A 56,068-nucleotide genomic window follows, 5' to 3' on the forward strand; every position below is an offset into this window, starting at 1 on the left:
CCGGGCGGAGCCCAGATCCACCAGGTACACGAAAGGAACCCGACACCATGAGCTACGCCATCGACCAACTGCCCGACCTCAGCCCCCTCGGCGGTCACTGGACCATCACCACCGCCCGTGACATCGTCGACGGCCGCCCCTTCGAAGTCGGCCTGGCCCACCTCCCCGGCGTCGAGTGGCCCTACCAGCCCACCAACTGCCCCATCGCCCGCGGCAGCTGGTACCTCGACGGCACCCTCCTGCTCTGCGACGGCTGCGGCACCGACGGCACCTAAGCCGCCGAAGGGCGGGGCCCAAGGGCCCCGCCCCAGGCGCGGGCCCGAAGGGCCCGAGCCTGGAACCCGAAGCGCGGACGCTTCGGCATGAATCGCGTCGGCGGGCCCGGCGGCCAAGGCCCCCAATTGTGGGCGCATATGCCGTAACCGTCTGATAGATATGGGTTTTGGTGTTGGACGCATGGTGCGGATGAGGGGTTAGCGTAATGAGGAAGTCCCTGGCGACCGTCGCCGGTGCCGTCGCCCTGGCGATAGCGAACTGCCAGCAGGCGCAAGCCGAGATCCGGCCAGCAGAACAGTCGCCACCGAAAGTCACACCCGCACCCAGCTACGCCGGCACGATCGGCATCCCCGTCCACGCGACCGCACCCGACGGATCCACCGCGGACGTCACACTCAACGGCGCACGAGTCAAGGACGACCACTGTCTCGGCGCACTCCCGTGCCTGGTCCTCGAGCTGACAATCGTCGGAACCTCCCAGAAACCCTTCCCCTACAGCGCATCCGGCGTGACCTGGTCCTACGCCAGCACATCCGATCCCTGGTATGGGGCTGACAAGTCCATCGGATGGGGACCCGCCGCGGGCGACTACCGGCCATTCATGCCACCCGGGCCACTGCTGTCGGGTCAGGTCGGCCAAGGCGAGACCAAACACGGCCTGGTCATGTCCATGATCGGCTCACCACACGAGCCGATCATGGTGTTTCTCAGTTCCTACGACCCCAACACCAGCGGCAACGGCACCCCCAGAACCCGAGAAGCAGCATGGCAGGTCACCGTAGCGCGATGACCCGACGCGGGTGCGCGTCCCTGTACGGGGTGTCGCGGACGGTGTTCATGATGGACTGGTGCAACTTGTTGATGTTGATGTGCCATGGGTCCGCGAGAAGCTCGAAACCTTCGTCGCCACCACCAAACCCGTGAACCAGTCCAGTGCGGGAAACGGTGTCGCGTTCATGACCGCCAAGACCTTGCCGCAATGCGGGCGACCTGAAGCGATCCGGATGGCGGAGACCGTGCGGCCGATCCTGGCCAAGCTGTACCCGGAGTGGCAGAGCGAGAACCAGACGTCCAAGAACGATGAGTTCAAGTCCGAGCGTGATGCCGCGAGAAAGCTGCTGGCCCGCCTCGATAGCCACGAGGAGGTGCTTGCCCGTCTCGGCGGGGCGGACACCTCGCCTCGAATCACTGCCGCAGGGCTGCACCCTCTGATCTGGAAGGCCGCCTCCGCTCAGTGGTCCACCGGGCATCGACACGAGGCAGTGTTGGCAGCAGCGAAAGCGGTGGCTTCGCTTCTGGAGACCAAGGTTTCGCGCCGCGACCTGTTGGAGTCGGACCTGATCAAGCAGGCGTTCTCCGACAGGGAACCCGAGCCCGGGAAGCCGCGGTTGCGGTATCTGGGTTTCAGCAACGAGAAGACCGCCGAGTCGATGCGGCGTGGGGTGATGGAGTTCGGCGGCGGCTGTTTCGCCGCGATCCGCAACCCAGTCGGGCATGTGCCGAACGAGGAACTCGACCTCGATGAGCAGACCGCCCTCGAACGTTTGGCGGCGTTGAGCTTGTTCGCCCGGTGGATCGATGAAGCCGACCTTGTAGAAGCCGACGCGCCCGCCTGACCACCAACTACGCGAACTTCGTTGGATTTTCGGCGATTACTACCGGAACCCCACCAACCCAGCACAAACCAACCCCGGGCCCGGGGTGAAGTCCACAGGACTCCACCCCGGCCCAGCCGTCCAGCACCGCGCGCCGAGCGCGGCTCACGCCGCGCGCGACCCCTCGCCCACCAGGCCATCGAGCAGCCGCAGCGCCCTCGCGGTCCGGCGCAGCCGCCACACATGACAGCGCTGCCACTGCGGCCGACCCGCCGGCGTCGGCACCTCCGCGCCGTTCAACACGGCAGCGATCGCCGAATCCGACTGCCCGTCCACGACCATGGCCATTACATCCGCCAGCACCGCGTCCGGGCACAGCATCGGCCTGCCCACGCCCCTCACCGGCGACGCCCCCACCGCAGCAGGAACCCCAGCACATCGCCCAGCACCAGCCGGGCATGCCACGCGCGGTCGGGCTTGGCGAACAGCGACACCACCACCGCCAACATCACCGCGAACGCCGCCGCCGCGACCGGCAACGACATCACCACATACACCAGCACCCAGCACTCCGGCCGGGCCAACAGAAAAAGAAGATTCACGCTGTACTCCGCGCATCAATGCGGGATAGCGTGCGGCACAACCGTTCTAGGCGCGCACCAATCCCGCGGTTCGACAAGAAATTGAAGTCGAACCGCGGAAATTCGGGCCTCGAGCCGGACGACGGCGCACGACCACACGCCGACCCGGAGGCTCATCGCCCTGCGCCGCCAACCAATGCGCAGCCAGAATGGCCCGCTCATAACGGTGTACGTACGACAGCGCCCGAGCGAAGCGGTCGCGATCGAAGGGGACCAACCGCCGCAGGCTGTCGGCCCAAGAGATCGGCTCGGGAAGAAACTCGCGCAGCCACTCCAGCCGCACCCGGACCCGACTGAAGACGTCGTTGAACAGCGCCCGCGACTTCAAGGCGTCGCTGATCGCCGGAGCGGTCACCGCCGTCAGCTCCGCGTGCAGCGCGCGCATGATCCCCGGCACCGGCGCGACCTCTGTGCCGAGCCGGTTGAAGAAGTCCTCGAACACCGGAAGGGTTTGCGACGCAACATGAGAAGGTAAAGCCAGGACCGTTTGCAGGTTGGAGAAGACATTCGCGGCGTGGGAGAGCGAGTCCACCGCCTGCTGCACTGACCCGGCGAGCGCGCTGCTCGCCAGATTGATCGACTCGACCATCGCCGACGCCGGCCCCGGAACCTCCGCCATGGTCGACAACGCCTTCTCGAACACCTGCCCGCTCGACATCGTCACCGACGCGATATCGCTCAGATCGCGCTGAATCAACGCCCAAACAGGCCCTTCGGTCACCACGGCGGCCGCGTCGCGGGCAGCCCGCATCGCCGCTTGGCGATGTAGCGAATCTGCCGCAGTTTCCATGCCCGCCATCATAAATGGGGTTCCCGAGCGTTCGTATATTCCGGATCCGTCCCGGCACCGGCCAACAGCAAACCTCCCGCGCCGACACCCCGCTCCCCCCGCCGGATCCGTGCTCACAAACAAGCTTTGAGCTGCCGCGACACCGAGCCCTCCCACACTCAGCGCAGCTCCCGCAGGCTCACCTCCCAGCCGCCCTACGCCCAAGGCGGCTGCGTTCCCGCCGGCACCGGCGCCCCGAACCCCTCACCCGCCTCCGCGGCCTGGCGGCCGCGCGGCACCCGGACCCGAGGGTGTTGGTGTCGTCCTCCGCCGAGCCCACCAGGGGCTATCAGGTCGGGTCTGGGCAGGTCAAGCCCAAAAGCGTGGCTTGACCTGCCCAGACCCGACCTGATCGGAGACGCCCCAGGCTCAGCGAAGGACGACACCAACACCCACCCCCTCGCCATGTCCAGGCGCCGGGATCCTCCGCGACCTGCCGGCCGCGCACCGGGGGCGCTGCCCCCGAGACCCCCGCCCCTAACGCCGGGGAGGCGAGGCTTGCAAAGGCCGGGCAAAAAACACAAGCCGAAACCAAAAGAAAAGTCGAGAGATATCCCATATCGAGAAATAGCTGTATTGAAACGTAGGAAGTATAGAATAGAAGAATCAGCAAGGCAGAGAAGGGAACGAAAATGAACGAGCAGGCCACCGAAACCGCCTACGCGGCCATCGAAGCCGACCTCGCCGCGCGGTTCACCCTCGACCAGCGCGCCGAAAAGGCCGCCTACAGCGCGCGCCGCGCCGCCGCCCTGTTCACCAAGGCCGACACCGCCAACGACGCGGGCGACGACACCGAAGCGCGCGAACTCGCCGGTCAGGCCGCTAAGTGGGCGCGCACCGGGCGCGGCTACACCTTCGGGGGCACCGACTACCAGGCCGAGCAGTTCCGATCGGTGATCGGAACGCGGCTGTGGAGCTACGCCGGTCTCAGCTGACCCCCGACCCCCCGTGCCGATCAACGGCGATCGGCACGAATTCCGCACAGTCGAATTCATCCGGAAGGAAATCGAGAAATGATCACCCACGCCGAAGAAATCACCATCGGTGAATACGTGGCCGCCACCCCCGCATTCCTCAACTATTGGCCCGAAGACGAAACCCTGGTGGCGGTATTCCTGCGCCACGGCCGCATCGTCATGGTCATCGACACCGACATCGACCAGGACCACGCGAACGCCGCCCAGTCCATTGCGCGGCTGGCCTGGCGCGAGAAGGTCGACAGCGCCCGCATCATCGCCATCGCCCCCTACAGCCGCGCCGGGGCGGCGATCATGCTCGCCGACGCCATCACCGGCAAGCTCGCCGCCTACGGCGTGCCGGTCGAAGGACGTGCGCACACGACCGAACTGCGGCGCGGAGGCCGCTACACCGATCTCGACTATGCCGAGGACGGGATCATTCCCGACCCGGCCGCGACCGCCGCCATGGTCGCCGCCGTCGCCGACGGCCGCCTGATCCTGCTCGGTCGCGCCGCCGCCACCGCGCAGTTCACCGAGCGCCCCGAGCCCGAGGCCGACGCGTTCATCCGCGCCGATATCGCCGCTCTGCGCCCCGGCCACACCGCCACCGTCCTGCGCGACCTGTCGCGCGCCATCGCCGGAAACGACTACCCGACCGCCGAACTGGCCGCCAACGCCGCCGTTCTCACCCTGTACCGGCCCGCTCGCGACGCGATGCTCGGGTTGGCGCTGATCGACACCCCGGCCGCCGCCGCCGTCTACACCGCCATCGGCAACCAGCTGCGCGGCCGCGCCCGCGCCCACGTGCTCGCGATGGCCGCCGTCTTGTACTACATCGACAGCCAGGGCATCGCCAGCTACGAGGCCACCCGCGCCGCCGACGACGCCGACCGCGACGACTCCCCGCCGCTGGTCAAGTACATGCAGGCCGTGCACACCATGGCCATGCCCGTCGACTACGTCCGGCCCCTGCTGGCCATGGGGCAAATCGTCGCCACCCGCTACGGCGTCGAAGTCCCCGAATACGACGGCCGCCGCAAATAGCCGACAGTGGCGCGGATCACGCGAATTCAATTCGACCGCGAAACGTAGGAAAGATAGACTTTAGAGGTACGGCAAGGGGGCGGGGAAGGGAAACCGGAACCGCTCGCCGCACCTGCGTTCTTTGAGAACTTAATAGAGCACGCGCGAACATATTGACTCCCGCAACCCGTCCCGCATCCGAGCGGGCGGCCGGACCCCGTCCGGCCGGACATGTCCCAGGTGGAACGGGCCGTAAGGCCCCACGGAGAGCGCTCAGGGTTGACACCCGGAGCAGTCACGCGCCGACCCGCGAAACCGGGCGGAACAGGAACCTAGCGCCGTGCTCGACACATTCGAAACGACACAGAAAGGCATATTCAATGCCTGTTCAGGAATTCACCTTTTCGCAAATCGGGAACCTCACCGCCGCCATTCCCGCACTGCTCGGATTCACTCCGGAACGGTCCCTTGTATTCATGTTCCTGAAAGAGGACATGGACAGTCCACACCACGCCATCCCCGTGGTCGCCCGCATGGACATCCACGAGTTCCAGCGCGCGCCGCGCGGCCGCTCGGCCGAACGGCTGGCCCGACTCGGAAACGCCGCACTGGTCGCCATCGTCGACGACCGCGCCCGCAGCCACGACCGCACCGAGCACGAGGCCCTGTTGCGCACCGTCGAAGCCGAATTCGCCGCCGCCGGTGTGACGCTGGTCGGTGCTTGGGCTACCCCCGCCATCACCCCGGATTCCCCCTGGTGGTCGCTGACCGACGACGGGACCGGCACCATGCCCGACCCCACCACCGAGCCGCTCACCGCCCACACCGTCTTGCAAGGCCGCAACATCAGCCGCTCACGCGCCGACATCGAGGCCCGCTTCACCCTCGACGCCGCCCGCAGTGACGCGGTCGCGCAACACCTGCGCGCGGCCATCGACGACAACGCCGCGCAGTTCGCCGCCGCCGTCCGGGCCAACGAACTCGACGAGTTCACCGCCCGCGAGGTTGCCGAGATCATGACCCGGATCGAACGCCACGACCCGGCCGCCGGAGCCGACCCCGCCGACGCCGCCTATGTGGCCGCGCGGTTGGGCAACTCCGAAACGCATTACGGCCTGTTCCGGCTGTGCGGCAGCGAACTCGCCGACCGGGCCGAAGCGTTCTGGCTCGACCTCACCCGCTTGTTGCCGGGACAGGCCCGAGCCATCCCGGCCACTCTCTACGGCTTCAGCGCCTACGCCCTGCGCGAAGACGGGGTGTCAGCGTCGATCGCCTTCGGTATCGCCCTCGACGAGGACCCCGAATGCAGGCTGGCGCGGCTGCTTTCGCACACCGTGGAGTGCGGCGTGCCGCCGCAGATCGTCCGCGACAAGTTCGGCATTGTGCGCCCGGCCTAACGGCCACCGCCGCACCCGAAAACCCAACCCACACAAGGCCAACGGCCACAACCCGCGAAAGAGAGTCCACGTGAAGAACCCCGAAATCATCGATAGCGTCGCCGCGCTGGTCGCTTCCCTGCCCCGCCAGCACCGCGAGGCCATCCCCGCTCGCGCCCTGGTGGTGCTGCTGGTCAACAACGCCAAACACGCTTGGGAACCGATGCCCGTGCACGGCGTGTACGTCGCCGAGCTCGACACGTGCGGCGGATGCTGCACCGTCGAAGGCGACTACTGGGGATGGATCAACACCGGCAACACCATCGCCGTGAGCGCGGTCGCCGTCGTCGTCGACGACGAGGCCGACGGCCCCGGCGACAGCGGAACCGAACACGCCAAGCTCATCGACCGACTCGGGCTGGACATGCACGAGCAGGGCATACCGCTCGAAGCCGCCTACGCCGCCCGCGCCACTGAGCCCGGACACCCGGTCTGGTCGCTGGACACCGAGGAATTCATCGCCGCCGTACCCGCCACCGCCGAGCCCGGCCCCGACCACGACGGCTACGCGCTTGCCGCCGACGTCGTGACCCGGCCGTGGCCGCCGATCGCCCGACTCGCGTAACCGAACACCCCACTCCCCGAGGAAGGGCCGGGCATCGCCTAAATGCCCGGCCCTTCCCCGGCCAGACCCCGGAAAGGGGAACCACCGCAATGCAATTCGAGATCAACGACTTAGGCCGCCGCGCCGACAACAGCGTGTTCGGCCCCAAGCTCGACGGATGGGAAGCCACGGTCAAATTCGACAGCGGCGAAATCCTGCGCCTGTCCCAGCTCGACGGAGAAGCGCCCCGATGGGCCGTAGACGCCGCATTCGGCGCGAACGGGCATCCGCACTGGGTCAACGGATTCGGCAACCGCACCGGCAAATTCCGCGCCGCCGCCGACCCGCTGCGCGACGCACTCAACGCCCGCCGCGACGAGATCGCCGCCCGAGCGTGAGCAGCCGCCCGGCCGCCCGAGGCCCGCCCCACCGGAACAGCCCGCAAAACGCCAGACCACAACGACAAAGGCCCCCAGCTAGCGCCTAACTAGCTGGGGGCCTTTCGCCGCCCACTCTAGGAGATCACTCCCACCATGACAACCATCGAAGCCCCCGCCAGCACCGACACCGAGGCCCCGGCCGAGGAGAACACCGCCCCGGCCGCCGCCGAACCCGTGGAGCCGGTACCGGTCCCACTGCCCGCCGAGGTCGCCGACGACCTGCGCCGCCAGTTCGCCGAACGCATCGCCCAGGGCTTGCCCGCCCGCGTGCTGTTCGGGATGAACCCCAATCACGTCGTGTTCGGGTCGAGCGCCGGTTTCAACGTCCGCGACGACGCCGTCGAGACGATCACCGACGAGTTCGTCGCGTCGATCAAGCAGCGCATCTTGCAGACGCCCACGGCCTACCTGCGTGCTGACAACATCATTCAGGTCAGTGACGGGCAGCGTCGCACCTACGCCGCCCGCGCGGCCGGACTGCCCAGCATTGACTACCTGGTAGGGCCCGAGCCCGAGGGCACAGACGCCGCGCGGCGCGCGTCGGAAATCGTCGACCAGGTCGAAGCCAACGAACGGCGCGTCGACCTCAGCGACGAGCAGCTCTACCGCGCGCAAGAAGAACTCGCACTCTTGGCCCTGCCCACCGGGGACAAGACGAAAGCCTTGAAACAGCTGGGAATCAGCACCAAGGAAGCCAAGGCGATCAAGGCCCTGAGCAAGGCCGGGAACGCGCGCGAGGCAGCGGTTACCGGCGAACTCGACCTCATCCAGGCCGCCGCCGCCATGGAGTTCGAAGACGACGACAACGCCATGGCCCAGCTCGAAGCCGCCGCCCGGCGCGGCAATTTCGATCCGACCATCGTTCGCTTGCGCGAGGAGCGCCGCGTGCGCACCAAGCGCGAGGAGGCCATCGCCCCCTACGCGGCGCGCGGATTCCGCATCCTGGCCCGCACGCCCTGGAACGACGAGCGCAAACAGTTCGTCCCGATCGAGGACCTGCGGACCCGCGAAGGAGACAAGGTCACCGAGGCCGACATCGCCGCCTCACAGTGGGCCGTCCACGTCGATATCGGCAACCGCATCGTTGTAACCGCCACCGGCGAGGAGATCCACGACCGCCAGGTCGACCGCGCCACCTACGACGACCCCGACCGAGAACCCGCCAAGGGCAAGCACCACGCCCGCGACGTGAGCGTCGAGGAAGTCGTCACCGTCGCCTACTACTGCCACGACCACAAGCGCGCCGGTCTGCGCAAGGTCAAGGAAGGCGGCGAAACCGCCGGAGCCGCAACCCAGACCGTCACCATCATCAACAAGGTCGCGAAGTCCGACACCCTCGAGCGGCGCGCATTCGTGGCCAAGTGGCTCGCGAAGATCCCGAAAGCCGTACCGGCCGAAGTGCAACTGTGGCGGTTGCGCCTCGAGGGAGCGGCCCCGGAAATCTTCAAGGAGTACACCGCCCGCTCGACCGCATCGGAGTTGCTCGCCATGCCCGGCGACGAGCTCGCAGACGGAACAGCGTTCGACGGGATCAGCCTGGCCCGCGCCCAGATGATCGGCATCGGATTGGCCATGGGCGCAATCGAGGGCCGGATGCACCCGCGCGAGGACAAGCCGAACTATTGGCGCATCGCGGCCCCGCCGGAAAACGTGTTCTGGACTGTGGATATGACCCTGTCACAGCCCTACCTGCGGCTGCTGATCTCGCTCGGGCACGTGCCCGGCATCGCCGAACGCCTCACGCTCGGCGACATCACCGTCGACCAGGCCCTCGCCGAGATCGCCGCCGCCGAAGCCGCCGAAGCCGAACGCGGCAGCCAGCTCGCCGCCGACGCCGACCAGGACTAGGCACCCACCCCGCAGGGCCGCGCCCACACCAGGCGCGGCCCTGCCCCATTCACCGCGCGGCCCGGCCCGAACCAGCTCCCCGAGCCGGGCCGCGCACCACCACCCGACGCACGCGGCGGCCGGCAACGGAACTCCGCTGCGCTCCGTGCTGTCTTTTTCCGCGGACAACTCCCAGCCGACACCGGTCGCTCAGCCGGGCCCGACCAACACCCCACCCGGCCAACACGAAACCCGCCGCACGCGGCGCCGGCGCGCTGCGCGCGCCCGCGCTCCGCGCGGCTTCCCCGCCGACACCGAAAGACGCTCCCGCCCATGACAACCCAACCACCCCCGCCCCGCCGGTACGGATTCGGCCGCATCGACCACCACGGCCGCTACCCCGTCTACATCGGCCACACCTTCGCCGGACACGTCTACTACTACGAAGGCAGCTGGTGGGCCGTCGAGGCCTACGACCGCGGCCACACCAGCGGCCACCGCACCCGCGCCATCGCCGCCGAACACCTCACCCCAGACATCCCCGACAACCCCGCACCCGCGCCCAGTAGCGCGAATACCCTTGAGCCCGTGCCCAATCCTGACGCGCCAACCCCGGACGAGCCCGACATCGACCACGCCGAAACCTTCGCCGTCCTCTTCGACGACGAACCCGCCGTGATCCTGCTCGCCCGCCACCGCGTCACCCTCACCACGACCGCCACCGGCGCGCTCGTCGCCGCCGACGCCCTCACCTCCGCCGTTCGCGACCGCGGGGCCCAGCCCATGACTGATCTGGCGTTCGACGCCGACCCCGCGGCCGGATGGCAAGCCCACCTCGCCGGGGACATGCTGCGCATCATCACCCCCGACGACCAGCCGCTCTACGACGGAACCCTCGCCGCCGATCCGCGCTGGCATCGCCGCGCCGCCGACAACGCCCGCACTGGGCAAGGGCTGGTCATCATCACCGGATCCGCGCCCGCGACCCACGACGCGGCCCTCGACATGATCGCCGAGGGCCGCGCCAGCTGGATCCGGATTCCGCTCGAAATCGAGCCTTAGACAGGCGATCTAGTCGCGAGTCGGCGGCACCGCCACCACGAACCGCGCCCCACCCGGAACCGCCGGCCGGAACGGCACGCCCTCGACCACCGCCGCCACGTCGGCCGCCGACACCGACGCCCACGCCGCCATCAACCGCGCCGCCTCACGCTCGACCAACGAAACATCCTCCGACACAACCGCACTCCCTCCATACCGGCCGACCCGCACGAACACACCAACCCATACCACGCCAGACCCACCGGGCACACCAGCCCGCATGCGGCCCCGGCCGCGCCGCCCCCCACCGATATTCAGAGCTGCCGCGACACCGGGCCCTCCCGCCGTCGCGCAGCTCCCGCAGGCTCACCACCCAGCCGCCCCGCGTACGCGACGCTCACCACCACGACACACAGCCCAGACCCTCGACCGCTCACCGACATCCGCGAGCTCCGCTCGCGCGGCGCCCGGCCCCGAAGGGTGCCGGTGTCGCCCTCCGCCGAGCCCCACCAGGGCTATCACGGCAGGGTTGGGCCGGCAAGCAGCGGAAAAGCGTCGCTGCTTGCCGGCCCAACCCCGCCGTGATCGAGACGCCCGCAGGCTCAGCGAAGGACGACACCGCTACCCTGCCCCCTCCCTGGGCCGGGCACCGAACAACCCCGCGCCCTGGCGGGCGCGCACCCGGGGGCCCTGCCCCCGACACCCCCGCCCTCGCCGGGGGCAGGCTTGCAAAGGCCGGGCAAAAAACGCAAGACCAAACCCAAAAGAAGGGCAGAGAGATTCATCATGCCGGAAAATGAGCGAATTGAAACGTAGGAACTGTAGAATAGAAGAATGAGCAACATGGAGAACAAAGGCCAGGGATTCAAGCCCTTCGGCGGCACCGTCGCCGAATTCACCAACGCCCTCTACCAGCACAACGACACCTGCGAAACCTGCTGCCCCGGCGGCCTCCCCAACCCCAACACCGGCACCCTCTGCCAGGCCGGACGCGCCATCCGCCGCGGCCTCGCCGACGCACGCGGCCGCGCCGCCCTGCGTACGGGCGCGAAACTCTGACCCAATCCACACGAATTCGACCCGAAAGGAAAACCCGTCATGAGTGTCATCATCAAAGGCAATGTCGCCCGGATCGGGGAACTTCAGAATTTCCGCACCCGCACCGGTGAAGACCGCGCCACCGTCTATATCACCATCATCGAAAACCACGACCGGCCCGACGGGCACGGCGGCTACGAACCCGACGGCCTCACCGTCTACCGAGTCCGCTTCAGCGCCCGTATGGCCGAACGCGTCCACGCCAGCTTCGGAATCGGCGACGCCCTACTCATCGAAGCCACCAACCTGCGCGCCAGCCTCGACACCGCCCCCGGCCGCGAACCGACGCCCGTGATCAAAGCCCGCGGAATCGACGCAGGCCTGTCGGTCCGCATGAAGGCCTTTGCCCAGCCCGAACCCGCCACCAGCTAGGGCGACACACCCCCACCTCGACAACAGCCAGCCACGAAAGGAATTCGCCACCATGACCGGAATCCCGACCACCCCCGTACCCGAGCGCATCGCCGCGCCGCTGCGCGAGCTCTACGCCGCCGAAATCGACATCCTCGACATGTTCGCCCAACGCGACACCGACACCGAGACCGACCGGCCCCCGGTCCGCATCGTCGATACCGGCGGATTCGAGCGCTACAGCTTCCTCGCCCTCGAAGCCGACGCCCGCCCCAGCCGCGAGCTCTACGAAGTTCTCGCCCTCGAGGCCGACGCCGGCCCGGACATGGACCCCCACGGCACCCTCTACCTGCTGATCACCAACGACGACAGCAGCGGACTCGCCACCAGCCCCGCCGAAATCGGCAACTGGATCGTGTCCATCCGCGACGCCACCGACGGAGCCGAAGCCGAATCCATCGCCGAGGGCGAAGCCCAGAATTTCGCCATCGCCTACCGCCGCGCATGGGTCAACCTGCTGCGCGCCCGCCGCAACTGACGCACAACCAGCCACACCGCCGCAGTCCGGCCGGGCACCGCCTAAGTGCCCGGCCGGACGAAGCACAGACCCGACCACGAAAGGCACTCAATCCCATGGCAACACGCCGCCGCCGCAGCTACACCCCCGAACAACGCGCCGCCCGCGACGCCGCAGACGACGCCATCAAGGCCGAAGGCCTCGCCCTGCTCGCAGACCCCGACGCCGTCTCCACCCTCGTTACCCGCCTGGCCACCCTGACCGCGCCGTCCATGGTGTGCCGCTACTCGCTGCGCAACCACGCCCTACTCGACAAGCAGGCCGCCGCCCGCGGAATGACCCTGTCCGACGTCGGCAGCGTCAAGGACTGGAATGCGCGCGGCCGCGGAATTCGCAAGGGCGAAACCGGCTTCCGCATCGTCGCCCCCAAGGGCCGCGAAGAAGTCCCGGGCAGCGACACTCCCCCGGCCGACGCCGAACCGATCACCGAGCCCGCCGACAACGGCGACAACGGCGACGGCGAGACCGCGACGCGGACCCGCTACCGCATGGTCTCCGTATTCGACATCGCCCAAACCGTCGGCATCGAAGATTTCGACGACGAGCCCGTCATCGTCGCCCCGGTCGCCGATCCCGTTGCGGCCCTGCGCGCCTCGCTGGTCGCCCAGCTCGAGCGCCGCGGCTACCAGATCACCACCGGCGACGCCCCCGCCCTCGACCACGACGCCCGCACCGTCACCACCAGCGAAAACCCGACCATCGACGAGCTCGCCCAGGCCCTCGCCGCCATCACCACACTGCCCGCCGACCAACGCCCCACCACCTACACCGACAGCCCCCGCCCCGCCCGCGCCCCGCGCGCAGCCGCGCCGGCGGATCCCTCACGAATCCCCCTCGAACTGGGCAAATACGCCGACGGATCCGCGACCATCCGCACCGACACGGCAACCGGGCTCACCTACTACACCGTCACCGGGCCCCGCATCGCCGGAACGTTCACCATCGCCCCGCAATCCGCCCTCGACAGCGACCGCGTGCACATGGTCACCATCCACTACGGCGAATACGACACGCGCCACCACTTCGACCGCTACCACCGCAAAGACCGCCCCATCGTCAACGGCCTCGACCTCATCGGAGGCACCGGCGGACTCGCCATCGACCAGCTCGACCGCATCGACGGCCGCCGCGTCCACTGCCGCCGCCCCACCGACCCCCAGCACGACACCGACGTTCCTCCCCGCACCAAAGAACGCACCGCCGCAGTCATGCGCGCCATCCTCGCCCACTACGTGACCCGCGACGACCTGCCCGCCCTGCACCGCGCGGCCGCCGCCATCGAGGCCGCCGACCGCCAGCGCGACCAGACCCGCTACGCCGCGGCCGCCGCCGCAGAAATCACCAAACTCGAAGCCAAACGCGCCGAATACGCCGCCGCAGCAGCGCGCTACGCCGACCTCGCCACCGACACCGAACAACTCACCCTCGCCATCTAGCCACCCCGACCACCGAGCCCCCGGCCACCCCACCAAACGTAGGAAATGCGCGAAATGGTGTCGGGTGGCCGGGGCATCCGACAGGAACCCCCGTGCACACACAACCCCACCCCCGCCACCGAAACCGGGCCGCCGCCACCCCGCCGCCGCTGCGTGCCGTACCCGACCCCGCACCAGTCGACGACGTACTCGACGCCATCACCGCACACGGCGACACCCAAGCCCTCGCCGACGTCGACCCCGAAAACAAGCTGATACAAGCCCTGCTCAACGCCCCCGCCGCCGAAGCCGCCGCCGTCCTGGCCCTCATCGGCGTCGACGACCTCGCCGGGCACCTCCCCCAAGTCGCCCTGACCGCCATCACCGAACTAGTACGCGGCGGCCGCCGCCCCACCCCCGACGCCGTCGCCGCCCTCGCCCGCGGGCCCCTGCCCATCGACCCGCAACCCTCTCACCTGGCCATCGTCCGCTACATCAGCGACGTCTACACCTCCCGCATCGCCGCCGACCTCTGGCCCGCCGCCGAACGAGTCCTACAAGACACCTATTGCCGAGCCCACGCCGAACACGGCACCCGCCTCGCCCAAATCGCCGAAACCTTCCCCACCGCCGACGAACTCGACCAAGCCACCGCCCGCGCCCGGCGCCACTGGGACAGCATCCGCGAACGCCTCGACCACCTCGCAGCCCGCGCCAGCACACCCAGCCCGCACCCCGGATGAACAACACCCCCGCCGGCGCGCGGGCCGCGGAAACGGAATTCCGCTGCGCTCCATGCTGTGTCTTCTGGGCGGGCAGCCACCGGCCGTGCCCGGGTCAGGCACCCGGCCCACCCGACACAGTGGCCCAACCGCCGCGCAACCCGACCAGGGCCGCGACAGCGGCCCCGGGTGGCCGGGCACGGAACCAATTCGGCGCTGCCCGCGTCCAACCGGTTATGAGCACTCGCGCAGCCCAGATGTGGCCGCAACCCGAAACCGTCGCCAGCCGCTGGAGGTGGGCGCAAGCACGCATGACGCTCTACCGCACCTACGGCCACCCGGCCACCCGGCGACGAGCCCGAATCCTCGCCCGCGCCACCGAGATGCGGCCCTAGCGGTCGCAGCGAAACGGAATTCCGCTGCGCTCCATGCAGTGCCGATCACGCGGACGACCACCGGAGGTACCCGGCCGCGCACCCGGCCCGACCAACACGGTGGCCAGCCACCACGCGACAAGCCGGAAGACGATAGTCCTTCCGGCGGCCCGCAGGATCAGGCCTCGAAATCCAAACTCAGCTGCGTCAACGCCCGCACCCGCGCCATATCCGGGCGGGTGTTCCCCAGGAACGCGGCCACCGCCGAGGGCGACCACCCCGCCACCAGCAACCGTTGCTCAGCCGTATTGCGCAGCGTCCCCGGCGAAATCTCCATCCCCGCCCGGCGGCCCACCGACCGAATGATGAAGTCCACCGACCGCGGAGCCAGCCGGCGGCCGCGCTTGGACACGAACAACGCCCGCTGCGACGACATCGGCCCCAACATCTTCCGGCGCTCCGCCCGCCACGCCAGCAGCACCGCCCGGGTCCCCGCCTCCAGCGGCACCACCCGATCACCGATCCGCAGATTGCCCCCGCGCGCACTCAACTCGACATCATCCTCATCGAGCCCCGCTAACTCCGTCTCCAGCGGCGCAGCATCCAGCCCCACCGCCACCAGCGCATAGTCCCGCGCGTCCTCCGCCGCCGCCGCCAAGAACCGGCTGATCTGCTCATCGTCCAACGTCCGCGGCACATGCAGATCCGTCGACACCCGACCCACCGCCGGGCGGCCCAGCCCCTGCCACTCGTAGAACGCATCCAGCGCGGCCAACGTCGTATTCAGCGTGCGCGCCACCGCATCCCGCTCGGCCACCAGGTGTTCGAAATACGCCGACACCGCCACATCCCGGGCCGCCGCGTTGAGCAACGCGTCCGGGTGCGCGCCACTCGCGCGCAGCCAGCGCACGAAATTCCCGACCCGCTCCCGATACGTCTCCCGTGTACGCCGAGCCAGCCGCGTCCCCGCCAAATGGAGCACGAACGCATCCGTCACCGGATCGGCCAGCGCAGCGAACCCGATCTCGTGCAGATCGGCCATATCCTCACCCGACACCACTCCACCAGCGGCCACCGCGCACCACCTCCCAGCCAGATCCCACCAGGATCTCAGCCCCCACCGACACGCACGGAAACCGCAGATCAGCGGCACCCGAAAGCGGTTACGCTGCCGGTGATCACGCCCACCGAGGACACCCAGAACGGGTCAATGGTTGGCGTGTCGCGCCCGCGATACGACTTTCGTGGACGTGGCAAGGTCGTTAATCTTGGTAAATACGTCTCATACGGAGCGTATGAGCAGTGAATCGGGTCGGGCTGAGTGCTGCGCGGAGCGCGGTGAGAGGCGGGCGTCAGTGTTGGTGGGAGTGTGGTCAATGTGAGTCGTGACCGCAGACCTCTGGCTGCCAAGATCGATGCACTGTTCACGGAGCGCTGGCCAGCGGGAAACCGCAACGCGACCGTGGAAGTAGCCGCGTTCGTCGCCCAGGTAACCGGCCGCGACATCGACCGGCAATACATCTACCGGATCCGCTCAGGCAAGGTCGGCAAGGTCGATGGCGCAGTGCTGGAGGCGATTGCGCAATTCTTCGGCAAGCCACTGGGATACTTCTCCGCGACCAGTGACGACGAAGTCGCCGCGGTGCTGCGGGAAAGCCGCCTGCAATTGGCCGGATTGCGCACGATGGGAGACCTGACCCCCGAGGCCCACGCCGAGCTGCGCGGCCTGCTCGACATCGCGCGTAAAGTACTGCGTGACGAGGCCGAACCTGGGGGGTAATGCGCGTGCAATGGAACCGGATGAACGACATTGCCGCACGCATCGTGCCCACGCCCTACACAATGGATGGCCTGGTCGAGCAGGCCGGTGAAGTCCTCGGCATGCGACTGATCGTGCTGCCGAAGGTCCGGCGCGGTACGCCACTGACCGGAATGGTTGTGCGAGACGGGGACTGCGGCGTCGTCCTGGTCCCCGACGACGCCACCGAAGAGTTCCAGGTCCACATTCTGGCGCACGAACTCTGGCACCTGCTCCAGGGACACAATTGCACCCAGAAGAAGCTGACCGGCTACCGTGCAACCATGAAGGCCCGCGTCCAAGAAGCCTTGTGCGAGCGTTTCGCGCGCAAGGTCGGGCTTGAGATCAAGCGACAACAGGCCCGCACTTCCGAGCCGATGCCTGAAGTCGCGAGGGGACTGGCCGAAGCGTTCGGCGCGCTGTAGTACGGCCCGCCCGCGGGTTGTGGTGTGAGAAGCAGACATCGAGACACGGGGATCGCATAGGTGGTGGGCGAAACAATCGCGGGGGTTTCCTGGCTCGGTTTCCTGGCCGGGTTGATTGTGTTCGGGCGGGGAATGTGGCGGGGCGTAAAAACCCAGCAGCTATTGGGGATCGGAATCGCGTTCTACGCGCTGACCATGAAGGCCTACACGCGCCTAGGAGTCTCGGGTGTGCGTGAACCGTTGACCACCGAAGAACGGGTGTGGGCGGCAATGTTCACTGTCGCGGCCGGAACCGCGATGCTGTCACTGCTGCTCATCATCATGAGAGGCCAGCAAGAACCATCCCCCACCCATCGGCGGCGTTTGGTCGGGTTGTTCCTGACCGCGATCTCCAGCGCGGTATTGCTGCGCGTGGTCACCTGGATACCAGGCCCAGAGCTGGCACCCAGCAACGACTTTCTCAACGACTACGGCGGCGATCTACGCGTCGTCATCTACGAACTGATCTTCGCCGCCTGGCTGGGACTCCCACTCGGCGCGCTAGGACTGTTCGTGTACCGCTTCCAGCGCGGGACAACACGGTGGGTCACCTTCGCAGGATGCGTGCTCGGCGTCGGCTGGGCGGGATGGAAAGTCGTCGGCACGGCGGTCCGCTACATCTCCGGTGACCCCATCCCCCTGGAATCACCGGTCAGCGTCGCCACCGGCTGGGCGTCGCTGACACTGTTGACCTGCGGCCTGCTCAGTGGTCAGATCAGCGGCGCGCTGCGGCGGGCCCGCGAAACCCGGGAGTACACGTTGGCCCGCCGCGCCGACGACGAACGTCACTCCACGCCGACCCCGGATACCACCGACTCCTCTGCGGCGTAGAGGTTCTGGATCAGCCGCTTGTATACCTTGCCGCTGTCGTCGCGCGGCAATGCCTCGACGATCGAGATCCGGGTCGGGATCTTGTAGGACGCCAGCTGTCCGCGCAGGGCTTCGCGCACACCGGCTTCGGTGAGCTGCGCGCCGGGCCGTGGCTGGATATGGGCGGCCACAGCCTGCCCGAGATCGCCGGTGTCGGCGATACCGAACACCGCGACGTCCTCGACGCCCTCGAGTGCGCTGATGGCGCTCTCGATCTCGGCCGGGTAGATGTTGACCCCGCCCCGGATCACAACCTCGCTGTCGCGGCCGGTCAGATACAGGTAGCCGTCAGCGTCGAGATAGCCGAGGTCACCGACCCACAGCATGCCGGGCACAGGTGAAGACGGCGCACCGAGATTGAGGTATTCGAACTTGGGCCAGTAGTCCGCGCCCCGCACGTACACGCGCCCGAGTTCGCCGGCGGGCAGCGGGTTTCCCTGCTCGTCGGCGATGACCACCGCCGACCCGTCCGCGGGACGTCCCACGCTGCCCGGGTGCGTGAGCCAGTCTTCGCCATTGATCCAGGTGATTGTTCCGGCCTCGCTGCACCCGTAGAACTCCCACAGCGACTCACCGAACAGCTCGATTGCGGCCCGCTTGAGCGCCGGCGGGCACGGGGCCGCCGAGTGCACGACATGCGTCAGGCTCGACAGGTCGTAGCGCGCGCGTTCAGCGGCGGGCACGCTCAGAATCCGCGACACCATGGTCGGGACGATCTTCACTTGCTGAATTCGGTGCTCGTCGACCAGCTGGAGGAACCGGCGCGCATCCCAGCGGGGCATGATCACCATTTCCGCGCCCATCCGCAGCCCGAGCACGGCCAGCGCGTTCGGGCTGGTGTGGTACAGCGGCCCAGCCACCAGCATCCGCACACCCGGGGCCAGGCCCGCCCGCTGCGCGTTCGACGAAGCGATCGTGAGCAGCTGTTGCTGAGTCATCTTCTCGCGCGCAACGCCTTTCGGCTTGCCTGTCGTGCCCGAGGTGTAGATCACGCCCATGCTCTCAGCGATGGCGCCCTCGATATGGCCGACCGGCTCAGGGTGCGCGGCGATCAGGTCCTCGAGTAGCTCATGACGGCCCGTCGGCTCGGCCAGCCGCGGATCCCACCCACCTTCAGCCAGAAGCTCACCCGGCATGGCGATCTCGACGATGCGGGCATCACTGGCGGCGATTTCGCGGGCGGCCTCGACCACAGGCACGAATTCGGTGTGCGCGAAGACCATTCGCACATTGGCATCGACCAGCACATGCGCCACCTCGGGCGCGGTCCAGCGGGTGTTGACCGGCAGCGGGTTCGCGCCGGTGCACGCGATGCCGACCGACACCTCGAGGAATTCGATGTCGTTGCGGGCCATAATCACGCACTTGCTTCCCCGCTCCACACCGGCGGCCAGAATCGCCGCGCCAAGTCGGCCGGCACGCTCGAGTACATCGGGCTGCGTGCGTTGACGGCCAGCACTCGTCAATGTGGCAAGTGTTGGCGAAGCATCTTTCGGCGAAGCATCGGTCATAGCGCCGAGTCTGCCATTACCACGATCATTTGTGACCGCTGGAGCCGAACTCCCGGACAGATCACAGCCGAACCACCTCGGAAACTAATGATCTTTCCCTGTTTTCGATCCTATGCTTAACTGCTCTTGAAGATCAAAAGTGATCGTGAAATACAGGGGGAGTAGTGCAGCAAGAGCATCCGCGGCAGGCCGGAAGGTGTGTCACGAAGGACTCGCGCGACCGCAACCGGGCTACGCGGGAGCAATTGCCCAGCATCGTCGACACCGCCCCGGCAGACGCCGGGCACAGTGAGCTCTACGCATGGGCCGCCGCCCACGACCTGACCGGCCCGCAGGCTGCCGCCGCCAGACGTGAATTGCGCAAGCTGGGTATCGACTACGACGCCCTGCGCCAAGCCGCCGCCCGCCACCGCCTGGCCGAGCTCACCGCCGCGGCTGCCGAAGGCGTGCCGTTGATCCATCTGGCCGCCCACGGGGCCGCCGCCACCGGCACCTACACCATCCGCGACGGATGTGGCGGCCTGCTCTGGCAGGGCAGCTTCCACGGCCGAGACCAGTACTACCGCAAGGGAAACCAGGTCAGCGCCGACACCTCCGCCGCCGCCAAGGCCATCTTTCTCGCCGCGAAAGCCCGCCAGCACGCCCGAACCGACCTCGCCCGTCTGCATCTGACCCTGACCAATCCACGCGTGGACACCGGCGTGCTCGTCCGCGAAGCCACAGCCTGGCGGTTGCTGCTCGACATCGACATCGACCTCGACGACGACCCATCCGACGTGTCTGGCGTCCAGAACGGGTGTGATGTCCCCGCATTCCGGGATTGGAACGAGGACGAGATCGCCGCGCTCATCCAATTCACCACCCTCGCCGAAGGCTGTGAGGGGCAGTAGTGAATCCCGCCATCGCCCATCTGGTCAGCTACGACGGGGCGCAGCGTCAGCGAACGCTGCCCGCCGCGCGCGGTCGCTCACGCAAGAGCACCCGCCGGGCGCGCGCGTGCGCGTTCCCACGCCCGAACCACCTCATCGGCATCGATGCCCAGCGCTGCCGCCAGCCGAGCAGCGTCACCGCGGCCGAGGGCCACTTGGCCCCGTTCGAGTCGGGTGATTTTCGACGTCGCCAGCCCGACGGCTCTGCCGAGCTCGGGTTGAGTGAGCAATGCCAGGTGTCGCCAATCCGACAGATAGCGCGTGGCAGCGTCGGTGACGATCACCTCGCACACGCCAACCGGCGCCAGCTGTTTCTGTTCCGCCTCACGGTTGATCGCCGCCAGCGCACGCCGCAGAACATCGATCTGCGGACAAGCCTGGCCCAACTCCCACCGACGCGGCGTGCCCTCATCAGCGATACCGGCCAACCGGACCAGGTCACCGCGGCTCATGCCGACCCGTTCGCGCGCGTCGCGGAACGCCGAGGGAACGAACCCGCGAATGACGCTGCGACTCATCGCGCGCGTCCCGGCTGGCTGCTCATGAGTAGACACGATGCACCAATCGTCCCTACTATGCGAACCAAAGCCGCAATTAAAAGCAGCAATTAAAAGCCGATACGGGGAGGTGAAAAGCATGACCCAACAGCAGAACCAGCAGTCAGGAACTCATTCCGAAGCAGTGGTCGGAGTGATCGGCGGAGTGATCCTCGGGGTGCTCATCCCCGGCGCAGCGGTAGCCGTACTCGCCGCCGCGGCCGGCCTGCGCGGCTACGCCGCCGCCAAACACCGCCGCTGGTGGCTGTTCCTCACACCCGAACGCCGCTGGTGGACGTGGCTCGCCCTGCCCTGCATCGGCGTCATCGCGGGCTCTGTGGTCTACGACCTGAACTTGCTGCGCTCGGGCCGCGACAGCGCCATCATCGCCGTCGGTGTGATGTCGCTGGCCGCCGGAATCGCAGCCGCCCCAGGAATTTTCGTCTCCGCCCGCCGTCACCTGCGTCAACAGGTACTCGAAGGCCGCACCAACGACGTCCTCGCCACCGCACAGGTCGCCGACGCGATCCGCCGCGCCGACGACGAAATGACCGCCCGCTCGGTCGGAGTCAGCCTGGGCGAAGACACCGTCGACCCCCGCGTCATCGACCCCGCCTTGCGGCTGACCTCACCGGTGCCGGTCGAGGTGGGCGAGACGATCCGCTACGGGATCGGCGTACTCATCCCCGAAGACCGGCTCTCGGACTTCGAACGATCCGCGCACTACACCGCCAAGGGCTGCGACCTGCTACTCGTCCCCCGCAAGGCCGGGCAGATGCGCGCACTGATCATCGCGGCATCCGGCACCGGAAAAACCGAGCTCATCGCCGCATTCCACGCCACCGCCAACCGCACGGCCATGACGAGCGTGCTGATCGACTTGAAAGGCATGACCGCCGACGCGCACCGCTTCGCCGCCGACGCCCGCACCCAGCGCGACTACCTCGGAGCAGCCGACGACGTGCGCGTCGAGCGCGGCGGCTGGGACTTCTTCGACTGCGACCGCGACCAGCTGCTCGAGCGGCTGATGTTCCTGGCCCCCAAGACCGCCAGCACCGACTACTACACCCAACGCCTGCGCCGGGTGCTCGACATCCTCATCGACGGACGCGGCACCAAACCACTGGTGAACTCGCTCGACGAGCTCATCGACCGGCTCGCCGACCCGGCCGCCCACGTCGGCGCGAGACTGGCCGGGCCGATCATCGCCACCGACCGCAACGGCAACAGCATGGCGGGCGAGGTCGCCCAGACCGTCGAGTCGATGTTCGCGCCGATCCGCCAATACCTGCCCAAGACCGGACAGGGGTGGACCTTCGCCAAACTCCGCCCCGGCTCGGCGACCATCGTTTCCCTCTCGCCGGTGCTGGCATCGGAGCTGCTGTTGGCCAACCTGATGCTGCGCGACTTGCGCGACTACCTGGTCGCGCGCGCCCGCACCGGCAACACCGAACCGCTGTCGGTGACCATCGACGAATTCCCGCAGATGGTCGAAGAAGGAGTCGACGCGGCCGAGGAGGCCGCCAAGATCCAAGAGACCGCCCGCGCCGCCGAAGTCGGGCTCATCCTGGCCGGTCAGACCATCGAAAGCTACTCACTCGACGCCCAAATGCAGCGACGGCTACTCGGGGCCGGTGTCGCGATCTTCTTGGGCCGCTCAGCGCTGCCCGACACCGTCACCGAGGCCGCCGGAACCAAATGGCAGCTCGAGGCCGCGGGCGACCCGTTCGGCTTCACGATCAATTCCGCTCGTGCGCAACAAACCTTCCAGGTCCCGCCGCAATACGTGCGCCGCCAGCACACCGGCATTTTCTGGGTCATCCACGAAGGCAGTGTCGCCCGCTTCCTGGCCCTGCAAACCACCTGACCAAAAGCCCGCATGCAGCACGAAAAACACTGAGAGGGAACAGATTACGATGAAGTTCAACCGCGTAGCCATTGCATCAGCGGCGATCACCGCCACCATGTGCGTCGGCGTGGCCAGCGCCGACCCCGCGCCCGCGCCCTCGCCGCAGGCCGGCAAGCCCTCGCCCTCGCCCCAGGCCGCCCCGCCGCAGGCGGTCCCCGCACCGGTGCAGGTCCAGGAGCTCCCCGTCGCCCCGCCGCCGCGCCCGCGCCCCAAGCAGCAGGAACAGCCCACGGTGGTGGCCCCGGCCAACGACCAGCCCGAGGCCGCGACGCCCGAGGCTCCCGCAGCGCCCGTCGTCGTCATCGATCCGCACCTGTTGCGCGTCGGCACCGCGACTGTCGTAGCGCCGGACTGGATTCCGACCGATACCGTCCACGCCGCCCAAGGAGCCTCCGACGCCGCCGAGTGGTGGGCCGCATACGTCTTCGACCAGGTCGGTTACCCGAAAGACGCCGCCGACCACGCCGCGCAAGCCGCGCTCGCCGGAGGCGCCGTGGGCGGTTATTTGGGCGGTGTGATCAGCGTTCCGGTTGCCGCCATCGGCGGCTGCATCGCCGGAATGGCCATCGGCGGCCTGGCCGGTGCCGCCATCGGCGGCATCCCGACCGCCGGTGTGGCCGGGCCGATCGGTGCCGCGATCGGCGGCACCGTGGGCTGCATGATCGGCGGCGTCGTGGTGGGCGTTCCCGCCCTGGTCGCCGGAGCCGCGCTCGGCGCAGCAACCGGTGGCGCGCTCGGAAACGCCCTGGGAGACAAGCTCGATCCCAAGCCCGTCGCCGACGCCGCCCCGGTCTCCGAGATCACCGCGCCGCAGCCGGTGGCCCCCACCGTGGCCGAACAGGTCGCCGCGTCGAGCCCGGTCGGGGAACAGGTTGTCGCCAGTCTGCGCGGCGCGCTCGACACCATGCCCGCGCTCGATCCCGCCGCACCGTTCGCCGCGCCGATCAACGACCTGCTCGGCGCGGCGCGCGCCGCCGTCGCCTGACCGAACCGACACCAACCAGACCGAGGGGAACCCCCGTGGTGAAGACCGATCCCGAGCTGTGGCGGAAATGGCTGGCTGATCCAGCCATCTCCCGCGACACCGCCGAGCCCGTCACGGGCCGGCGGCGCGGCGCGCGGACTCGCCCCGCGCCCGCCGCCGACAACAAACCCGGCGGACGGTCGCGCGTAGCCGTGATCGCCATCGCGGCCGCCGCCGCACTCGGCGGGGCGGCCGTGGCCGCCATCGTGCTCACCGGATCCGGAGCCGGACGCGGCACCAACACCGCACGCCCCTACGCGGTCATCACCACGGCCCCCACCATCTCCAGTGCCGCCGCCACCACCGCCGCCCCGCCGCCGTTCTGCACCCCCGGCGTGGTCGGCAACACGATCATCACCAACCTCGCCGGTGACCGCGCCTCCGGGCCCGGCGTCATCGCCGCCTACGAGCACGCCTTCTTCGCCGACCGCGACGCGAAGAAGGCCCTCGACGTCACCGACCGCGGATCCGGCCTGCCCGCGGAATCCGGTCTCGCCCAAGGCATCGCCGACGTACCCGCCGGAGCCCCCTGGTGCGTGTCGATCACCGATCTGGGCGCGAACGTGTACGAGACCACCGTCAAGTACCTGCCCGCCACCGGCGCGCAGCCCGTGCTGTGGCTACTGCACATCACCGTCACCGCCAACCACGGCACCTACACCATCGTCCGCGTCGAAGACAAAGCCGCCTGACACCGAAACCGGAAGGAGCGCAAGCCATGTCGAGAATTCAGCGCAGCGCACGCGCGGCCGTTATCGCGGCCGCCGCGGTGCTCGTCGCGCCGGTACTCGCCGCCGCACCCGCGGCCGCAGAGGACAAACCAGCCGCCGACTGCCCCGACATTCACATCCTGGCCGTGCAGCCCACCGCGCAAACATCGGTCGACGCGCCCAGCGACTCCGACAGCGGCGAGCTCGCCGGAGTCATCGTGCCCGTGCTCGAAGCTGCCCGCGCCCAAGACCTCAGCATCGAACGCACCTACGTCTCCTATCCCGCCGACAACGGATCCCAAGGCCTGTCCGCCGCCTACAAATCCAGCGTCGTCGACGGCTACCAGCGCCTCGCCCAGGTCGCCGCCCGCGTGATCTACCAGTGCAAAGACACCAAGCTCGTCATCCTGGGCAACGGCCAAGGCGGGCAAGCCGCCTCCATGTACGCCAAGCAGGTCGCCACCGGCAAAGCCGGCACGATCACCACCGACAACATCGCGCTCGTGGTCACCTGGAGCGACCCCACCCGCGCCGCCGGTGCGCCGCTGTTCGCCAACAAACCCGGCCAGGTCGCTCCGGCGTCCTGGCCCGGGCTCGACCAGAAGAAGCAGCCCAGCGCCACGAAGTTCCCCGACATGTACGTCTCACCCACGGGGCAAGGCATCGGCCCCGACCGCGACATCACCGCCTCATTCGGCGGCCTCGACGGCCGCGTCGCGCAGTTCTGCATCAACGGCGACCTCTCCTGCTCCGCGCCGAAGTCGATCTCGCTGGCCAAAGTCGCGCTCGGCATCGCCGGACAATCCAGCCTCGATTTCTCGCACGACCCGTTCGGTGTCGCCGCGCAGCTGGCCACCGCCACCGCCAACACCCTCGCCAACGGGCTGGGAACCTTCGCCGCCAAGGACGTGAAGGGCTCGAGCCTGGCCGATGTCTACTTCGATTCCAAGGCCTCGATCTCCCAGCGCCTCGCCGACGCCGCCGACTCCACCAACACCACCCAGCAGACAAACCCGCTGGTCGGAGTGTTGAAACTCGGACAGATCGTCATGTCCTCGGTCACCTCGTTCGTGGGCACCGTGCTCAACTCCAGCACCCTCACCTCACTCATCAGCGCGGGAGCCCAGGTCCTCACCTCCGCCGCGTCCGGCGCGGTCAGCAACGCCGTCACCGCGTCAGTCGCCGGGCCCGAGGCCGCCCTCGCGGCCGCGGGACTCGGCGCGGCCACCGGTGCCGCATCGACAGCATCCGGGCTGCTCACACCCGTGATCACCTTGGGCACCAACGCCCTTTCCGCACTGATCAACATCGTTCCCCCGCAATCGGCATCGACGAAGATCAGCTCGATATTCGACCTGCTCATCAACGAGGTCACCAACAACTCAGACCTGCCTGCCGTGATCACCGACGCGCGGCTGTGGAACAACGCCTCGACCAACGGCGGCTACCGCACCACCCGCGTCGCCCAGGACGGTTCCACCCCTGCCGACATCACCGCCGATTGGGTCATCGCCGCCGCCCGCGACTACAAGGCCGCCCGGGTCGCGGCCGCCGAAGCCAAAAAGCCCAAAGACCACGACGCCCCCGCCCCCACCAAGGCCTACGACAAGGACAAATCCGGCAAGCCCACCGCGCCGACCGCCGACCGGCCCGACCTGTCGACCGTGATCAAGAAGGACACCCCGAACGACGTCCGGATCATCAACGCGCCCACACCAACCGGGACCGTCACCCCGACCACGGCCACCCCGATCACCTGGCTCCCCGACGGCGCCACCAGCATCGCCGCCCGCCTGGCCGCCCTCACTGGAGACGGGCCCGCCACGATCCTGCTGCGCCTGGCCTCACCCGTTCTCGCCGCCACCACCGCCACCAGCAAGGACACCCCCAAGTGAGCGCCAACCCCTTCGACATCGACCCCACACCGCCCGACGAGGGCGACCCCGAGCAGGGCGACGCCGCCCAATCCACCGGCCAGGACACGAACGCGCCGGAGCAGCCCGGTACCCCGGATCCGGCTGCCAATCCGTTCAACGCCGCCCCAGCGACAACCGACCCGGTCGACCTGGGCAAACCGGTCCCGCAGCCCGCGCCCGAGCCCGCTGCGACCGACGACAACCAGGACGAGCCCGGCGGATCGCCGCTATGGCGGGTCATGCCCGCCGTCGAAGGCGGTGGAGCGTCGACCCTCGACGGCTGGTGCGCCTGCTCGGCCGAGATTGCCCACAACCCCACCTGGCGGCCCGCGCCGGGCCAGAGCCCGTACCTGGTACTCACCGCCCCCAAGACCGTGGACGGCATCAAACGGGCCCGCCAGCTCGCTGGAGCACTCACCCGCACCGCCGGCACCGCCGCGTGGGTAGTCGCCATCGTCGTGCTCGCGCCCGCCAAGGCCAGCACCAGCGGCGGGCTACAGCTCAAAGAGCTCATCGCCGCCGCCGAGGCCGCAGGCGTGCCCGTCGTCACCGCCGACCACGACCCCGCCCTCGCCGACGCGCCCTGCCCACCCGAGGGCATCGACGCGTGGACCCCGCAGAACGCCACCAATCCCGGTGTCCCAGGCGCGCTCTCGCGCGTCTACACCCGCCTGTTCTTCACCATCGCCGACCGCGAATCGGCCCCACTCGCCAAGGAGGCATAAGTAGTGAACGCCAGCATCTACGACGCGGTCCTCGCCGTTTCCCAGCCCACCCCCGACGGTGGGCCGTTCGAGTCGATCATGAGCAAGTTCCTGGGCCTGATCTACTTCTTCTCCGGCGCGATCGCGGTGGCCGCCCTCATCGGCGCGGTCTGCGTCTACTACTACCAAAAAGTCACCATGCAGAAATCCGAGGTTCTGTCCTGGATCGGCATGGGCCTGGTGCTGATGTTCGTCGCCGCGGGCGCCGCACAGATCGTCAACTGGACCACCGGCAGCTGACCATGGCCACCCAGGCGTACCAGCAGCTGCCCGACGGCGTCACCCGCCCCATCCTCAACCTCGCCGGACAGCTGATCAGCCTCACCGGATATTTCGCCGTCGGCGCGATCCTCATCCTGGCCATCCGCGCCTGGCTGCGCTACGACCGCGGGGCCGACTTCATCGACCTGTGGCGAGAGCTGCTCGTCATCCTGTTCTGCGCCGCCGTGGCCATGAAGACATTCGACATCGCCAACTGGTTCCACTGAGAAAGCGACTACACCCGACCATGATTCGACGATTCATCCTCGCCGCCGTGGCCGCCGCGTCAGTGGCCGCCACAGTGACCGCCTGCGGCGGCCACTCCACCGGAACCCCCTTGACCATCACCAACTACAAGGGCACGGACTGGGTCACCGACGGCAAGATCAAGCCGCCCGCCACCGCCGGGCGCGGCGACCGCATCAAATGGCCGCACACCATGGACGGCGCGGTCATGGCCGGCGTGGACTCGCAAACCATGCTCGACATCGCCGACGACGCCACCTTCGGCGGCATCGCGCGCGACTACTTCGCCGCAGGCGAAGGCCTCAGCGCCTACCTCGCCGCCCGCGCGCAGATCACCGTCAGCGGCGTACCCAACGCCGCGAAAGTGCCCCACATCAAAGGGTTCCGGTTCTTCGACTACGAAGACACCGCCGCCACCGTCGAAGTGCTGTTCGAACAGCCCGACCACTCCATCACCGGCCTGACCAGAAAACTCGTCTGGTCCGGCGAAACCTGGCTCATCGAGCTCCCCAAAGAGACCGCGGGCGTGGTCAAGGCCTACGACACATTGCCCACCGACACCAACGCGCTGCCCCAAACCTGAGACCCGCTGCGCCGGAGGACATTTCCGATGAAGACCCGCCATTACCTCGCCGCGACGGCCGCCGCGCTCACCCTGGCCACCAGCACGCTCGCGTGCAGCAGCCACACCAGCGACACCCCCGGAACCGTCCCCGGCCAGCCCCCCGCCGGTTCGAGCACCGCACTCAAAGACACCGACTGGTTCAAAAAGACGTTCGGCACGCCCCTGCTCGCGGACAACACCTCGCTCCAGCCGCGCGCGGTCGAGCAGGCCAGCGACATCAACGGCACCGTGCTGCCGCAAAACCGTGCGCCCGTGGACGGGCCCGCGATGTGGCAGCGCGTGCAATGCGAAGCCCTGCCGTTCTCCACCACCGACGGCCCCACCAAGCTGCGCGCCAACACCATCTACGGCGGATTCGCGCACACTCCCTTCGGCGCCGCGCTCGCCGCCTACCACCTGCGCAACTTCGGCGGCACCGCCACCGAGCGCCAGGCCCTGCCCGCCATCCTCGCCCCGGCTGACCGTGACCGCGTCGTGCCGGTCCTCAAAGTCGACCAGACCAACATCCCCGCCCGAAAGCCGAACTGCCTGGCCACCAACGGCATTCGCCGACCGGCCCGCTACCACACCGAAACCATCTCCGACACCGTCATCAACGTCAGTTTCTGGTACCTGCCCGACTCCGGCAAACAGCGCGGCTCAACCTTCGACGTGACCGTCGTATGGTCCGGCGACGACTGGTACCTGACCGAGCAATCCATCCTCGACATCGGCTACTCGGGCCACCAGAAAACCCCCACCGACGCCGACGAACCAGCCGGATGGGCTCGATGGTGAGAACCCCCCGCCGCACCCTGCGCGGCCTCATCGCCGCACTTGTGGCGCTGGCAGTGGCCACCCTCATCCTCGCCGCGGTCGGTGCGGCACAACCCTCCACCGAACCGACCAGCGGCGCACCCACCACCAGCGCCACCCCGACGACAACCACCGCGCCGCCGACCAGCACCACCACCCCGGCCACCACCACGACGGCCCCGACCACCACCGACCCCAGCGGCGGCGGAGGCGATTGCAACGGGCACATCCGCATCCCGGGCACCGACTGGTGCACCCCGATCCCGAACTCGGTACAGAGCGCCACCGGCGGCGCGATCAGCTCGTTCTTTTCCGACATCGTCGACCAGGTGCTCCGCGGATTCATCTGGATCATCAAGTACGCCTGGCAGCTATTCGTCCACGTCGACGTCAACGCATCCGGCTCCCAAGGCACCCTGCAAAAGGTCAACGACATGACCGGCGAACTTCAAGTCGTCGCATGCGGACTGGGGCTGCTGATCGCGCTCATGCAAATCCTGTTCCAGCGCATGATGCTCACCGGTGACAACGCCGCCCCCGAGGCCTTCGCCGGATTCCTGCGCTGGGCCCTCGCGGCAACCTTGGCCGCGCCCGCCCTGCTCGCGCTGTCCGGCGCCAGCGACGCCCTGGCCGAATGGCTGTTCACCACCTCCGCCGACCAGGCCGGCGGCACCACCCACATCGTCGACCAACTCAGCTCCGCACTCAGCGGCCGCGATGCCCGCCTGAAAACCGAAGACGTGATCTCCCTGGCCCTGGCCTTGCTCGGCCTGATCGCCTACCTCGAGCTCACCATCCAACTCGTGCTGCAAAAGGCCTGGCTGATCTACGTCGCCGCAGGCCTGCCCATCGCGGGCGCAGCATCGGTCACCGGCGGCGGAAAAGCCGTGTTCTGGTCCATGGTCCGGCTCGGCGTCGGCGTGCTGCTGTTCAAACCCATCGCCGCACTGCTGTTCGCTGTCGCGTTCTGGCAGATCCAGGAGCTCAACTCCGGATCCGACGTGGTCACCGCAGTCCTGGCGATGGTCGCCCCCGCGTTCTGCCTGCCCGTGCTCACCCGGCTCGTCGGCAACACCGCCGTCGCCTACTCCGGTGCGCCGATGCTGGCAGGCACCTACCGCAGGACCCGCAGCATTGGGCGTCTCGCAGGAGGCTCGGGCGGCGGCCGCGGCAGCGGAGGCGGGACCAGCGGAGAAGGCGAATCCTCACGGCGCGACGACAAAGCGAAAACCCCGCCCTCGAGCGGCAACCCGCCCAGCACCGGCACCGGGACGGGCACCGGGACCGGCAAGGCCGGGCCCGCCCCCGCGCCCTCGCAGACCGGTACCACTACAACATCGACCCGCTCGACCAACGCCGCGGGCACCACCACATCCACCCGTGGCGGTGCCACTGGCGGCGCCGCAACCGGTTCCAGCGCCGCCAACGGCTCCGGCAGCTCGAGCGGGCGCAACAATGCCTCCGCATCCAGTTCGGGATCCGCCAATGGCACCAACGGATCCGGGGCCGGACAGTCCGGCCGGGCGAGCGCGAGCACCGGGACGCGCACCAGCAGTGCCAGCGCCGCCGCCCCGCCGCCGACCAGTGGCACCGGAACCGGCGCAGCACGTTCGGGAGGCCGCAGCGACTCCGGCACCGGGCCCAGCCGGGCCGCCGCCGCCGAACCGGCCTCGACGCCGACCCCGGCCCGCGCGGAACGACCCCGTCGCCGCACCGGGCCGCGTGACTCGAGTTTCCGGCGCATCACCTAACCGGTTGCGCAGGCCCGCACCCGCGGGCCTGCGGTCCCCGACACCGCTTGCCAGACAAGGAGATTCCCGCTCATGGGACAGCAGAAATACACCGGTTGGCGCAAACCCGAGTCGACCGGCCTGATTCCCGGCCTGTCGGTCACCACCTCCGTGCTCGCCGTGCTGGCGGCCGCCGTGGTGGTCGGGCTGTGGTTCTTCGGCGACGCCCCCGTCGCCGCTCTCACCGTGCTCGCGGTGTCGGTGCTGTTCATCGCCCCCACCATGATTCGCGTCCGCGGATCATCCGCCGGTGACCTGGTCGCGGCCTGGGTACGCACGATCCCCATCCGTCGCCGCGAAGCCCACATCGTGAAAACCGGCCTGTTCAGCCACATTCCCGGCGGCCGCTCCCAGCTGCCCGGGTTCGCGCTGCCACTGGTGCTGAAAAACTGCTGGGACCCCGACTCCGGATCCGACGTCGCGGCCATCCTGAACCTGGTCCAGAACACCATCACCGTCGAACTGTGGGTGCGCGCCCACGGCCAAGACACCCTGCCGCAACAGATCATCGACGGCCGCGTCGCCGGATGGGGCGAATTCCTGCGCGTGCTCGGCGAACACGGCGACGTCGCCGCCGCCGTCGTCGTCACCGACATCGTCCCCGAGACCGGTGCCTACCACAACGTCGAAATCGATGCCCGCCGTTCGAGTTTGGCCCCCGGGTTCGCCGCCGAGATCCTTGAGGCGCGCACCGACGATCTGGCCGCCGACACCATGCGCACCACCCAGCGCATCGCGATCACCTTCCGTTACAGCAGCGGCGCGTTCAACGACGGCGCGGCATCGGTGTCACGCCGTCTGCCCGAGCTGCGCCAGGCCGCCGCCCGCGCCGGCCTGGAAGCCGATTGGGCCACCAGCGCCGAAATCATCGCGGCCACACACGCCGCCTTCAACCCCGCCGCTGCCCCGCTCATCGACGAGCACATGGCCCGAACGGGCGACACCGGCATGACCTGGTCCGACGCCGGGCCCAGCTACCACGACGACCAGCCCCGCTACTACCTGCACGACTCGGGCCGGTCAATGACCTATCGTGCCTACGATTACCCGGTCCAGCCGGTAGACGAAATGAGCCTGGCCAAGATCCTGCGGCCCAACCACCGCGCCCCCTACAAGCGCGTCGCCCTGATCTATCGCCCCTACCGGCCCTCCGATGCGCGCCGCATGGTCGACGCCGACTACCGCGACGCCTTCGCCGCGGTCCAGCGCAGGAACCGCGGACTTGTCGACGCCCGCCAGCAGATGCGTTTCGAAGACCTCGCCGCCACCCGTGAAGACCTCGCCGAAGGCCACGGCCTCGCCGATGTCGGCATGCTCATCACCATCACCGTCGGTCTCGAGCAGAACGGCCGCGACGCCGCCCAAATGGTCGACGACACCGGCCTGTCGAGCAGCCTCAAATTCGCGCCCTGCTACACCGACCAAGCCTCAATGTTCCTGGTAGGGCTGGGCATCGGTGTCTTCCCCGACATGACCGAGACCCAAGGCGGGGTGACCGATGCTTTTGCTGCCTGAAACCGTCACCGCAGCGCTTCCCACCCCGCTGCGCAAACGCCTCTCCCCCGGCACCGACACCCCTATCGGGCTGCTGGACTACGAAGAGGCTGCCGAACTGCGCGAACTGCTCCCGACGATGGGCCCGTGGGCGCGCTTCCGGTCCTCACGCCGCCTCGCCGCCCACGAACTCGCGCTGTGGCAGCTCACCGCCGCCGAAGCCCGCCAGCCCTGGCAGGCCGGGCGCATCCCCACCCCACAGGGCTACCTTTCGCGCCACGGCGGCTACATGAAAACGCCCATGCCCCTGCCGTATGTGCGCGGCACCACCTGCCGCATCTGCGGCCTCTACCCCTTCCCTCTGCCTGCGGAGGTCACCACCCCCGGGTTGCCGGTCGGCCGCCAGTTCGCCGGGGCCCCCTTCATGTTCGACCCCCTGGCCTGGTTCGAAGCGGGACTCATCTCCGCACCCGTCTACAGCATCATCGGGCCCAACGGGTTCGGAAAGTCCACCCTGCTACGGCAATTCGCGATCAATGCCCTCTACCAGGGCCGACACGTGATGTGGCTGGCCGACGCCAAACCCGACGGCCGACGGCTGTGCGAACTGCTCGGCGACGACGGGCAGGTCTTCCACATCGGCGCCGCAGGCGGTGGCGTCCTCAACGCGCTCGACCCCGGCGCGCTCGCCGACGCCGTGCACCGACTCGGCGACCGGCCCGACGCGTGGATACTCAAAGACCAACTCCACGAAGCCCAGGCCCACAACGTCATTGCCCTGGTCTCTCTGGTGCGCCGCGGGCCGGTCGCCGACTACGAGGCCAGCGTCATCGACGCCGCCATCGCCGCCCTCTACGAAGGCGGCCGCTTCTCCCCCACCCGCGCCCCGATCCTGTCCGACCTGATCGCCGCATTCGACTACCCGACCGACGCGATGCTCGCCAACGCCGCCGCCCGCAGCTCCGAGGAATTCGCCCACATCACTCAACGCCTGCTGCAATCGCTGCGCGCGCTGGTCCAAGGCTCACTCGGGCGCGCGTTCAACGGCCAATCCACACAGCGCATGAACCTCGACGCCGCCATGATCGACGTCGACCTCTCGGTCATCCCGCAGACCGCGCGCGACCTGCGCGCGGCGGTCATCGCCATCACCGGCATCGAAGCCCAGGAATCCGTGCGGGCCCGCAACCTGCTCGCCGCGCACGGCCTGGCCCGCAAGACCGTCACCGACATCATCCTCGACGAGCTATGGCAGCTGTTCGAAGTCGGTGGCTCGAGCCAGATTTCGACGGTCAACCGCATCACCCGACTCAACCGCTCCGACGGCACCACCCTGGGCACCAGTACCCACACCGTCGGCGACTACAAAGGCGTCTCCGACAGCGTCCACGAGCAGATGCAGGCCACCGGATTCATCTCCCGGTCCCGCGTGAAGTTCATCGGCCCCATCAACGGCAGCGAGATCCGCGAACAGCAAGGCCTCATCGAATACACCGACGCCGAAGCCGACTTGCTCAAATCCTGGTCCGACTCCGGCTCACCGTCACGCCACGGCCGCCGCGCCGTCCACGACGGCATGGGCCGATTCATCTGCAAATGGTCCGACGACCCATCCAAACCCGGTGTCCCGTTCCGCACCTGGATCAGCCCCCTCGAAGAACAGCTCGGCATCCACGACACCAGCGCCGCCCTGCGCTCGGAGCTCGAGTAGCCCAGAGTGACAGCGGTCATCGCGCTCTACCGGTACCGGCGGGCCATCCTCATAACGATCTTGCTCCTGATGCTGGTCCTTGCCCAGTGCAGCAAGGCCAACGACAAGAACAAGAGCAACTGCGGCCAGACACCGAGTGTCTCGGTCGGCGGCCTGTCCTACCCGGTCGACACATCGACCCCGATCACCTCCGGCTACCGCACCGCCGACCGCCCCGACCACCGCGGCGTCGATTGGGGTGTGCCCGTGGGCACCCCGGTACACGCCCTCGCCGACGGCACCGTCACCGCCGCCCAGGACACCGGCGTATCCGGATTCGGCGGATGGGTCGTCATCAGCCACGTCATCGACGGCAAAGCCATGTCCACCGTCTACGGGCACATGAACCCCGGCGGAGTGCTGGTCACCGTCGGCCAGCAGGTCAAAGCCGGTGACGTCGTGGCCAACTCCGGCAACTCCGGTCAATCCACCGGCCCGCACCTGCATTTCGAACTGTGGAACGGCGACCGCCTCGCGGGCGGCACCGACACCGACCCCACCCCCATTCTTGAGCGCATCAAGAACGGCCAGACCGCCACCACCACCGCGCCCGGCCAAGCCGGCAACCAGCAAGCCGCCGCGGTAACCACCGCGCAAGACCGCAACGCCTCCACCGTCATCGCCGTCGGCCAGCAGCTCGGCGCAGCCGACGAGGCCATCGTCATCGCCCTGGCCGTCGGCCTGGTCGAGTCCGAACTGCGCAACCTCGCCAGCGACGCCGTACCCGAATCCCGCGGATACCCCAATGACGGAGTGGAACCCGGCGACCACGCATCGATCGGCATCATGCAGCAGCAAGCCGACATGGGCTACGGCACCGTCGCCGAGATCATGGACCCCGCCCACGCCGCCACCGAGTTCTACAAACGCCTGCTGGCGACGAGCTGGCAGAACAAGTCTCTCACCGAAGCCGCCGCCGACGTCCAGAAACCCCGCGCCGACCTGCGCGGCAAATACGGTGCGCGCGAAGCAGAAGCCCGCACGCTGTTCTCCCGCCTCGCCGGGCACGCCGCCATCGGCGGCAAGGGCAACTGCAACCCCGGAAACGGCAACTCCGGCACCGGGTACGGCAACGCCATCGTCGCAGCCGCCCGCAGCCAAATCGGCCGCCCCTACGTCTGGGGAGGCGGAGACACCAACGGGCCCACCAACGGCGGATTCGACTGCTCGGGCTTGACCCTCTACGCCGTCTACACCGGCACCGGTCAAACCCTGCCCCACTTCACCGGCGACAGCACCCACCCCGGCCAACTCCAGCAAGGCCAGGCCGTCACCGACATCAGCGCCGCCCAGCCCGGCGACCTGGTCTTCTTCGGATCCGGCTCCGACGCAACACACGTCGGCATCTACACCGGCACCACCGGTGGAGTCCCCCAAATGGTGCACGCGCCCACCGAGGGCCAGAACGTCACCGAAGCACCGGTCAGCGCCGGCGGATCGCTCATCAGCATCCGTCGATTCGCCCAAAGCGCCACCGCCACAACCACAACCGCACCGGCCCCCGTTGCCGCGCTGCCCGAGGGAGCCCGATGAACACCACCAGCACACGCGCACCCCGCTACGCGCGCCGCCTGGCCGCGCTCGCCGCCGTCGCCCTCACCGCCGCGGCCGCCGCCTGCTCGAACTCCCACACCGACGACTACGGCGAGCACGATGCCACCGGCACCGTCGTGCCCTCCGGTGCCAGCATCGCCACCCTGCCGCCCCTGCCCTCACCGTGGAATGCCTTGGACCGCAACGACCCCGCCGCAGTCGCCATCGCCGCCGTCCAAGCCGTCTTCGACTGGCACCCCGACCGCGGCGACACCGGCCCCGAGATCGCCGCCCACCACGCCGCGCCGCTGTTCAGCGTGCGCGGCGCCGAAGACTACAAGCCCTACCCGATCACCCGGCCCACCTGGCAAGAGTGGATGGACGAAAAGGCCACCGTCACAGCCCAAACCACCATCAGCACAGAACAACACCCCGCCGACACCGACGCCCAATGGCAGCGCAAGACCGCCACCACCTTGACCATCACCGCCGCGGGAAAACCACCAATCACGATGACCGTTATCAGCCTCATCACCGAACAAAAACAAGCTGTTTGGACAACGACTCAGCTCACGCACCTCCAGTGACCAGCACATATTCCGTGGCAAGCGAGCGCAGCTCGTGCGGCAGCCGTTTTCGCGGGGCAACGCGCAAAACGGTAGGTGCCGAATTCCAGCGAAAGGAAATCGAAACTCGCGAAAGAATTTTCGGCGTGGCGCGTTCGTGTGTGACCCCCGGGGGTGATAGACCTATGGCTATGCCCCGCCAGAGACAGCGCACCGGACCCAAGCGCGTCGCCCGCGATCTCGACAAGATCGCGGACGTGTTCGTCACGATCGACAAGACGGTCGCCGAACGTGCGAAGAAGACGGCACAGGCACAGAACGTAAACCTGTGGGAAGTTGTCGAACACGCGCTACGTGTGGCGCTGCCGCCGGAAGCACCCGAGGACGTACAGCCCGCCCTCATCGATCTCCCGGCATCAACTGCTCGCAAGGCCAGCTGATCTCGCTACACCACTTGAAGACTCGCAGCATCAAGGAAACCAACTAGGAGGTCAGGCGCGACCCGCCACGTGCGGACGCCATGACGACGACGACCCCGGCCGGGTGCCCGCCCGGCAGATGCCCCAGAACTGAAAACACGTTCTGGAGGATCCCCCCTTAAACCAGAACACCCCCGGCGGTGGCACGCCGGGGGCAGTTCAACGGTTTGGGGGGCGAGTTTGCCCGCTCGCCCCGTGGACCCTCCAGCAACTCATCCCCGCTAAAGGACAGGCTTCTTGCTGAAAGAATCCAGGTCCGAGGATACCTTGCGCCCTGACCCGGTTACAACCGGTTCGGCGCGTGTCGAGGATCCCGACCTCACCCGACCGCAATTCAGCAGCGCACAAGCGCTCGCCGCCCACCGCTCCCCCAGCTTTCTTTCCGCACTCGAGCGGGTCATGTACCGGCCGCAGTTCGTGAAGATCGCGGCCGACAATGCCGGCATCGGCATCGTGAAGTCTCTCGACGCCGCCCGCGCGGCGCTCGGCGACGACGGCGTCGCCACCGTCGCGGGCAAGCTCGCTGACGGACTGCTCGCCGCCGACATCGACGCCGACGACCCGCTGATCGGCGACGTATGCGCCGAAGCTCTGATCGCATGGTGCATCGAGCACGACATGCCCTATCTGCTGCGCGAATCCGGCCGTTCCGGCGGCCGCCACGTCGTCGCCGTAGTCCCCAATTCCGGTGTCCCGGTGAAGGAATGGGCCCGGCTGTGCCGGACCCTCGCCCGGCAGTACCGGGTCACCGTTCAGAACCGCACCGGCCAGGTCCTGCGCTTGCTGAGCGCGCCGCACCGCATCGGACTACCCGCCCCAGTGATCGCGTGCACCCTCACCCCCGCCATCGTCATGGACGCCCACCGATTCCGGCGCGCGACCGCGAAGACCAAGGCCCGCACCGCAGCCCACAGCCCGACGACCGCAGGCGAGACCGGCGACGCCGACTCGAGCCGATCCGGACACGAGTTCGGCATCGCCTGCGCGATGGCCCGCGCCGGATGGACCGTCACGCAAGCCTGGGAAGCCATTCGCGCCGAAGACGGCAAGGCCGCCGAACTCGGCCGCGCATGGTTCCTGCGCTACCAGTGGGAGCGCGCGGTCACCATCGCGGCCGCCGAAGACGCACTCACCGAGACCGACGCATGGGACCTGGTGACCCGAGAATGCCCGGGCACGCGGACACGTGGACGGGATGCCTGGCGGTATTGGTGGCGCCGCGCCCTCACCGAAGCCGCCCTCGACCGTCCCCGCCGCTACCGGCTCCCCGACGCCGAGGCGACCGGGCCCGTGCTGCCACCGGAGATCGCGGCCGCACTCGACGCCACCCGCCAGGGTCTGCGCGAAGCCGCCGAAGCCGCGCTCGCACAGGCGGATCCGCGACACCGCCACAGCGTGCACGCGGCGCTGTACGCACTCGCCTACGCGGTGGTCACCCGCGACGGAGCGATGAGCATCCGCATGATCGCCGAACGCGCCCGGATTGACACCAAGACCGTCCGCGCTGCGCTCGCTACCGCCATCGCTGGCGGACTGCTGCTCTACGGACGCCGCTACGGCGGAGGTGCCCGCGATTGCGATTCCTATGTGATCGGACCCGCTGCGCTGCACCCTGTTTCGGCAGCTCACCACGGATCTTCCCCCACTAGGTGTACCACCCCCGCCCCCCTCGGCTCCGCCTCCCCCGCTCGGCTCCGCGCGCAACACGCTCTGGACCGCCGTGGCTGGAAGTTGCGCTGTGACGTGCTCGCGACCCTGGCCCCGGGCGAACGGCTTGCCGACAGCCGACACCCGGCAGCCAAGTTGCTGCGCTCGCTGTGGCACCAGCGCACATGGTGGAAATCGCTTACCCCCGAACAGCAGCAGGAACGGCGAGAACACCGCCGCGCCATGCTCCGCAAACTGGATCAAACCGACCGATCGGCCTGGTTCAGCTGGCTCGAGCGCCGCGAACTCATCGCCAACGCCGCCGACCGGATCAACGCCGCACGCCCGACCGAGGACGACCCGCAGACCGTCCTAGCGGTCCCGGTGACGCTGCACCGCGGCATGGCCGACCCCCGATGGCGCGAACACGGATACAGCACCGGGGCGGCGCAGCTGGCCGCCTGACACCGGTGGTGAGAGCAGCGGGTCGCGGGCCGTCGACTGCCGGAGCCGGCGGACGACGGCACACCTGGTGTGGGCAGCGGCCACCACACGCCGCGGTGCGGTGCTATCACCGAAATAGGCCCCAGCACAACGACTGTGGCGAAGGACGAGCGATGGAGCCCATGCCAGTGAACATCACGCCGAGCGAGCAGGCCGACCAGGTGCCCACCGACGGCACCGCAGCGAATGTCCCCGCAGATGTGCCACGGCGACCAGCGCGATGGTTCCGCGCGATGATGCGGGCGCTGGCCGTCGTCACGGTCGCGCCCCCCTTGTACTACCTGGGCCCGATGGTTCTGGTGTTCGGAATGCAGCGCGAGGCCCTCGGCATGGTGGCCATTGCCTCCTACCTGGCGGCGCTGTGGATTGTGATCAGCGCGAAGACGATCCGGCCACACATGACCCTGGCGAGCGAGGCCGCTGCCGTGCTCGCGCTGGTCGGATTCCGACGTCCAGCGCCCCGCCGCGGGCCTTCTCGAAGTCTGCTGCTGTGGTGCCTGGTGGTGCCTGTTGCGCTGGCAGTGACACACTTCGGGCTCGAAAGGGCGCTCGCCGTCATCTGGCAGCCCGGCCTGGACGCCGCACAGGCAGCGGCGAACGCAGACCGTGACGAGATGTTCTACCGGCACAACGCCTTCGGCGCTGTCGTGCTGCTGCCGTTCTTCGTCGCCGCACTCCCCGAGGAGATCACCTATCGTGCGCCACTGCTGCTGATCCAGAACCTGACCACGAGCGTACGGTGGCGCCGCGCCTCGATCGCGCTCATCGTCGTCGCCGCAGTGATCAGCACCGTCCTGTTCGCCCAGGCCCACTCAACATATGGACCGTCGAATGTCGTCAACGCGGGCATCGGTGGTGCGATGTACGCCGGACTCACGCTCTACACGCGTTCGATCTGGCCCGCCATCATCTGCCACGGCCTGTTCGACGCCCTGGTGGTCGCTGTGTCGCTGACATGAGCGGACGCCGGGCGGAGGGCTCACGAGACCGATTGCGCGCGTCGTACTTCCACCCACGACGAAAAGCGCCTAGCATCGGGCCCGGCGCTCCCCATCCCTAGGGGATTCTCCGGCCATACCAATTGCCGAGCTTCAAATCGTGAGGCTCGGAGTGTGATTCACCGTGAATCACCATCAGCTACCGCAGGTCACAGCATGGTCGACCCTCTCGGATCATCGGCGGCACGAGTGCGATGCCACTGCCGCACACCACAATTCGTCAGTGACGTTTCGAAGCGCAAGCCGGAACATGCAGCCACCCCGGCAGGTTGGGGTGATTCACGGTGAATCACCCCAAAAGTCCGCACGTCGAGCGACTGTCCGGAGCGCGCGATCAGTACGCGGCACAAGGGAATCCGAAGGTGGCGCGCCCCGAGGAATGCGGGTGCGTCAGCCCTGCGCGTGCGATAAGGTGCACCTACATGTTTTACATGTCATAAGGAGGATTCCAGTATGTCGGGCGCTCGCGCAGGACTGAAGAAGATCAGCGGGGCCGATCGATTGCGTGGCGGTGGCGCACCGAACCCGCTACTCGAGGCGCTGTCCGGCAACACGATCACCGTCACCGAGCCAGACGGAGAGTCCGCCGGCGTGGACGTGGCTGCTGTTCTGGCCGACATCCACAAGCGCGCCGAGGAAGTCGGCTTGTCCGTCATCAAGGTCGCGGTAGATCAGCTCGCACCGCACCCGCGAAACTCCCCGCGTCGATCGCGCCCCCGCCCGGGATATCAGAAGTGGGAAGAGCTGGTCGAATCGATCAGGGGCACAGGGGTACTGGTGCCACTGCTGGTGTGCACCCGCGAGGCCTACATCGCGGCCTACCCCGACCTCGCTGGCCAGGTCCCGGAAACCGCGGCCTACGTAGTGGTCTACGGCCACCGCCGCCGCGCCGGAGCGCTCGAAGCTGGCGTCGACCAAATCCCGGTCATCATCGATGATTCCATCCTCACCGACGGCGGCGATCTCGACGCGCTCGTCCGCGAGAACACCGGCCGCGACGACCTCGACCGGATCGAGCTCGCCCACCATCTCGCGATCTACGGCGACGAGGGAATGAGCACCCGAGCCATCGCCGCCCGCGCGGGCCTGAAGCAGCCGACCGTCCAACGGCACCTGGCGCTGAACCTGCTCATCCCGCAAGCCCAAGACGCGGTCAGTGACGACAAATTGGGCCTCATGGAGGCGGTGGACCTCGCGGCCGCCCTGCCGTTCGGCCCCCCGCGCAAATGGCAGCGTGAGCACGATGAACAGCAAGACAGCGCCGAGCGAGCCTCCGAACAGCTCGCCGTACTCGACCTCATCGCCCAGGACGTCACCCCGCAGCGGGCCGTACAGCGGGTAGTCGCGGAACGAAACTCCCGTGCGACCGCCCAGCGGATCGGGCTGACGCTGGTCGACGACCCCGTCGCACGGTTCGGTGAGGCCATGGAAGCCCACCGGCTGCTCGAAGCTCCCGTCGAGGCCGACGACAACATCGTCGCCGCCATCGACGACAAGACCGGAAGCCTGAGCTTCTTCGCCGTCGAGGTGCCCGAGACGGTCGAAGAGTCGGCGGGGGAGGGGAGTGGCGCCACCGACGGCGACGCCGCCAGCGCCACAACCGACACCGACGCGCCCGCGCCCCGCACACCCAAGGACGACGACAGCCGAGACCGTGTAGCCGCCCAGCGCGGCCGCCGGACAGCGGCGGCCGCGCTGGCTGCCAAAGGCACGAGCCGCGACAAGCTCGCCGCCCTGCTGATCAACCTCACGCGCCACCGCGTGCGCACCGATCAGCCGCGGGCATGGACTCTCGCGCACACCTGGCTGCGGCAAGCGGAGGTCTGCGACACGCTGACACCGGAGCTGTGGCAGGACCAGGTAGCCCGCGAATCAGACCCCAAGACGACGCAGCGCAGCCTCTGGGCGGTCGCACTCGCGTCGTGCGAACTGCGGGCGTCCGACAAAGACCGCCCGTGGGACGTCCTCGACGCGGCGTACCTCGACATCCTCTCCGAAGCCGGTGGGTTCGCCCCGACCGGCTGGGAAGCCCATCAGATCCGCCGAATCGGCACCGTGGCGTAGCCGCACCGCAGGGTGATTCGCCGTGAATCACCCCGCAATACCCCAGGTCGCAGCCTTTTCGAAGCTCGGAAGCGTGAGACAGGCATTGGGCTGGGGCCGGGTGATTCACGGCGAATCACCCACTCGACCACATGAGGAGCCATCAGTGTCGACACACGCATACATAGGCGTATCCGGGTCTGCCGGCAAAACCACATCGCTGGCAGCCACCGCAGTCAAACTCGCCGAAGAGGGCTACACAGTCGACGTATGCGACCTGGACCTCCAGGCCAACCCGACCGCCATTTTCGGCTACCTCAACCACGCCGGGCCCACAGTGGCCGACGTGATCAGCGGCAAGAAGAAGCTGCGCGATGTGCGGGTTCCGGCACGGCTCGAGCTGGGCTACAACGACGAAGGACAACCGGTCTACGACATGGACGTCATGCGCCGGATCCGCATCATCCCGACCTCTCGCAAGACCATGAGCCCGCTCGCCGTCGAGGTGGTCAAAGACCAGAGTCTCGTTATCGCGTTGCGGGAGGCCTTTATCGCCGAAGCCGAAGAGCATCCCGAAGAGTGCGCCGATGTCCGGCTCATCGACTGCGGTGGCGTCGACTCCCCGCTCCACACCCTCGCCGCCCTCGCCACCACCGCGGAGACCGATTTCCCGGCCGAGCTCGCATCCGGATTGAGCGGCGTCATCACCTGCGCCAAACCGCAATGGAAAGAGCTCGAAGGCGTACCGGTGACGATTGCGATGCTGGCCGGCATGAGCAAGACCTACAACCGGCCGGTCGAATTGCTGAGCCTGATCCCCACCATGATCCCGACCCAGGGCGGCGCGATCAGCCAGGCCGAGAAGGACCACGACCGCAAATATGCATTCCGGCTCGCCAGTGGATACCGGGAAATGCTGGCAGCCGCCGAGGACACCTACGGGCCGCTACTGAAAGCGGGCGTGACACCACCGGTGCGGCGAACTAACTTGGCCGACCACGCGATGACCGCGCTCACGCCGCTGCCGTTGTACCGACCCGCCGACACCCGGGACGTCGTGGCCGACTACAGCCGCGTCATCGAGCATCAGACTCGGCACGGCTTGTTCGCGCGGCGCGCGGCCATCGCCGCGTGACAGGCACAGAGCGGCGCGATCCGACGGTCGCTATCAGACGTGAGCTGTACGACCGGCTCAAAGCGGCACTCCAGCTGATCAACGCCGCCGTCCCCGGCCGTGACCTACGGATGACTGACCTCATCTACGAGGCCGTCGTCGAGAAGCTTGCCCGCATCGAACAGATGTACAACAACGGCCAGGCCATCACCGGTGAAACAAAGCCGCTACGCCGGGGTCGAACCATCGAGTGATTCACCGTGAATCACTACAGATAGAGCCAGGTCACGGCGTAATCGGCCTGATGAACCACACGACTACAGCCCGAGCTGAACGGCCACGCGAGCGACCGAGAGCCCGGTTGATCACCAGCGGACAGCGCTGAGAGGGTGCGATGAAGAAGTCAGACAAGCCAGCCAAGTCAGACAAGCCAGCCAAGGAAATCGACCGCATCGGGAAGGTCGCCGCCGAGCTCGAGGAAGCCGTGGTGCTGGGCCCGATGCAGGCCCGGCCCGAGCTCACCGAGATCCGCGCGAACTGGGAAATGCGCCTCGACCGCTGGGCAGCCCAGTGGATCCGGGCCGCGCACCGTTCCCAAGACCTGCGAGCCTCACTCACCGAGGTCCGCGCCCAGGGACGCGCACGCCGCACCCAGGCCCGCCAAGCGCGCACCGAGCAAGCCATGTCCAGGCTCGGCAGCGTCGCCTATCGGCGACTGCGCACCTACCGGCGAGCGGTCCTGGTCTCGCGCGCGCTCATCGGACTTGTCGTCATCGCGCTGGCCTGGTCCGCGGTCAACGTGCAACACAACATCGCCCCGAACACCACCCCCGCCAACCTGCTCTGGTGGCTGTCCTATGGCGCCGAGCTCGTCGTCTCCGGATTCGTCGTCGCCCTCATGCTGGTCTCCACCGACGCAACGACCTGGGGAATGAGTCTCGACCGCGGCCGGATCATCCTGTTCGAAGTTGCCCTCATGAGCGTCACCATCGGCCTCAACGCAGGCCACCACCTGCACCAAAAGGACTGGGGTGCCGCCGCCCAGAACAGCGCAGCGCCGCTCATGATCGGCACCGGCATGTGGCTGCACGGCTGGATCTCCCGCCGCTACGCGACCATCCTCGCCCACGCCGACGACCTGCTGAACGCCGAATCCAGCACCACCACCGCGGGGGAGTACGAACAGGCCGCGCGAGTCGAGCATCACGTCGAATCCGACGCCGTCGCCGTCAGCCACACCGACGAGGAAGTCGACTGCCGCGCCCTGGCCGAAGCCATCGTCGACCAGGACGCCCCGGCAACCATGCGTGACACCGCTCGCGACTACGAACGACTCGTATCCACCGTCGAAAACGTCCTGACCGACTACGCCGCCGGACAATGGCCCGCCGACATCGCCGCCAACTACCGCATGGACGAAATCGCCGTCATGCGGCTGATCAACCGCGCCGGACAGCTCCTCGACGAACAAGCACACACCGCACCGATCGCGGCATAACGACCAACCAAGAACACCAGCCGCCCGCGCTCGCCGAGCGCGGGCGGCCCGAACACCCTGGGGGATAGGGCCGTCATGCAGATGCCCGACCACATTCTCGACCCGGCCAACGGCCTACCCGCCGAACTGGAAACCCTGATGGCACAGGCAATCACCATGGCTGGCGAACCGATGATCGCCATCATCCAGCCGGCGACCGCCGCCATCATCGAAGGCAACGGCCGTCTCGTCTCCGGTGATGCACTTCGAACCGCCGTGGAGCGATTCGGTGCCCGACCTGTCAGCCTGGATCTCACATTCTCCCGGGCGATCACGGCCGGATGGCTGGCCGAGCTCACCGCCGGTGGACAGCTGACAATCACCACCCCTGACGGCGGCACCCTCTACAGCGGCGACCTACCCGCCGATCACGGGTGGCGCGCAGCAGCATCCAACGCCGCCAAACAGCGGAAAGGGCTGATCATCATCACCGGTGCCCGCGGAAGCCTCACGGACCTCGTACCCGCCATCGAACAGAACCGCACCCGATGGAGCCGCGTCCACGTCATCGCGCCTACCCCAAACCGCTAACGGCGCAACGGCGATGGATCCCCGGTCGTGCGCGAGATCCGGCACAATCAGCAGCGTGAGTGACATCGCGGCCGCCGACGAGCGCGCCATCCTCGACCAGCTGCGCCGACTCCAGACCGCCCACCACAGCGGCGATCAGGAAACTGCCAAAGCGCTGCTCGACGACTTGTTCACTCGCTACGGCCAAGCGACCATCGCCGAGATGCGATGGCGGCAAGCGAATGACCAGCTGGCCGCCGATGTGGAGCTGTTCAAGGTGTTCGGGTCCGCAGCGCTGCGCGGCGACGACTAGACCCGCACACGGTCGCCGTGTGCGGGTCTAAGCCGCATTCAGCTGGCCATGAGGTGGCCGTCGGCGCACACTGCGTTGGCCTTCCACGCGACGAGTTCGGCGGTGTCTGGGTAGGTGACGTAGAGCGTGGCCATGGCCGCTTCGATGGCGTTCATGTCCACCGGCTCAGCGGCCATCCGTGCGATGGAATCACGCACTACCGCAGCGAATTCCGGCGGCCATGGGGTTTCGCGCACCGCGCGCACCACCCCGGTATCTGCGTCGACCAGGACCACGGTCACGGTGGTAGGAGTTCCGGGCTTGTCCCCGATGCCCGGCACGTCGCCGGAGTCCTCGAGATGCGGGCTGTAGGGGACATCGGTCCACGGGATTGCTTCACCGAAGGACCACGCCAGCAGCGCAACGTGAGGGGCATCGACCCAGGCGAAGCGGGGTTCGCCGGTTTGTACGGCTTCCAGCTCGACTGCGGTCGGGTCCGCGACGTTGAGAACCAGGTGGATTCCGGCGTGGGTGATTCTTGCTACCGGCATCGGCGCCCAGCGCCGTCGGCGCGGGTCGTAGAGCTGTCCGACTGCGATGCTACGCATTTCATGCCGCCCTTAGCCGCGGAGGCCGATGCGACGCGCAATCTCGCGGAGCCCCGGCGTGCGGTCGTTGTCCTGTAGTTCGGCAACGACAGTCCGAAACAAACTCTGGTGCCGCGCCCACTGGTCACCACCTACCTTTTCGGCGGTCGAGACCAGCTTGTACGCGTCGTCGAACTTCCCCAAGCGAGTGAGCGCGGCCGCCCGGTCGAGCAGGTGCCGGGCCTGGGAGACCTGAGTGAGTCCGGTACCGCCGAATGGCATCGCCTTGGCGGCCGTGACGGCTTCTGGGTACATCTCCGAGGACACGTGAATGTCGGTCCGCTGCATGACGACCTGGCTCGGACCGAAGTTGCATTCGTAGTCCTTCGTGTCGCCCGGCAGGCGCGCGGCGACCGTCTGAGCTTCATCTGCGAGATCCAGGGCCAGCGAGACCTTTTGGTCGCGCCCGGAGGCGGTGGCGGCCTGCAACAGCAGCGACCCGTACACCGACAGGTGCGCGTCGGACACGTCGCCGACGGGCTGAATGTCGCGGGCAGCGTTGAGGACTACAGCGCGGGATTCGTCCTGGCGCCCTTGGACGAGTAGCTGCCAGCCGATCGAGCCCCGCAGCGTCGCTTCGAGCAAGGGATCGTTTCCGAGCAGCGCGGCTGTGTGCGCGTCCTTGACCGCCTGCCACGCGGTATCGGTGTGGCCGAGATGCACGAGGGTGCAGGCGGTCGCCCACAGGATCCGCGCGAAGAGTTCCGAGGCGGGGGCTTTGTCCGGGCCTTGCGCGGCTTGCTGAGTGGCTCGCAGGTCCGCGATGCCGGCGGGGAGGACCGAGGCGAGCTTCTCGTAGCGCCCGGCCCAGTAGGAACCCCAGGCGTAGGTGACGGTCCGGCGGGCATCGGCGAGAGTGATTGGCAGGTGTTCGTCAGCCGTGCCGGTCAGGTGATCAACCGAGGTCAGTGCCCGGCGGATCGCGATGACGCCCGCGGTTTCGCCGGTGGCGTTGGGCAGACCGGTGCGTTTGCCCGTGATATCGCTGATGTCGCAGTCCAGCGCGGCGGCGAGCTTACGCAGCGTCGCCAGCGAGGTGGAATTGCGGGTTCCCTGCTCCAGGAGTTTGAGCAGGTCAACACTGACTTCCGACTTATCGGCGAGTTCTTGACGGGTCAGTGCCTTGCCGCGCAGTCTCCGGATGTTGTCACCGATGCGGTCGCCGGGCTGGGGGTCGAATTCGTCGTCCATGGGGTTCCCGTCGGGGCGGAAAGTGGGTTCTACCCGGAGGGTACCCGCGAAATTTCTTGAGAAGAGGTACAAGGCGTACCCCCTGATCCGGTCGGTTCCGCTCGAGAATTCGAATTGGGTCGCTGCTGGGTTGTAGTCGGTCGCCCCCCTACTTGGCTCCCCGGCAGCGCCCCACTCCAGCCAACAGAGGGGCAAACCGATGACCACACCACCAATTCCACGAGCAATCGGCTATCTGCGGCAAGACATTTCGGGCACCCGCGAGGAATGGGACAAGGCCCGAATCCGCAAGCTCGCGACCCGTTACGGGTACGACCTGTGCAAGATCCTGGCCGTGAGCCCGGCGACCGATCGGCCGATTCACCGCCTGCACGTCATGCTGACGCGCATCGAAGCCGATGCCGTATTCGTCCCCAGCGCAGCGCATTTCGACGGCGGAACAATCCCCAGCGAGGTGGTGCAGGTCGCCGATGTCGTCACCGTGGACGACGAGCGGACCGTTGCGCGCTATTCGACCGGCCAGTTGCCCGAAACCAGCGGAGCCTAACGGCGTGAGGCTGACATGGACAGAGACACCCTTCCCCACCGAATTTCCAACGCAGCGGCGATACCAGCACCTACACCGACGTGGACATATGAGACCGACCGCGAGCTGATCGCCAAAGTGGCTACCGCGCTGCGCGATTGGAACCCGCTCCGCGAGCCAGCTGAGGCCGCAGGTCACAACACGCCCAGGGGCGGCGAGAACTGATGGGCGCGGCGGCGTGGCCTGTCGTGGCGGCCGCCATCGCGGCCGTGGTTGCGGCCGCGATGGTGTGGGGCCTGCGCGATGACGAGCCGACGGGGCCGAGCGTGTGGGACGTCCAGGCCGAGTTGCCCCACCGCGCGCACCGAGCGCAGCCCAGCATCACGCAGGCCATGAAGGACGTTCACGAACACCGGCACTGTCAGCCCCGCGACTGCGGACGCCGCCGGGCGGCGTTGCGCGTGCTGTACGAGGACCGCCGGATCAATCTGCCCGAAGCGCTATACGCGCAGGTCTACGAGCAGACCGAATAGGTCAAACCAGGTGTGCAGCGGCGAGCTGGTGACCGAGCGCGCGCACGGCGGCCGCGTCGGGGGCGAGGTGGTGCAGCTGGGTATGAGCGTTGCGCACTTCGGCAGTCAGTCGAGCAGAGCCGTAGGCGGTGGCGGTGTCGGCGGTGTGGCCAATGATCGCGGCCGCGTGGTCGATGTCGCCGGTGAGGGCCAGCGCCAGGGCGTGGCCGACATCGGCGAACCCCTGCGAGAGGCTGTACGCGGGGTCGATGAGTTCACAGCAGCGCTGCGCGGCTGCCACCGCGGGCCCGCCGGCCCCGAGCTTGGTCAGGCATTCTGCGGCGAACCCAGCCGATAGCGCCGGGTCGTAGACGTAGGTCGGCAACCGGGTGTCGGTGGCCGAGGCGACCAGCGCCGCGGATCGGTCCAGCGCGGAACGGCATTCGCTGTTCTGCCCGAGCTCGGCGTGAGCCTCAGCGGCCATATCGAAGGTGTAGGCCAGCAAGTACCGGTCACCCGAGCGGGTCGCCCAGTGGGCGGCCGCGCTGGCATGGTCGATTCCCCGGCCGGGGCGCCCGGCGCGGGTCGCGGCCAGCGACATGTTGCACAGCACCAGCGCACTGAGATCCGCGTCAGCGGCCTGTTCGGCGCAGTCGCGGGCAGTGCCGTAGTGGTGTCCGGCGAGGTGCAGATCGCCTGCGTCATAGGCCATCCAGCCCAGCGCCCGAGCGAGGTGGGCGCGTAGCGACAACAGCCGGGGCAGCAGCGCCGCCGGGCAGTCGCGCAGCAAGGCGTCCACCAGATCGGCTTGCCCCTGCCGGATCGCCAGCACCGCCCGAGGCCCGAATGCTTCGTACTGGCGTCCGAGGGTATCGACGAGGGTTTCGATCTGCTCAATCTTGGCCGCGTCCACCTTCATTCCCGACGCGTGGGAGAGCTGACCTCTGGTCCCGGCCTCGAGTCCGGCCAACAATGTTGCGGCCGGGAGGGTTCCGGCTGCGGCGAGGAACTCCAGGAGCTCGCGTCTGTTCATGGTCAGCCACTCCGTCAGGGTCGGGTCGAGCATGGAGTGTAGGTCTACGGCGGGTGCGGCGGGCAGGATCGCAGCAGCACCGCTGCCTATTGTCGCCGGTCCCACCCCGGCCACGCCACGAACGTGGACATCGAAGGCCGCCAGCAGCGCGCCGTCCGCGCCGACGAGGGAATCGGCGAGCTGCCAGAACGGGCGCGGCGGCAGCAGCCGCCCACATTCGGCGTGACTGACGTAGGAGCGGTCCACCCCATACCGGGTCGCGATGGCCGCCTGATTGACTCCGGCCGCCGCCCGCAACTGTGCCAGCGCTTTTCCCAGCGCTTGCCGATCCGCGAAAAGACTGTCCATGACCTCACCTGGTCGAGTGTCTCGCCGATCGCCCCACCGCTCACGGTACCCGGGCGCGAGATCGAAGGTGACCAGATGCGAATTCGAGGGTGATCACCTGTCTCACAGCGGGATTCACCGATGCTATGGACCCCTCGTCGCGGCCGATCCCCGGTCGCGACCGTGGAGGAAGGCAACACGGGCATGAACACAACGATGGTCACCGGAGCCGGCGGATACCTCGGATCGCTACTGGTGCAACAGCTCTTGCTGCGCGGGCATCGCGTGATCGCGGTGGACGCCTTCTACAGCGGCGACATCCTGCCCGACCACCCACAGCTCGAGATCATCCGCACCGACATCCGCCACCTCGATCCGCGGGCGTTCGAAGGTGTCGAGTCGGTGGTGGCGCTGGCAGCGGTGAGCAACGACCCCGCCGCCGCGCTCAACGAGCGCTGGACACGCGAGGTGAACGAGAAGGCGGCCGCCCGGCTGGCGGCGGCCGCGCGCGGCGCCGGTGCCCGGCGGTTCCTGTTCGCCTCCACCTGCGGTGTCTACAGCGGATCCGCGCAGGCCATGGACGAATCCAGCGCGGTCGCGCCGCGGTCGGCCTACGCGGAATCGAAGCTCGCCGCCGAAGACGCCATCTTGGCCGAGCGCACCGACGGGTTCGAGCCGGTGGCGTTGAGGCTGGGCACCTTGTGCGGGCGGTCCCCGCGGATGCGCCGGGATCTGGTGGTGCACTCCATGACCTACAGCGCGCTGGCCAATCACGAGGTCATCGTCAACGGCGGCGACCAGTGGCGGCCGATGCTGCACGTGTTCGACGCCGCCCGAGCGTTCATCGCGTGTCTGGACGCCGAGTCCGGCCAGCTCACGTACCCGATCTACAACGTGGTCGGGGAGAACCTGCGCGTGCACGAGATCGCCGAGCAGGTCGCCAAACGGTTCGACGATGGAATCGTGATCCGCGCCAACCCCAGCCCGGCCAACGCGATCAGCTACCGCGTCACCGGGAAACGGCTGGGCGCTGATACCGGATTCGTCCCGGCCCGCAGTGTCGCCGACGCCATCGAGGAGGTACACCACTACCTGCTCGAGCCCGGTCGGCTCGCCGCGATGACCGCGCCGCAGTTCGCGGCCGCCGACACCATGGAACGGGTGCTCGTAACGCCAGCACTGTGCGGCGGACAGCCCGTCCGCCAGGAGCCGTTGCCGTTCGCGCTGCCGCTGCTCGGCGAGGCCGAGGAGGCCGAAGTGCTCGACACCCTGCGGTCGGGCTGGCTGACGACCGGCCCGAAGTCCAGGCGGTTCGAGGCGATGATCGCCGAGTACACCGGCGCCAGGTTCGCCGTCGCCACGAACTCATGCACGGGGGCCCTGCACGTGGGTCTGGCCGCCGCCGGCATCGGGCCCGGCGACGAAGTGATCACCAGCCCCATCACCTGGCCCGCCACCGCCAACGTGATCGTTCATCTCGGAGCGCGACCGGTGTTCGCCGATATCGACCCGGACACGCTCAATATCGACCCGGCCGCGATCGAGGCCGCTGTTACCGAGCGGACGAAGGCCATCATGCCGGTGCACATGGCCGGACAGCCGTGCGACATGGACGCCATCTCCGCCGTGGCGGCCGCCCACGGCCTCACCGTTCTCGAGGACGCCGCCCACGCCCTCGGAGCGCGCTACCACGACCGCCGCATCGGTGAATTGCCCAGCGCAGCCGCGGCGTTTTCGTTCTACGCGACCAAGAACCTCGCGTGCGCGGAGGGCGGCATGCTCGTCACCGACGACGAGGCCCTCGCCGACCGGGCCCGGTCGCTGACCATGCACGGCATCAGCAAGGACGCGTGGAACCGGCACGCCGTCACCGGCTCGCCCCATTGGCAGCTGTACGAGCCCGGCTTCAAATACAACATGCCGGATCTGACGGCCTCCCTTGGGCTGCACCAGCTTCCCCGCCTGGCCGGATTCATCGCGACGCGGGCCCATTACGCCAATCTGTATGACGAGGCGTTCGCCGACCTGCCCGCCATCATGCCGTTGGCGACCCGGCCCGGTATCGACCACGCCCACCATCTCTACGTCATCCGGCTGGATCTCGACCGGCTCACCGTCACCCGCGACGAGTTCGTTGCGGCCCTGCGCGCCGAGGGCATCAGCACCGGCATCCACTTCGTATCGCTGCATCTCCAGCCGTACTATCAGCGAGTTCACGACCTCGCCCCGGACGCCCTGCCCCGCGCGCGGGAGGCTTCCGAACGAATCGTGTCGCTGCCGCTGTACCCGAAGATGACCGAAACCGACATCGGCGACGTCATCACTGCGGTAACCAAGCTCGCCACCGCCTATCACCGCTAGAAAGGCATAGCCCCATGGCACTCGAAGGCACCCAAATTCTCATGGTCAACTCCCGCGATCAGGTGCTCATGTACCTGCGCGACGATTTCGCGCACATCCCCTACCCGAACATGTGGGCCATCCCCGGCGGCATGCTCGAAGACGGAGAAACCCCGCAGGACTGCGTGATTCGCGAGATCAAGGAAGAGATGGACATCGCGCTCGACCCCGACCGCGTTGTTCATCTGATGACCCGCGAAAGGGACTTCGGGATCGAACACAGCTTCGCGACCCGCATCGACCTCGATATCGACACCATCGCGCTGACCGAGGGGCAGCGTCTCGGATGGTTCACCCGAGACCAAGCGGCCACCACGAGGCTGGCCTACGCGGACAACAAAGTGATCGAGGCGTTCTTCAGCGAGGCGGACCACCTCGCCCAGCTCCGCGGACGAGAGCAGTCGACCACCAACTGAGCAATGTGGCGTTGGCCAGTCCTGTCAGATCAGGGCTGGTCAACGCCGTGTTCGGCTATCGGCCATCGAACACGAATTTCTCGCACCCCAACCTTTTCGGCGGTTGATACTCCGCGCCAGAGCACAGCCGCCCGCCCGGTTGTTCACGCAGGCACGTGGTCGCGATATGGCCCGTACACACGCTGCCGGAGTTCCGGCATGCCTGCCAACCCACGACCATTTCACCCGGCTGAAAAGGCTGTTCGCAGACCGGACATCGAAGTGGAGACGGCAGCACCGCACGCCCCCCGGGCAACACGACGAGCTCGCCAGACCGGCTCAGCGTCCCGTCCGGCTGCTCGTACCACTGACGAAAAGTCGAATGCATGTTCGATTCTATCAAGTCGGCGCATGCCGCTCGGAGTCGCACCCGGGCTGTGTCCTCGGGCTCCCTCCAAGTCGGCCACGTGATTAGGCTCGGCGAGGTGGCGGGTGACACGTCCAGACTGTCGGTCGGGCAACACACGCTGCTGCTGCTCGTGGTCGCCGCGCGCAACGGCGGCGAGAACGACGTGGCCGCCGCGGTGCTGGCAGCCGTGGGGCACCCGAAGCCGTCGCGGAAGGCAATCGACGCGCTGATCGAGATCCTCGACGCCGTGGCCTTCCGTCCGGGCGAGCCGGCGGCCGAGGTGATCGCGCGAGTAGACGCATTGCTGGCCGGGCAACCACCCACGTGAGGGGCCGGAGTCGTATTGCCGCGCACTGGGTCAGGAAAGCCGTCGGTTTCATCCCGGCGGCCGCTGCTCATGCCGAACCGGCCGTGAGCACCTCCCGAGCTCACGGACAGAAACCCGTACTGCGGCATCGGCTCAGCGCACACTGGGGCGGACCGTCCGGCCGGGCGGCGCGCCGTGGCGCGGAGGATGCCCGCGGCGGATCCGCCGCGCGGGCTGGTCGCGGCTGTGGATATCCACCGGGTTCGGCGCCGGTGCCACCGGGGCGGTGGTCGAATCGTCGAGCCGGAGAAGGCTTTCAGGACGGCTAGGGCATCCTTGCGGACCGTTTCGTCGTCGGCGTAGGCGGCGCGCCAGGTGAGCACACGGTGTTCCTTGGGAACGGATACCCAGCGCGGGTGTTGCAGTTGCGAAGTCTTGGGGCGGGTGGTCATTCGGCGGCGGATTCGTCATCGCCGGCCTGCGCGCGGCGGCAGGCTGCCTTCGCCGTCGACTCGACCGCCTGGGCTGCGCGCCAGCCCTGGAATTTCTTCAGGGCGGTCGGCGCCGCGCCGCACGCGGCGATGCTCACGGTGATGAGTCCGGCGCGGTAGGGGTAGGTGGCCGCCAGGTGCACGACCCACCCGAACCCGTTCCTCAGCACCATGCCGGCACCGACAATCACGATGCCGACAGCAATGGCCCTGGCCGTGTCCGCAGTGTTCTTCGTGGTCAGGAAGATCATCTGGCAGCCTCGCCACAGGAGCTGGATAGGGCCGGTCGGAGCCTGGTTCGGGTCCACCCCGGCCCAGTAGTCCTGCTGCCCTTCGTCGTTCGTGCCGAGAGTCATCGCCGCGGGCCCGTCTCGGAGAGGGTTCGCCGAACCCGTGGTGTCCAGCGAGGGCTTGCGGGGGTGAGCTCCCTGGCGGTGACGGCGGGGTGGTCGCGGCGAGTGCGGAAGAGGGACACGGCGTCGGTTCCTGTCTGTCGGGGTAGGTGATCGGACAGAACCGTAGAAGCAGCCTTCTCCACTGTGGCAGTCGTCGGAATCGCGCTGGTTACAGCCGTTTTCGTGAGCAGCAGGGCGGCGGGTGGACTTCATGTGAGCACGATGGCAACCGAGGCAGTGCGATCTCAATCAGATCGCGCGCCGCGTGCCGTGCCCACGGTCGATGAATTGTGTCGGTACCACTGCGGTTGTCCTGCGGCGGCCCCGGCCGGTAATACCGGGTGAGCTGGTCGTTTCGGGCTCGCTCCAACCGGTGTGGTCCTGGCCCGGCGTAGCCCGGTGCCGGGGCTGACACTGCGAGAAAATTTCTCCCGAAATGTTGTGCACTTCACTGCGATTGGCTCATTGTCGTTGCCGCCCACGGTCGCGTGCGGCAACGAGCCCTCGCCCTTCGGCGACCAACTGTTCGTACTGTTCGGGTGTCATCGGCGGCGGCGGTGTCACGGCGAGTCGGTGCGCACGGGCCCTCTTACCGGCTGCTTGGCCGGTGATGTTGAGCGCATCGCCGATCTTCGCCCACGACACAGCAACGCCGCCGTCGCGGTGTTCGCGGCGGCGGGCGGCGGTGATGTGCTGGTCGATCAGGTAGTCGGCGGCGTGGACGATCCTGGCCAGCGCGTGCAGCGCAGCCAGGTCGTCATCGTCGGGGTAACGCAAGTATTCGCTGCGTTCTTCGGCATCCGCGCGCAGGAGCCGCATGATCCGCCGCAGGTCGGCATGAAGCTGATCTGATCGGTAGCGGTTCGGCCGGGCGCGCGGCACCCCTCCAGTATGAAACCGGGGTTTCAGCGCTGGCGAGTCTGTCGCCTTCGGGTGGGAAGGCGCGGCCGAAGAGTCAGCCCGCGAGGTCGGTCTGTGCGCGCAGGAACCATTTGCGGGTTTCGGGGAAGCCGTCGGCTTCGTCGCGGCGGCCGCCACTTCTGCCGAACAGGTCGTAGGCGTAGCGGCTGAGCACGCTGTCGCGGGTTTCGGCACATTCGGTGAGCATCGCTTCGTCACCGAGTACGAGCGCGACGCCCACTACTTCCCCAGTGCTCCAGACGTATTGGTAGGCGGCCCAACCTTCCTGCTGCACCAGGCGAGCGCGGTCGACCAGCTTGGCGCGCGTCGCGGCGCGCTCGGTGTCGCTCGGCTGCGGAAACAGCGAGTCCAACTCGCTGCGGCTGATCGCCGTCGGCTCAACGGCCTCGACACGAACAGTGGCGAGGGGCTCGGCGGCCGGCTGCACCGGCGATCCGGACCGGGGTGCCAGCTGCGCGGGCTCGATCCATTCGCGCAGTTCGTCGGCGGCCGCGGCGAGTGCCCGCAGCTCGTCGGCGTTGGTGGGTTCGAACGCGGCTTCGGCACGGGTGCGGGTGGCCCAGTCGTTGAGCGCCGCGGTGAGGATGTAGTAGGTGTGCGGCCGGTCGGGGTCACGAAGGTCGAAAGTGACTGTGCGCGAAGAGGTTCGAGCCGCCTCGATCAGCAGGCTCATTTCGTCGCGGAGACGGGTGAGCTCCGCGACCATGTCGACGTTGGGCGATTGGGGAAGCCGGACGACGTAGGCGCCGAG

At 68.1% G+C, this 56,068-nt stretch carries 61 protein-coding genes (1 of these 61 cut by a window edge); 48 read left to right on the forward strand and 13 right to left on the reverse strand.

The genetic code is table 11. The features are described 5' to 3' along the window. Positions 1–47 precede the first annotated feature (47 nt). The 3 genes from ACYVKL_RS38805 (at position 48) to ACYVKL_RS38815 (ending at position 1,892) form a co-directional block, all read left to right on the forward strand. On the forward strand, positions 48–275 hold the full coding sequence (locus ACYVKL_RS38805; protein WP_379174170.1) for a hypothetical protein: 228 nt from the start codon (positions 48–50) through the stop codon (positions 273–275). Positions 276–481: 206 nt separating this feature from the next. After that, complete coding sequence (locus tag ACYVKL_RS38810; protein ID WP_379174171.1) at positions 482–1,066, forward strand: hypothetical protein; 585 nt, start codon at positions 482–484, stop codon at positions 1,064–1,066. Positions 1,067–1,232: 166 nt separating this feature from the next. Next, positions 1,233–1,892: a TIGR02391 family protein gene (locus ACYVKL_RS38815; protein ID WP_379174172.1), complete on the forward strand. Its 660-nt coding sequence runs from the start codon at positions 1,233–1,235 to the stop codon at positions 1,890–1,892. 144 nt (positions 1,893–2,036) lie between these two features. Here the strand turns inward: ACYVKL_RS38815 and ACYVKL_RS38820 are convergent, their stop codons facing one another. Genes ACYVKL_RS38820 through ACYVKL_RS38830 form a run of 3 tightly spaced genes read right to left on the reverse strand, consistent with a single transcriptional unit; the run spans position 2,037 to position 3,302 of the window. Further along, positions 2,037–2,264 (reverse strand): hypothetical protein, encoded by a 228-nt coding sequence (locus ACYVKL_RS38820; protein WP_379174173.1) that lies wholly within the window; start codon positions 2,262–2,264, stop codon positions 2,037–2,039. Positions 2,265–2,269: 5 nt separating this feature from the next. Further along, positions 2,270–2,473, reverse strand: a complete 204-nt coding sequence (locus ACYVKL_RS38825) for a hypothetical protein (RefSeq protein ID WP_379174174.1) — start codon at positions 2,471–2,473, stop codon at positions 2,270–2,272. A gap of 46 nt (positions 2,474–2,519) precedes the next feature. Continuing rightward, positions 2,520–3,302, reverse strand: coding sequence for a hypothetical protein (locus tag ACYVKL_RS38830; RefSeq protein WP_379174175.1), 783 nt, complete (start codon positions 3,300–3,302; stop codon positions 2,520–2,522). A 671-nt stretch (positions 3,303–3,973) separates the two neighbouring features. Here ACYVKL_RS38830 and ACYVKL_RS38835 point away from each other — a divergent pair. The 7 genes from ACYVKL_RS38835 (at position 3,974) to ACYVKL_RS38865 (ending at position 10,632) form a co-directional block, all read left to right on the forward strand. Next, positions 3,974–4,276 (forward strand): hypothetical protein, encoded by a 303-nt coding sequence (locus ACYVKL_RS38835; RefSeq protein ID WP_379174176.1) that lies wholly within the window; start codon positions 3,974–3,976, stop codon positions 4,274–4,276. A 78-nt stretch (positions 4,277–4,354) separates the two neighbouring features. After that, entirely contained in the window at positions 4,355–5,344 is a 990-nt protein-coding gene (locus ACYVKL_RS38840; protein ID WP_379174177.1) for a DUF4192 family protein, read from the forward strand. A gap of 359 nt (positions 5,345–5,703) precedes the next feature. Further along, positions 5,704–6,720, forward strand: a complete 1,017-nt coding sequence (locus tag ACYVKL_RS38845; protein ID WP_379174178.1) for a DUF4192 domain-containing protein — start codon at positions 5,704–5,706, stop codon at positions 6,718–6,720. A gap of 70 nt (positions 6,721–6,790) precedes the next feature. Continuing rightward, positions 6,791–7,324: a hypothetical protein gene (locus ACYVKL_RS38850; RefSeq protein ID WP_379174179.1), complete on the forward strand. Its 534-nt coding sequence runs from the start codon at positions 6,791–6,793 to the stop codon at positions 7,322–7,324. Positions 7,325–7,413: 89 nt separating this feature from the next. Beyond that, positions 7,414–7,701, forward strand: coding sequence for a hypothetical protein (locus ACYVKL_RS38855; RefSeq protein WP_379174180.1), 288 nt, complete (start codon positions 7,414–7,416; stop codon positions 7,699–7,701). 135 nt (positions 7,702–7,836) lie between these two features. Continuing rightward, on the forward strand, positions 7,837–9,591 hold the full coding sequence (locus tag ACYVKL_RS38860) for a ParB N-terminal domain-containing protein (RefSeq protein WP_379174181.1): 1,755 nt from the start codon (positions 7,837–7,839) through the stop codon (positions 9,589–9,591). A gap of 312 nt (positions 9,592–9,903) precedes the next feature. Beyond that, positions 9,904–10,632, forward strand: a complete 729-nt coding sequence (locus tag ACYVKL_RS38865; RefSeq protein ID WP_379174182.1) for a hypothetical protein — start codon at positions 9,904–9,906, stop codon at positions 10,630–10,632. Between the two features lie 9 nt (positions 10,633–10,641). Here ACYVKL_RS38865 and ACYVKL_RS38870 read toward each other — a convergent pair whose 3' ends face one another. After that, positions 10,642–10,809 (reverse strand): hypothetical protein, encoded by a 168-nt coding sequence (locus tag ACYVKL_RS38870; protein WP_460774310.1) that lies wholly within the window; start codon positions 10,807–10,809, stop codon positions 10,642–10,644. 636 nt (positions 10,810–11,445) lie between these two features. Between ACYVKL_RS38870 and ACYVKL_RS38875 the strand changes: the two genes are divergently transcribed. The 6 genes from ACYVKL_RS38875 (at position 11,446) to ACYVKL_RS38900 (ending at position 15,169) form a co-directional block, all read left to right on the forward strand. Beyond that, on the forward strand, positions 11,446–11,670 hold the full coding sequence (locus tag ACYVKL_RS38875) for a hypothetical protein (RefSeq protein WP_379174185.1): 225 nt from the start codon (positions 11,446–11,448) through the stop codon (positions 11,668–11,670). Between the two features lie 39 nt (positions 11,671–11,709). Beyond that, the gene (locus ACYVKL_RS38880) at positions 11,710–12,081 is read left to right on the forward strand and encodes a hypothetical protein (RefSeq protein WP_379174186.1); all 372 of its coding nucleotides are present in this window, start codon (positions 11,710–11,712) and stop codon (positions 12,079–12,081) included. Positions 12,082–12,133: 52 nt separating this feature from the next. Continuing rightward, positions 12,134–12,598 (forward strand): hypothetical protein, encoded by a 465-nt coding sequence (locus tag ACYVKL_RS38885; RefSeq protein WP_379174187.1) that lies wholly within the window; start codon positions 12,134–12,136, stop codon positions 12,596–12,598. Between the two features lie 95 nt (positions 12,599–12,693). Further along, positions 12,694–14,073, forward strand: coding sequence for an ArdC-like ssDNA-binding domain-containing protein (locus ACYVKL_RS38890; protein WP_379174188.1), 1,380 nt, complete (start codon positions 12,694–12,696; stop codon positions 14,071–14,073). A gap of 92 nt (positions 14,074–14,165) precedes the next feature. After that, positions 14,166–14,795, forward strand: a complete 630-nt coding sequence (locus ACYVKL_RS38895; protein WP_379174189.1) for a hypothetical protein — start codon at positions 14,166–14,168, stop codon at positions 14,793–14,795. Positions 14,796–15,010: 215 nt separating this feature from the next. Further along, complete coding sequence (locus tag ACYVKL_RS38900) at positions 15,011–15,169, forward strand: hypothetical protein (RefSeq protein ID WP_379174190.1); 159 nt, start codon at positions 15,011–15,013, stop codon at positions 15,167–15,169. A gap of 157 nt (positions 15,170–15,326) precedes the next feature. Here the strand turns inward: ACYVKL_RS38900 and ACYVKL_RS38905 are convergent, their stop codons facing one another. After that, a complete protein-coding gene (locus ACYVKL_RS38905) occupies positions 15,327–16,190 on the reverse strand; it encodes a site-specific integrase (protein ID WP_379174191.1) in 864 nt (287 codons plus the stop codon). Positions 16,191–16,526: 336 nt separating this feature from the next. Here ACYVKL_RS38905 and ACYVKL_RS38910 point away from each other — a divergent pair, with 336 nt between their 5' ends. The 3 genes from ACYVKL_RS38910 to ACYVKL_RS38920 are packed head-to-tail and all read left to right on the forward strand — an operon-like array spanning position 16,527 to position 18,241. Then, the gene (locus ACYVKL_RS38910) at positions 16,527–16,928 is read left to right on the forward strand and encodes a hypothetical protein (protein WP_379174192.1); all 402 of its coding nucleotides are present in this window, start codon (positions 16,527–16,529) and stop codon (positions 16,926–16,928) included. A gap of 20 nt (positions 16,929–16,948) precedes the next feature. After that, positions 16,949–17,371: a hypothetical protein gene (locus ACYVKL_RS38915; protein ID WP_379174194.1), complete on the forward strand. Its 423-nt coding sequence runs from the start codon at positions 16,949–16,951 to the stop codon at positions 17,369–17,371. Between the two features lie 60 nt (positions 17,372–17,431). Next, positions 17,432–18,241, forward strand: a complete 810-nt coding sequence (locus tag ACYVKL_RS38920) for a hypothetical protein (RefSeq protein ID WP_379174196.1) — start codon at positions 17,432–17,434, stop codon at positions 18,239–18,241. Here ACYVKL_RS38920 and ACYVKL_RS38925 read toward each other — a convergent pair. Then, positions 18,196–19,791, reverse strand: a complete 1,596-nt coding sequence (locus ACYVKL_RS38925; RefSeq protein WP_379174197.1) for an AMP-binding protein — start codon at positions 19,789–19,791, stop codon at positions 18,196–18,198. The genes ACYVKL_RS38920 and ACYVKL_RS38925 overlap by 46 nt on opposite strands. 245 nt (positions 19,792–20,036) lie before the next feature. On the opposite strand from ACYVKL_RS38925, the gene ACYVKL_RS38930 reads away from it, so the two are divergent. Next, positions 20,037–20,681, forward strand: coding sequence for a hypothetical protein (locus ACYVKL_RS38930; protein WP_379174198.1), 645 nt, complete (start codon positions 20,037–20,039; stop codon positions 20,679–20,681). Between the two features lie 77 nt (positions 20,682–20,758). Here ACYVKL_RS38930 and ACYVKL_RS38935 read toward each other — a convergent pair whose 3' ends face one another. Beyond that, a complete protein-coding gene (locus ACYVKL_RS38935; protein WP_379174199.1) occupies positions 20,759–21,238 on the reverse strand; it encodes a helix-turn-helix domain-containing protein in 480 nt (159 codons plus the stop codon). Between the two features lie 118 nt (positions 21,239–21,356). On the opposite strand from ACYVKL_RS38935, the gene ACYVKL_RS38940 reads away from it, so the two are divergent. The 23 genes from ACYVKL_RS38940 to ACYVKL_RS39050 all read left to right on the forward strand — a co-directional run bounded on the left by ACYVKL_RS38940 (position 21,357) and on the right by ACYVKL_RS39050 (position 45,784). Then, positions 21,357–23,123: a type IV secretory system conjugative DNA transfer family protein gene (locus ACYVKL_RS38940; RefSeq protein WP_379174201.1), complete on the forward strand. Its 1,767-nt coding sequence runs from the start codon at positions 21,357–21,359 to the stop codon at positions 23,121–23,123. A 49-nt stretch (positions 23,124–23,172) separates the two neighbouring features. Further along, positions 23,173–24,150, forward strand: coding sequence for a hypothetical protein (locus tag ACYVKL_RS38945; RefSeq protein ID WP_379174202.1), 978 nt, complete (start codon positions 23,173–23,175; stop codon positions 24,148–24,150). Positions 24,151–24,185: 35 nt separating this feature from the next. After that, entirely contained in the window at positions 24,186–24,881 is a 696-nt protein-coding gene (locus tag ACYVKL_RS38950; RefSeq protein ID WP_379174203.1) for a DUF8176 domain-containing protein, read from the forward strand. Positions 24,882–24,907: 26 nt separating this feature from the next. Further along, the gene (locus tag ACYVKL_RS38955; RefSeq protein WP_379174204.1) at positions 24,908–26,794 is read left to right on the forward strand and encodes a cutinase family protein; all 1,887 of its coding nucleotides are present in this window, start codon (positions 24,908–24,910) and stop codon (positions 26,792–26,794) included. Further along, positions 26,791–27,540: a hypothetical protein gene (locus tag ACYVKL_RS38960; RefSeq protein ID WP_379174205.1), complete on the forward strand. Its 750-nt coding sequence runs from the start codon at positions 26,791–26,793 to the stop codon at positions 27,538–27,540. Before ACYVKL_RS38955 ends, ACYVKL_RS38960 begins: the two co-directional genes overlap by 4 nt. 3 nt (positions 27,541–27,543) lie before the next feature. Then, a complete protein-coding gene (locus ACYVKL_RS38965) occupies positions 27,544–27,819 on the forward strand; it encodes a hypothetical protein (RefSeq protein WP_379174206.1) in 276 nt (91 codons plus the stop codon). 2 nt (positions 27,820–27,821) lie between these two features. Beyond that, on the forward strand, positions 27,822–28,067 hold the full coding sequence (locus ACYVKL_RS38970; protein WP_379174207.1) for a hypothetical protein: 246 nt from the start codon (positions 27,822–27,824) through the stop codon (positions 28,065–28,067). A 47-nt stretch (positions 28,068–28,114) separates the two neighbouring features. After that, positions 28,115–28,669, forward strand: a complete 555-nt coding sequence (locus ACYVKL_RS38975; RefSeq protein WP_379174208.1) for a DUF8175 domain-containg protein — start codon at positions 28,115–28,117, stop codon at positions 28,667–28,669. A 27-nt stretch (positions 28,670–28,696) separates the two neighbouring features. Then, on the forward strand, positions 28,697–29,488 hold the full coding sequence (locus ACYVKL_RS38980; protein WP_379174209.1) for a DUF8175 domain-containg protein: 792 nt from the start codon (positions 28,697–28,699) through the stop codon (positions 29,486–29,488). Beyond that, a complete protein-coding gene (locus ACYVKL_RS38985; protein ID WP_379174210.1) occupies positions 29,482–31,257 on the forward strand; it encodes a hypothetical protein in 1,776 nt (591 codons plus the stop codon). The genes ACYVKL_RS38980 and ACYVKL_RS38985 overlap by 7 nt, the downstream gene beginning before the upstream one ends. A 72-nt stretch (positions 31,258–31,329) precedes the next feature. Continuing rightward, positions 31,330–32,811 carry an SCO6880 family protein gene (locus ACYVKL_RS38990; RefSeq protein WP_379174211.1) on the forward strand — a complete coding sequence of 494 codons (1,482 nt, stop codon included), beginning with the start codon at positions 31,330–31,332 and terminating at the stop codon, positions 32,809–32,811. Next, positions 32,795–34,501 (forward strand): hypothetical protein, encoded by a 1,707-nt coding sequence (locus tag ACYVKL_RS38995; RefSeq protein ID WP_379174212.1) that lies wholly within the window; start codon positions 32,795–32,797, stop codon positions 34,499–34,501. Before ACYVKL_RS38990 ends, ACYVKL_RS38995 begins: the two co-directional genes overlap by 17 nt. Before the next feature lie 6 nt (positions 34,502–34,507). Next, positions 34,508–36,073 (forward strand): peptidoglycan DD-metalloendopeptidase family protein, encoded by a 1,566-nt coding sequence (locus tag ACYVKL_RS39000; RefSeq protein WP_379174213.1) that lies wholly within the window; start codon positions 34,508–34,510, stop codon positions 36,071–36,073. Further along, complete coding sequence (locus ACYVKL_RS39005) at positions 36,070–36,660, forward strand: hypothetical protein (RefSeq protein ID WP_379174215.1); 591 nt, start codon at positions 36,070–36,072, stop codon at positions 36,658–36,660. The genes ACYVKL_RS39000 and ACYVKL_RS39005 overlap by 4 nt, the downstream gene beginning before the upstream one ends. A 170-nt stretch (positions 36,661–36,830) precedes the next feature. Continuing rightward, entirely contained in the window at positions 36,831–37,079 is a 249-nt protein-coding gene (locus ACYVKL_RS39010) for a hypothetical protein (RefSeq protein WP_379174216.1), read from the forward strand. 306 nt (positions 37,080–37,385) lie between these two features. After that, positions 37,386–39,230 (forward strand): hypothetical protein, encoded by a 1,845-nt coding sequence (locus tag ACYVKL_RS39015; protein ID WP_379174217.1) that lies wholly within the window; start codon positions 37,386–37,388, stop codon positions 39,228–39,230. Positions 39,231–39,382: 152 nt separating this feature from the next. Further along, complete coding sequence (locus tag ACYVKL_RS39020; protein WP_379174218.1) at positions 39,383–40,228, forward strand: CPBP family intramembrane glutamic endopeptidase; 846 nt, start codon at positions 39,383–39,385, stop codon at positions 40,226–40,228. 492 nt (positions 40,229–40,720) lie between these two features. Then, positions 40,721–42,331 carry a ParB/RepB/Spo0J family partition protein gene (locus tag ACYVKL_RS39025; RefSeq protein WP_379174220.1) on the forward strand — a complete coding sequence of 537 codons (1,611 nt, stop codon included), beginning with the start codon at positions 40,721–40,723 and terminating at the stop codon, positions 42,329–42,331. 22 nt (positions 42,332–42,353) lie between these two features. Beyond that, positions 42,354–43,445, forward strand: coding sequence for a ParA family protein (locus ACYVKL_RS39030; RefSeq protein WP_379174221.1), 1,092 nt, complete (start codon positions 42,354–42,356; stop codon positions 43,443–43,445). After that, positions 43,442–43,678, forward strand: a complete 237-nt coding sequence (locus ACYVKL_RS39035) for a hypothetical protein (protein ID WP_379174222.1) — start codon at positions 43,442–43,444, stop codon at positions 43,676–43,678. Before ACYVKL_RS39030 ends, ACYVKL_RS39035 begins: the two co-directional genes overlap by 4 nt. A gap of 140 nt (positions 43,679–43,818) precedes the next feature. Further along, positions 43,819–44,922 (forward strand): hypothetical protein, encoded by a 1,104-nt coding sequence (locus ACYVKL_RS39040; RefSeq protein WP_379174223.1) that lies wholly within the window; start codon positions 43,819–43,821, stop codon positions 44,920–44,922. 75 nt (positions 44,923–44,997) lie between these two features. Further along, the gene (locus ACYVKL_RS39045) at positions 44,998–45,492 is read left to right on the forward strand and encodes a hypothetical protein (RefSeq protein WP_379174224.1); all 495 of its coding nucleotides are present in this window, start codon (positions 44,998–45,000) and stop codon (positions 45,490–45,492) included. A 55-nt stretch (positions 45,493–45,547) separates the two neighbouring features. Then, the gene (locus ACYVKL_RS39050; RefSeq protein WP_379174225.1) at positions 45,548–45,784 is read left to right on the forward strand and encodes a hypothetical protein; all 237 of its coding nucleotides are present in this window, start codon (positions 45,548–45,550) and stop codon (positions 45,782–45,784) included. A gap of 38 nt (positions 45,785–45,822) precedes the next feature. Here ACYVKL_RS39050 and ACYVKL_RS39055 read toward each other — a convergent pair whose 3' ends face one another. Both ACYVKL_RS39055 and ACYVKL_RS39060 read right to left on the reverse strand, forming a co-directional pair. Then, entirely contained in the window at positions 45,823–46,371 is a 549-nt protein-coding gene (locus ACYVKL_RS39055) for a hypothetical protein (protein WP_379174227.1), read from the reverse strand. Between the two features lie 12 nt (positions 46,372–46,383). Then, positions 46,384–47,601 (reverse strand): helix-turn-helix domain-containing protein, encoded by a 1,218-nt coding sequence (locus ACYVKL_RS39060; protein WP_379174228.1) that lies wholly within the window; start codon positions 47,599–47,601, stop codon positions 46,384–46,386. A 199-nt stretch (positions 47,602–47,800) separates the two neighbouring features. On the opposite strand from ACYVKL_RS39060, the gene ACYVKL_RS39065 reads away from it, so the two are divergent. Then, positions 47,801–48,148: a hypothetical protein gene (locus ACYVKL_RS39065; RefSeq protein WP_379174229.1), complete on the forward strand. Its 348-nt coding sequence runs from the start codon at positions 47,801–47,803 to the stop codon at positions 48,146–48,148. Positions 48,149–48,351: 203 nt separating this feature from the next. Then, a complete protein-coding gene (locus tag ACYVKL_RS39070) occupies positions 48,352–48,660 on the forward strand; it encodes a hypothetical protein (protein ID WP_379174230.1) in 309 nt (102 codons plus the stop codon). A 1-nt stretch (position 48,661) separates the two neighbouring features. Here the strand turns inward: ACYVKL_RS39070 and ACYVKL_RS39075 are convergent, their stop codons facing one another. After that, positions 48,662–50,020, reverse strand: coding sequence for a helix-turn-helix transcriptional regulator (locus ACYVKL_RS39075; RefSeq protein WP_379174231.1), 1,359 nt, complete (start codon positions 50,018–50,020; stop codon positions 48,662–48,664). Positions 50,021–50,203: 183 nt separating this feature from the next. Between ACYVKL_RS39075 and ACYVKL_RS39080 the strand changes: the two genes are divergently transcribed. The 3 genes from ACYVKL_RS39080 to ACYVKL_RS39090 all read left to right on the forward strand — a co-directional run bounded on the left by ACYVKL_RS39080 (position 50,204) and on the right by ACYVKL_RS39090 (position 53,531). Then, positions 50,204–52,360 (forward strand): aminotransferase class I/II-fold pyridoxal phosphate-dependent enzyme, encoded by a 2,157-nt coding sequence (locus ACYVKL_RS39080; RefSeq protein ID WP_379174232.1) that lies wholly within the window; start codon positions 50,204–50,206, stop codon positions 52,358–52,360. A gap of 14 nt (positions 52,361–52,374) precedes the next feature. Continuing rightward, on the forward strand, positions 52,375–52,815 hold the full coding sequence (locus tag ACYVKL_RS39085; protein WP_379174234.1) for an NUDIX hydrolase: 441 nt from the start codon (positions 52,375–52,377) through the stop codon (positions 52,813–52,815). Between the two features lie 464 nt (positions 52,816–53,279). Next, positions 53,280–53,531 (forward strand): hypothetical protein, encoded by a 252-nt coding sequence (locus ACYVKL_RS39090; RefSeq protein WP_379174152.1) that lies wholly within the window; start codon positions 53,280–53,282, stop codon positions 53,529–53,531. Positions 53,532–53,958: 427 nt separating this feature from the next. Here ACYVKL_RS39090 and ACYVKL_RS39095 read toward each other — a convergent pair whose 3' ends face one another. The 3 genes from ACYVKL_RS39095 to ACYVKL_RS39105 form a co-directional block, all read right to left on the reverse strand. Next, complete coding sequence (locus ACYVKL_RS39095) at positions 53,959–54,357, reverse strand: hypothetical protein (protein WP_379174154.1); 399 nt, start codon at positions 54,355–54,357, stop codon at positions 53,959–53,961. 501 nt (positions 54,358–54,858) lie between these two features. Continuing rightward, complete coding sequence (locus ACYVKL_RS39100) at positions 54,859–55,278, reverse strand: hypothetical protein (RefSeq protein WP_379174155.1); 420 nt, start codon at positions 55,276–55,278, stop codon at positions 54,859–54,861. Positions 55,279–55,351: 73 nt separating this feature from the next. Further along, on the reverse strand, positions 55,352–56,068 hold the 3' portion of the coding sequence (locus tag ACYVKL_RS39105) for a GntR family transcriptional regulator (protein ID WP_379174156.1). 186 nt of this gene lie beyond the right edge of the window; 717 of the gene's 903 nt are visible here — the last part of the coding sequence; its start codon lies beyond the right edge, outside the window; it ends in the stop codon at positions 55,352–55,354.

The sequence above is a fragment of the Nocardia tengchongensis genome (assembly GCF_054781395.1).

What these genes read in the sequence shown, in the direction of transcription:
- ACYVKL_RS38805 (WP_379174170.1), top strand. Translation starts at nt 48, where the DNA reads ATGAGCTACGCCATCGACCAACTGCCCGACCTCAGCCCCCTCGGCGGT.
- ACYVKL_RS38810 (WP_379174171.1), top strand. Translation starts at nt 482, where the DNA reads ATGAGGAAGTCCCTGGCGACCGTCGCCGGTGCCGTCGCCCTGGCGATA.
- ACYVKL_RS38815 (WP_379174172.1), top strand. Translation starts at nt 1,233, where the DNA reads ATGACCGCCAAGACCTTGCCGCAATGCGGGCGACCTGAAGCGATCCGG.
- ACYVKL_RS38830 (WP_379174175.1), bottom strand. Translation starts at nt 3,302, where the DNA reads ATGGAAACTGCGGCAGATTCGCTACATCGCCAAGCGGCGATGCGGGCT.
- ACYVKL_RS38835 (WP_379174176.1), top strand. Translation starts at nt 3,974, where the DNA reads ATGAACGAGCAGGCCACCGAAACCGCCTACGCGGCCATCGAAGCCGAC.
- ACYVKL_RS38840 (WP_379174177.1), top strand. Translation starts at nt 4,355, where the DNA reads ATGATCACCCACGCCGAAGAAATCACCATCGGTGAATACGTGGCCGCC.
- ACYVKL_RS38845 (WP_379174178.1), top strand. Translation starts at nt 5,704, where the DNA reads ATGCCTGTTCAGGAATTCACCTTTTCGCAAATCGGGAACCTCACCGCC.
- ACYVKL_RS38855 (WP_379174180.1), top strand. Translation starts at nt 7,414, where the DNA reads ATGCAATTCGAGATCAACGACTTAGGCCGCCGCGCCGACAACAGCGTG.
- ACYVKL_RS38860 (WP_379174181.1), top strand. Translation starts at nt 7,837, where the DNA reads ATGACAACCATCGAAGCCCCCGCCAGCACCGACACCGAGGCCCCGGCC.
- ACYVKL_RS38865 (WP_379174182.1), top strand. Translation starts at nt 9,904, where the DNA reads ATGACAACCCAACCACCCCCGCCCCGCCGGTACGGATTCGGCCGCATC.
- ACYVKL_RS38875 (WP_379174185.1), top strand. Translation starts at nt 11,446, where the DNA reads ATGAGCAACATGGAGAACAAAGGCCAGGGATTCAAGCCCTTCGGCGGC.
- ACYVKL_RS38880 (WP_379174186.1), top strand. Translation starts at nt 11,710, where the DNA reads ATGAGTGTCATCATCAAAGGCAATGTCGCCCGGATCGGGGAACTTCAG.
- ACYVKL_RS38885 (WP_379174187.1), top strand. Translation starts at nt 12,134, where the DNA reads ATGACCGGAATCCCGACCACCCCCGTACCCGAGCGCATCGCCGCGCCG.
- ACYVKL_RS38890 (WP_379174188.1), top strand. Translation starts at nt 12,694, where the DNA reads ATGGCAACACGCCGCCGCCGCAGCTACACCCCCGAACAACGCGCCGCC.
- ACYVKL_RS38900 (WP_379174190.1), top strand. Translation starts at nt 15,011, where the DNA reads ATGAGCACTCGCGCAGCCCAGATGTGGCCGCAACCCGAAACCGTCGCC.
- ACYVKL_RS38905 (WP_379174191.1), bottom strand. Translation starts at nt 16,190, where the DNA reads ATGGCCGATCTGCACGAGATCGGGTTCGCTGCGCTGGCCGATCCGGTG.
- ACYVKL_RS38915 (WP_379174194.1), top strand. Translation starts at nt 16,949, where the DNA reads ATGAACGACATTGCCGCACGCATCGTGCCCACGCCCTACACAATGGAT.
- ACYVKL_RS38925 (WP_379174197.1), bottom strand. Translation starts at nt 19,791, where the DNA reads ATGACCGATGCTTCGCCGAAAGATGCTTCGCCAACACTTGCCACATTG.
- ACYVKL_RS38935 (WP_379174199.1), bottom strand. Translation starts at nt 21,238, where the DNA reads ATGAGTCGCAGCGTCATTCGCGGGTTCGTTCCCTCGGCGTTCCGCGAC.
- ACYVKL_RS38940 (WP_379174201.1), top strand. Translation starts at nt 21,357, where the DNA reads ATGACCCAACAGCAGAACCAGCAGTCAGGAACTCATTCCGAAGCAGTG.
- ACYVKL_RS38945 (WP_379174202.1), top strand. Translation starts at nt 23,173, where the DNA reads ATGAAGTTCAACCGCGTAGCCATTGCATCAGCGGCGATCACCGCCACC.
- ACYVKL_RS38955 (WP_379174204.1), top strand. Translation starts at nt 24,908, where the DNA reads ATGTCGAGAATTCAGCGCAGCGCACGCGCGGCCGTTATCGCGGCCGCC.
- ACYVKL_RS38970 (WP_379174207.1), top strand. Translation starts at nt 27,822, where the DNA reads ATGGCCACCCAGGCGTACCAGCAGCTGCCCGACGGCGTCACCCGCCCC.
- ACYVKL_RS38980 (WP_379174209.1), top strand. Translation starts at nt 28,697, where the DNA reads ATGAAGACCCGCCATTACCTCGCCGCGACGGCCGCCGCGCTCACCCTG.
- ACYVKL_RS38985 (WP_379174210.1), top strand. Translation starts at nt 29,482, where the DNA reads ATGGTGAGAACCCCCCGCCGCACCCTGCGCGGCCTCATCGCCGCACTT.
- ACYVKL_RS38990 (WP_379174211.1), top strand. Translation starts at nt 31,330, where the DNA reads ATGGGACAGCAGAAATACACCGGTTGGCGCAAACCCGAGTCGACCGGC.
- ACYVKL_RS38995 (WP_379174212.1), top strand. Translation starts at nt 32,795, where the DNA reads ATGCTTTTGCTGCCTGAAACCGTCACCGCAGCGCTTCCCACCCCGCTG.
- ACYVKL_RS39005 (WP_379174215.1), top strand. Translation starts at nt 36,070, where the DNA reads ATGAACACCACCAGCACACGCGCACCCCGCTACGCGCGCCGCCTGGCC.
- ACYVKL_RS39010 (WP_379174216.1), top strand. Translation starts at nt 36,831, where the DNA reads ATGCCCCGCCAGAGACAGCGCACCGGACCCAAGCGCGTCGCCCGCGAT.
- ACYVKL_RS39020 (WP_379174218.1), top strand. Translation starts at nt 39,383, where the DNA reads ATGGAGCCCATGCCAGTGAACATCACGCCGAGCGAGCAGGCCGACCAG.
- ACYVKL_RS39025 (WP_379174220.1), top strand. Translation starts at nt 40,721, where the DNA reads ATGTCGGGCGCTCGCGCAGGACTGAAGAAGATCAGCGGGGCCGATCGA.
- ACYVKL_RS39040 (WP_379174223.1), top strand. Translation starts at nt 43,819, where the DNA reads ATGAAGAAGTCAGACAAGCCAGCCAAGTCAGACAAGCCAGCCAAGGAA.
- ACYVKL_RS39045 (WP_379174224.1), top strand. Translation starts at nt 44,998, where the DNA reads ATGCAGATGCCCGACCACATTCTCGACCCGGCCAACGGCCTACCCGCC.
- ACYVKL_RS39055 (WP_379174227.1), bottom strand. Translation starts at nt 46,371, where the DNA reads ATGCGTAGCATCGCAGTCGGACAGCTCTACGACCCGCGCCGACGGCGC.
- ACYVKL_RS39060 (WP_379174228.1), bottom strand. Translation starts at nt 47,601, where the DNA reads ATGGACGACGAATTCGACCCCCAGCCCGGCGACCGCATCGGTGACAAC.
- ACYVKL_RS39065 (WP_379174229.1), top strand. Translation starts at nt 47,801, where the DNA reads ATGACCACACCACCAATTCCACGAGCAATCGGCTATCTGCGGCAAGAC.
- ACYVKL_RS39070 (WP_379174230.1), top strand. Translation starts at nt 48,352, where the DNA reads ATGGGCGCGGCGGCGTGGCCTGTCGTGGCGGCCGCCATCGCGGCCGTG.
- ACYVKL_RS39075 (WP_379174231.1), bottom strand. Translation starts at nt 50,020, where the DNA reads ATGGACAGTCTTTTCGCGGATCGGCAAGCGCTGGGAAAAGCGCTGGCA.
- ACYVKL_RS39080 (WP_379174232.1), top strand. Translation starts at nt 50,204, where the DNA reads ATGAACACAACGATGGTCACCGGAGCCGGCGGATACCTCGGATCGCTA.
- ACYVKL_RS39085 (WP_379174234.1), top strand. Translation starts at nt 52,375, where the DNA reads ATGGCACTCGAAGGCACCCAAATTCTCATGGTCAACTCCCGCGATCAG.
- ACYVKL_RS39095 (WP_379174154.1), bottom strand. Translation starts at nt 54,357, where the DNA reads ATGACTCTCGGCACGAACGACGAAGGGCAGCAGGACTACTGGGCCGGG.